Below are 56,489 nucleotides of genomic sequence, written 5' to 3'. Positions count from 1 at the left end.
CCGGCGAAGCTGCGCCGCTGGCACCCGGGTCCGGGCGTGCGTCTGGCCGATGCCGCGGAACCGTACGGGGACCGCAGCGGCTACGTCCTCGCCGCCGACGGCAGCGCCGTCCTCGACTCGGCCGCCTTCCTCGAGCGAAGGGGGCGTGCCGTCACCTTCGTCCGTGACCTGCTGGAGGCGACCCTCTCCCGCCCGGGCACGCACGACTGCTTCGGCCTGCACGAGTGGGCGATGGTCCACCGGCTCGCGCCGGGCGAGCAGCGGCACGAGCAGCTGCCGCTGCGCCTCGGGCAGGCGGGCACCGACGAGGTCGTGGAAGGACACCGCATCCGGTGCAGCCACTTCGACGCCTACCGCTTCTTCACCGAGGCCGCGGCCCCGCGCAACACGCTGCGCCCGACGCGGGAGACCCAGCTCGAGCACGAGCAACCCGCGTGCCTGCACGCGGGGATGGATGTCTACAAGTGGGCCTTCAAGCTCGCGCCGGCGGTGCCCTCGGAGCTGACGCTCGCGGCCTTCCGGCACGCGCTGCGGGTCAGGGAGCTGGACATGGCCGCCTCCCCCTACGACCTCTCCGACCTGGGCATCGCTCCCGTCGCGATCGAGACCGCGACCGGCAAGGCGGAGTACGTGACCCGACAGCGGGAGCTCATGGTCGCCTCCAACGCGCTGCGCCGCCGGCTGCTCGCCGTGATCGAGGACCTGAGGGTCGCGGCGGGCCTGCCCCACGTCGTCGGTGGCCGCTGACATGGTGGGGTCGTGGCCGAACCGCTGAACCCCGACGCCGGGCGCTTCCACGACGGTGGCCCGTTCGGCGGCGACCCCGACCCGGACGCGCCACCGCAGATCCTGCTGCAGCGGGACTTCACCGACCCGACGAACGAGTTCCGGCTGCTGCGGCGGATCGGCTACCGCGACCGGGAGCTCGGTGACCTGCTCGTGCCGGACGACCCGGACACCTTCGCGACCGACTTCGCCTCGATCCCCCAGGTCTTCGGCTGGCTGCTGCCGCGCACGGGGACCTACCTGCCCGCGGCGATCCTGCACGACGGGCTCGTCGGCGACCCGGGCCAACCGGCGTCCTACGTCAGCACCGAGGGCCACGAGATCACCTGGGACATGGCCAACCGGGTCTTCCGCGACGCGATGGCCGACTCGGGCACCCCGGTCGTGCGCCGCTGGCTGCTGTGGACCGGCGTCACCCTCGCGGTGATGGTCAGCGGCCGGCAGACGGACTGGTCCCCGGCGACGAAGTGGCGCTGGCGCCTCACGGCGATCGGCAGCCTCGGGCTCATCGCGGTGCTCGGCGTGCTCGCGACCCTCGACCTGCTCGGGGTCCCGGTGCCGCTCGTCGGCGGCGTGCCGTGGGTCGGCGAGGGTCCGTGGTGGTCGACGCTGCTCAGCGGTGCCGCGGGCGCGGTGGTCACGCCGCTCGTGCTCAGCCTGGGGTGGGGCCGCTTCCGGGCCGCCGGGGTCATCAGCGGGCTCGCTCTCGCCCTGCTGCTGCACGTGACGATCGCGGTCGGGCTCCTCACACTCGTCTACCACGGCATCGAGCGGGTCGCGAACCGCGGCTCCCGGCCCCCTCCCTGAGGCCCTCCCCACCCGGGCTCACGGTGCACGAGCAGGCCGAGGTGCAGCTCGAGTCGGTCCCTGCCGCGAGCGAGGTCCAGCCCGGTGACGCCCTCGATCCGGTGCAACCGCGCGTAGACGCTCTGCCGGTGCAGCCCCAGGCGCCGGGCCGTGGCACCGACCGAGCCGGCCTCCTCGAGGTGGACCCAGGCGGTCTCGACCAGCTCCTCCGGTCCCGCCAGGAGGGCCGCCACCGCGGGGGTGCGGGTCGCGGCCAGCACCTCGTCGCGACCACGGCCGCCGAGGATGCGGCGGATACCGAGGTCGGCCCAGTCGTGCACCCTGGCCTCGGCGGGACCGAGGTCCGCGTGGCCGTCCCGACCGGCCGGCCCCTGCGGGCGGGCCACGCGGAGGGCGGCCCGCGCCTGACGATGGGACTCCGCCGCCTCCGGCAGCGCCACCTCCTCCCCGACCGCGGCGACGACGCCCGTGACACCGAGCCGGTCCAGCGCGCCGATCGCCCCGGCCGCGACGGTGTCGGGACCCATCCGTGCCGGGACGAGGAGCACGACGTCCCCGCCCTGCTCGGCCACGCCCACGCCACGGGGCAGTCCGCCGGGGCCGTGGACCTGCTGCGCCCGCAGCCGCACGCCCGGCCGGGTGCCGAGGAGGACCACCGCGACGAGGGTCGCTGGATCGAGGGCGAGCGCGTCGGCCACCTCGAGCGCGATGCCGGACCTCCCTTCGCCGGTCTCGAGGAGGTCGAGGACGAGCCGCTCGCTCTCCCGGCGCCGCGAGGCCAGTCGCGCCAGCGCCTCCCCCGCCTGGGCGGCGAGGGCCTCGGCGGCCCGCACCCGCTCGGGCGCCAGCCCGTCCGGGGGTTCGATGGCCCACAGGTACCCCTGCACGACGTCGCGCCAGCGGGCGGGCAGGCACAGCCGGGCGGCGATGCCCCGCTCGGCGTCGCCGGGTACGTGCACCGGCCCGCGCGCCCGCCCGATGCCGAAACGCTCGAACCACGCCCGGGTCTCCACGGGCGAGCCGCGCCCCATCACCGTCTCGACCCGGACCGGGTCGGTCGCCCCCGTGTGGGCGCCGAAGGCGAGCAGCCGGAAACCCCGGTCCTCCAGGGTCACGGGTGCCTCCAGCAGGGAGGAGGCCTCGTCGACGAGGTCCTGCACGTCAACCATCAGACGAGTGTATGTCGAAGCCGCTGACCAGCCAGACGGATGACTGTGGCGGTGGGCACCGCAGCGTCCTACCGTCGAGTTCATGACGACTTCGACGCCCGAGACCCAGGACCCGGCTCTCGACCCCGCCACGGCGGCATACGCCCCCTTCGTCGAGGAGGCGGTCGCCCTCGCCGAGCGCTGGGCCTCGGCCGCCCACGCCGGCGCCACGAAGAAGGAGAGCCAGACCACCGGCCAGCTGGCCGCGCTGCTCTCCGACGCCGAGGGGCTGGACCTCGCGGTCTTCTTCGTCGACCGGGTGGCGCGCCCGGAGGACGACCACGCCGCGGCGAACGCCCTGAGCACGATCACCGCGAGCTCGGCCGCGTCCTTCCTCGGCGGGCTCGACCGGGGCCTGCTCGGCCTCGGGGCCCTCGCCGCCCGCATCGCTCCCAAGGTCGTCGTCCCCGCCGCCCGCGCCCGGATGAAGCAGATGGTCGGACACCTGCTCGTCGACGCCCGCGACCCGCACCTGGGGCGGCACCTGGACGCCGCCCGGCAGGACGGCTTCCGGCTGAACATCAACCTCCTCGGTGAGGCGGTGCTCGGCGAGGGCGAGGCGGCCGACCGCACCCGCCGCACCCGGGAGCTGCTCGAGCGCTCCGACGTCGACTACGTCTCGATCAAGGTCTCCTCGCTCGTCAGCCAGATCAGCACGTGGGACTCGGCCGGCACCGTCGAGCGCTGCCTGGAGCGGCTGCGCCCGCTCTACCGCGCGGCCCGGGCGAGCACGCCGCACGCCTTCGTCAACCTCGACATGGAGGAGTACAAGGACCTCGGAATGACGATCGAGGTCTTCACCGCGATGCTCTCCGAGCCGGAGTTCCAGGACCTCGAGGCGGGCATCGTGCTGCAGGCCTACCTGCCGGACGCGCTGCCGGCCATGGAGCGGCTCATCGCCTTCGCCCGCGAGCGCACCGCCGCCGGGGGCGCCGGCATCAAGATCCGGCTCGTCAAGGGCGCCAACCTGGCGATGGAGCAGGTCGAGGCCGTCATGCACGGCTGGGAGCAGGCCCCCTACCCCACGAAGGGCGGCACCGACGCGAACTACCTGCGCTGCGTCGAGCGCGCGCTGCGCGAGGACGCCGTCGCCGCGGGTGTGCGCCTCGGCCTGGCCAGCCACAACCTCTACGACGTGGCCGCCGGGCACCTGCTCGCCCGCGACCGGGGCGTCGAGGCGGTCCTGGACGTCGAGATGCTCCAGGGCATGTCCCCCTCGCAGGCGCGGGCCGTGCGCGACGACGTCGGCACCGTCATCCTCTACACCCCGGTCGTGGCCCCGGAGAACTTCGACGCCGCGGTCTCCTACCTCGTGCGCCGCCTCGAGGAGAACGCCTCCCCCGAGAACTACCTGCACGCCTTCTTCGCCGAGGACCCGACCGCGATGCCGGACCAGGAGTCCCGCTTCCGCACGAGCATCGCCGCCATCGGGCAGACGCCGACCGGGCCGCGGCGCAGCGCCGAGCGGCCGGCCCTGGCCGACCACTTCGCGAACACCCCGGACAGCGACCCGTCGCTGCCGGAGTCGCGGGAGTGGGCCGCCCGGGCCGTCGCCGCGTCCCGGCCGGAGCCGACGTCACCGCACCTGGGCTCCGTCGCCGAGGTGGACCAGGTGGTCGCCACCGGCCGCGCAGCGCACGAGGCCTGGGCCGCCCGGCCCGCCGCCGACCGGGCCGCGCTGCTGCGCGGCGCCGCCCGCGAGCTGGACTCCCGCCGCGAGCGCATCGTCGCGACCATGGCCGCCGAGGGCGGCAAGACGATCGCCGAGTCCGACCCCGAGGTCTCCGAGGCCGTCGACTTCGCCCGCTACTACGCCGACCGCGCCGAGGAGCTGGCGGACGGGCCGATGGCCGACGGGGCGCGGTTCACCCCCTTCGCCCTGACGCTGGTGACGCCCCCGTGGAACTTCCCCGTCGCCATCCCGATCGGCGGGGTGCTCGCCTCGCTCGCCGCCGGCAGCGCCGTGGTCATCAAGCCCGCGCCGCAGACCCCGGTCTGCGTCGAGGAGGCCGTCGCCGCGCTGCACGCCGCCGGGGTCCCGACCGACGTCCTGCAGGTGGTGCGCACCGAGGAGGACGAGGTCGGCCGGCACCTCGTGGCCCACCCGGACGTCGACGCCGTCGTGCTCACCGGTGCCAGCGAGACCGCCCGGATGTTCGCCGGGTGGCGCGAAGGGCGCGAGGACGGCCCGCGGGTGCTCGGCGAGACCTCCGGCAAGAACGCCCTGGTCATCACCCCCTCCGCGGACATCGACCTGGCCGTCGCCGACCTGGTCTCCTCGGCCTTCGGCCACGCCGGGCAGAAGTGCTCCGCCGCCTCGCTCGGCATCCTCGTCGGGTCGATCGCGGACTCCCCGCGCTTCCGCCGCCAGCTGCTCGACGCGGTGCAGTCCATCGTCGTCGGGTGGCCGAGCGACCTGGGCACCCGCATGGGTCCGGTCATCGAGGCGCCGAGCGGCAAGCTGCTGCGCGCCCTGAGCACCCTCGAGCCCGGCGAGACCTGGCTCGTGGAGCCGCGGCAGCTCGACGAGACCGGCCGGCTGTGGAGCCCCGGCGTCAAGGAGGGCGTCACCCCCGGGTCCTTCTTCCACCTCACCGAGGTCTTCGGGCCGGTGCTCGGGCTGATGCGCGCCGACAGCCTCGAGGAGGCGATCGAGCTGCAGAACGCGACCGACTTCGGGCTCACCGGCGGTCTGCACAGCCTCGACACCGACGAGATCGAGCGCTGGAGCGAGGCCGTCGAGGTCGGCAACGCCTACGTCAACCGGCACATCACCGGGGCGATCGTGCAGCGCCAGTCCTTCGGCGGCTGGAAGGGCTCCTCCATCGGGCCCGGCGCCAAGGCCGGCGGCCCCAACTACGTCGCGCAGCTGGGCACCTGGGTCGCCGAGGGTCTCCCGACGGAGGGGGTCACCCCCTCCGCGGCCGTGCGCACCACGGTCGATGCCCAGCTGGCCTCGCTCGGCGAGCGGGTCGAGGAGGACGAGCGGGCCTGGCTCGCCGCCGCGGTCGCCAGCGACGCGCAGGTGTGGGCGAGCGACCTGGGCATCGAGCACGACCCGAGCGCGCTGGTCGTGGAGGACAACGTCTTCCGGTACCGCCGCTGCCCGCTCGTGCTCGTGCGCGCCGCGGCCGACGCCCGACCGGTGCAGCTGCTGCGGCTCGTCGCCGCAGCCACCCTCACCGGCACCCGGATGATCGTCTCGGCGGACCCCTCGCTCGGGCTGCCGGGCAGCCTCGGTCACGTGCAGGTGCGGGCGGAGTCGGAGGAGCACTTCGTCGCCGCCGCGCCCGACGAGGTCGGTCACGGTCGGGTGCGCGCGGTCGGCTCGGTCTCCGGCGAGGCGGTCGACGCCCTCGTGACCGCAGGGGTCGACGTGCTCACCGGCGAGGTCCTGGCCACGGGGCGGCGCGAGCTGCTCCCCTTCCTCCGGGAGCAGGCGGTGAGCACCACCCGGCACCGCTTCGGGCACGTCGCGAAGAGCTGAGCCCGCGGCCGTTTCTCTTGCGGAGCGAGGCCGGGTCGTCAGCGCACCGGCACCCCGGAGCGCCGCAGCCCGTAGGTGATCCCGTCCATGAGGGCCTCCCACGAGGCCTCGACGATGTTGCCCGCGACCCCGACCGTGGTCCACGTCGTGCTCCCGTCGCTGGTCTCGATGAGCACCCTGGTGATCGCGTCGGTGCCGTGGGCGGCGTCGAGGATGCGCACCTTGTAGTCGATCAGCTCGAGGCGCTCGATCTCCGGGTAGACGACCGAGAGCGCCTCGCGCAGACCGTGGTCGAGCGCATTGACCGGTCCGTTGCCCTCCCCCGTGGCGACGACGCGCTGCCCGCCGGCGTGGGCCTTCACCGTCGCCTCGGCGAGCGCGTCGTTGCCGCCACGGGCGTCGATCATGACCCGCCAGGACTCGATCTGCGCGTACTCGAGGTCGTCCCGACCGAGCATCCGCCGCAGCAGCAGCTCGAAGGAGGCATCCGCGGCGTCGAAGGTGTAACCCTGCTGCTCCAGCTCCTTGACCCGTGCGAGGACCCGCGCAGTGCCCTCGGGATCCTCGGAGAGGTCGATGCCGAACTCGCGGCTCTTCAGTTCCACGGTCGCCCGGCCCGCCATGTCCGAGACGAGCATGCGCACGCCGTTGCCGACGGCCTTGGGGTCGATGTGCTGGTAGAGGTCCGGGTCGACCTTGACCGCGCTCGCGTGCAGCCCGGCCTTGTGCGCGAAGGCTCCCGAACCGACGTACGGCTGCCGGGAGAAGGGCGGGTAGTTCGTCACCTCGCTCACCGCGTGGGCGATCCGGGTCGCGTCCTGCAGCCGGTGCGGCTCGACGAGCTCGTGGCCGAGCTTGAGCTGGAGGTTGGCCAGCACGGTGATCAGGTCGGCATTGCCGGTCCGCTCGCCGTAGGCGTTGACGGTGCCCTGCACGTGGTCGGCGCCGGCGCGCACGGCCGCCATCGAGTTGGCCACGGCGCAGCCGGTGTCGTTGTGGCAGTGGATGCCCAGACGTGCTCCGGTGACGTCGATGACGTCGGTGACGACGTCGAAGACCTGGTCCGGGAGCATCCCGCCGTTGGTGTCGCAGAGGGCGATGACCTCGGCGCCGGCCTCGTGTGCGGCGCTCACGCAGGCGAGGGCGTAGCCCCGATCCAGGTGGTAGCCGTCGAAGAAGTGCTCCGCGTCGACCATGACCGTGCGCCCCTGCGCGACGAGGTGGCCGACGGTGTCGCCGATCATCGCGAGGTTCTCCTCGCGGGTGGTCCGCAGCGCCCGCTCGACGTGCCCCGGGTGGGCCTTGGCGACGAGGGTGATGACGGAGGCGCCGGAGTCCACCAGCGCCTGCACCTGAGGGTCGTCCGCGGCGGCGCATCCTGCCCTGCGGGTGGCGCCGAAGGCGGCCAGCGTCGCGTTCGTGAACTCCAGCTCGGTGCCCGCGCGGGCGAAGAACTCGGTGTCGTTCGGGTTGGCTCCGGGCCAGCCCCCTTCGATGTGGGTGACGCCCAGCTCGTCCAGGTGCCGGCAGATCGCCAGCTTGTCCGCGACCGAGACGTTGATGCCCTCCTGCTGGGCACCGTCGCGCAGGGTCGTGTCGTAGACGTGGAATCCGGTCATCAGTGGTCTCCGTCAGGCGGGTCGAAGGGGGCCGGCCGGCCCCCTCGTCGATGTGACTCCCGCTCGCCGCGCCGGTCCTTCGCTGGGGTGGTGCTCCGGACCCGATGCTCCGCCGTCCCCTGCCCGACAAAGCAAAAGACCCCCCGGGTGTGGGAGGTCTGCGCGACGAGCGGGTGGCTCGTCGCGCCTAGATAATGAGGAGGGCCGCGGTGGCGGCGCGCTGCTTCATCGGGTGCATCACGGCATTCACCCTGCCACTGTGCACCCGCCTCCGGACTCGGCGTCCGGATGCTGGACGACGGTGGGCTCACCCTCCCCGACGTCGCTGTTCGGGGAGCGCGCCCATCGTCATCTCGGCGATGACCACCGACTCCCCTGCGCTGCGCAGCTCCCGGGCACGCCGGGTGGCGGCCCCCGCCGTGTCGAAGACGTCCCTGGCCAGGGGCTCGCCGTCGTCCTCGTCGGGGGTGATCACCAGGTGCACCGTGCTCCCCGTCGTGCCGACCGCACCGGCCCGGGGGCCATCGCTGGTGTGGAAGCCGGATTCCTCGACCCGGTTCCCCCGTCCGGGGAACCGGGACAGCAGCCGGGTGAGCAGCTCGTCCGCCTCTGCCTCGGTGGCCGCCACCGCCACTTGCGGCCGGGCAGTCGAAGGCCCATGGCTCAGAGCAGGCCTTCCAGCACAACCGCCACCCCGTCCTCGTCATTGGCCAGGCAGGTGTCGGTGGCGGCGGCGAGGACGTCGGGGTGGGCATTCGCCACGGCGAAGGAGCGCCCCGCCCAGGTGAGCATCGGCAGGTCGTTGGGCATGTCCCCGAAGGCCCACACCCGGCTCGCCGCGATGCCCAGCTCGGCACACCAGTCGGCGAGCGCCGCGGCCTTGGTGACCCCGACCGCCGAGATCTCGGCGAGCCCACCCGCCCCGGAGAAGGCGACGATGCCGCGCTCCCCCACGACCTCCGTGGCCGCGGTGATGAACTCCTCGTCGGTCAGGTGCGGGTTGCGGGCGAGCAGCTTGCCCGCGGGGGCGTCCCGGAGCAGCTCGATGTCCGAGGTGGTCACCAGGTCCTCGGGGTGGTCGTGGATCGCGGCGAACATGTTCTCCGCCGCGAGACCGGTGCTGCGCTCCGCCGCGAAGCCGGTCCCGGGGATCTGCTCGCGCAGGTCGGTCACGATCTCGGCGACGACCACCGGATCGATGGTCCGCTCCCCGAAGACCCGCCGGCCCGCGACGTCGTACCGGAACGCGCCGTTGCCGCAGAGCGCGATCCCGTGGTCGCCGACGATGTGCCCGAGCTCGTCGAGCCACCGCGGCGGGCGGGCGGTGACGAGCACCGTCTCGATACCGGCATCGGAGGCGGCGCGAAGCGCATCCGCCGAGCGGGTCGAGACGGTGCCGTCGGAGCGCAACAACGTCCCGTCGAGGTCGGTGGCGATCAGGTCGGGACGCATCCGGCGTGTGGTGTCGGGTGCTGCTGGCGCGTCAGGCCAGTCGGGTGAGCCAGCCGTGGGTGTCCTCGGCACGGCCGTACTGGATGTCCAGGAGGGCCTGGCGGATGGCACGGGTGTGCTCCCCGCCCCCTTCGCCCGCGGTGGAGGCCACGGAACCGCCGTCCCAGCGCAGCTCGCCGACGGGGGTGACGACCGCGGCCGTCCCGCACGCGAAGATCTCGGTGATCTCGCCGGAGGCGACGCCGTCCTTCCACTCATCGAGGGTGATCCGGGCCTCCTCGGGCTCCAGGCCGAGGTCGGGAGCGAGCTCGAGGATGGAGGCACGGGTGACGCCCTCGAGGATCGAGCCGGTCAGGGCCGGGGTGCGGAGGCGCCCGTCCCTGGTGACGAAGAAGAGGTTCATCCCGCCGAGCTCCTCGATGTAGGTGTGCGTCGAGGAGTCGAGGAAGACGGCCTGGTCGCAGCCCTGCGCGATGCCCTCCAGCTGCCCGGCGAGGGAGGAGGCGTAGTTGCCGCCGCACTTGGCCTGCCCGGTGCCGCCGTCGCCGGCGCGGGCGTAGTCCTGGCTGACCCAGAGGTTGACCGGCTTCAACCCGCCGGAGAAGTAGGCGCCGGCAGGGCTCGCGATGACCGAGAAGATCACCTCGTGCGCCGGGCGCACCCCGAGGAAGGCCTCCGAGGCGAACATGAAGGGGCGCAGGTAGAGGCTGGTCTCCGCGCCGCCGGTGGCGCTGGGGACCCAGGCGCTGTCGACCTGGAGGAGTGCCCTGAGCGCCGCGACGAAGTCCTCCTCCCCGAGGACGGGCAGGGCGAGGCGCTCGGAGCTGTGGGCCATCCGGGCGGCATTGCGCTCGGGGCGGAAGGTCCAGATCGAGCCGTCCTCGTGGCGGTAGGCCTTCATCCCCTCGAAGACCTCCTGCGCGTAGTGCAGGACCGCCGCGGCGGGGTCGAGGCTGAAGGGGCCGTAGGGGCGGACCCGGCCGTCGTGCCAGCCCTCCCCCTTCGTCCAGGTGGCGGTGACCATGTGGTCGGTGAAATGGCTGCCGAAGCCGGGGTCGGCGAGGATCTTCTCGCGCTCGGCGTCCGGTGTCGGGGCTTCGCTGCGGGTGGTCGCGAAGGTGAGCTCAGCGGTCATCGGTGACACGTCTCCTCAAGGTGCTGTGGTGCTCGCAGGGTAACCCCTGCTGTGTTGCCACTCACAGGCGCGCTGCCACCGCGTCCCCGATCTCGGTCGTGGTCCGCTCCCCTGAGCGTTCGGCGAGGTCCGCGGAGACAGCGGCCTCGACCCGGGCGGCGTCGTCCGCGCGGCCCAGGTGGTCCAGCAGCATCGCCGTGGAGAGGATCGCGGCGGTCGGGTCGGCCTTGCCCTGCCCGGCGATGTCCGGGGCGGAGCCGTGGACCGGCTCGAACATGCTCGGCGCCTCGCGGCTGGGGTTGATGTTGCCGCTCGCGGCCAGACCGATGCCACCGGCGATGGCGGCAGCGATATCGGTGATGATGTCGCCGAAGAGGTTGTCGGTGACGATGACGTCGAAGCGGCCCGGGTCGGTGGCCATGAAGATCGTGGCGGCGTCGACGTGCTGGTAGGCGGTCTCGACGTCGGGGAACTCCGCGCCGACCTCCTCGACCGTGCGCCGCCACAGGTGCCCGGCGTGGGTGAGCACGTTGTGCTTGTGGACCAGGGTGAGGTGCTGGCGCGGGCGCGCCTGGGCGCGGGCGAAGGCGTCCCGCACGACACGCTCGATGCCGAAGCGGGTGTTGACGCTGACCTCGGTCGCGACCTCGTTCGGGGTCCCGACGCGAAGGGCGCCGCCGTTGCCGACGTAGGGGCCCTCGGTGCCCTCACGGACGACGACGAAGTCCAGCCCCTTGTCGGTCACCTCGGTGGCGAGCGGGCTCGTCACGCCGGGGAAGAGCTTGGCCGGGCGCAGGTTGACGTAGTGATCGAGGGCAAAGCGAAGGGGGAGCAGCACGCCCCGCTCGAGGACGCCGGAGGGCACGCTCGGGTCGCCGATCGCACCGAGGAGGATGCCGTCGTGGCCGCGGATCTCCTCGACGACGGAGTCCGGCAGGGTCTCGCCGGTGCGGTTCCAGCGCCGGGCGCCGAGGTCGTACTCGGTTGTGGTGACGTCGACCCCGGTGGCCCGGAGCACCTTGATGCCCTCGGCGACCACCTCCGGGCCGATCCCGTCCCCCCCGATGACGGCGATGTCGAAGCTGTCCTGCTGCTCGGTCATGGGCTCAGACTAGGCCGCGTCCCGGCATGCGGGCAGTGTGTCCCGGCATGTGGTCGCCACGTCCCAGAGTGCGAGGGTCCGAGGACCGGGTACTGTCGGCGCGTTCGATTCCCAACACCGAGGAGCACCGTGGACCCACACGAGCACCAGCCCGCCATGCACCAGCCAGCCAAGCGGCCCGTGTGGCGCATCGTCGTCGGCATACTGCTCCTCGTGCTGGGCGCGCTCGCCCTCCTCGGCATCCTCGCCTCGCTCGGCTCCGGCACTTTCGAGTCCCCGGAGAACGGCGGCGAGGCCGTGGGCACCCTCCTCGGGGCCTTCTGCTGCATCGGCGTCCCGCTCATCGTCGGGCTCATCCTCCTGGCGCTCCCGCCCAAGCGCTGAGCCCCCTCGTAGTTCCCTCCTCAGGGGCCGGCCCTTCGAGGCTCATGCCCTAGCGGGCATTCGCACCGCCCACGCCGAACGTGGGACCCAAGGGACCGGGGCTTCTCAGTGGACCTTGCGGGCGGCGCCCTTGTCGGCGGACTGGGCGAAGCGCGCGAAGATCTTCAGCGCCTGGGAGACGGGACGGTCACGGCTGACCGGTGCCCACCCCTTCGCGTCCTGCTCGGCGCGCCGGCGGGCCAGCTCGTCCTCGTCGACGAGGAGGTTGACCCGGCGGCCGGGGATGTCGAAGTCGATGACGTCGCCGTCGCGGACGAGGCCGATCGTGCCACCGGCCGCGGCCTCCGGGGAGACGTGGCCGATCGAGAGGCCGGAGGAGCCGCCGGAGAAGCGCCCGTCGGTGATGAGGGCGCACTTCGGGCCCAGGCCCACACCCTTGAGGTAGGCGGTCGGGTAGAGCATCTCCTGCATGCCGGGGCCGCCCTTCGGGCCCTCGTAGCGGACGACGACGACCTCGCCCTCCTGGACCTTCTTGGAGAGGATCATCTCGACCGCCTCCTCCTGGGACTCGGCGACGCGGGCCGGCCCGGAGAAGGTCCACTGGTGCTCGGGCACACCGGCGGTCTTGACGATGCAGCCGTCCTCGGCGAGGTTGCCGTGCAGCACGGCCAGCCCACCCTCGGTGGAGTAGGCGTGCTCGACGGAGCGGATGCACCCGTCGCGGGAGTCGGTGTCGAGGCTCGCCCAGCGGTTGCTGGAGGAGAAGGCCTGCGTCGTGCGCACCCCGCCCGGGGCGGCGTGGAAGAGCTCGCTCGCCTCCTCGCTCGGCGAGCCGCTGCGGATGTCCCACTCCTTCAGCCAGAGGTCGAGGGAGGGGCTGTGCACGGCTCGCACGGAGGTGTCGAGCATGCCGCCGCGGTGCAGCTCACCGAGGATCGCGGGGATGCCGCCCGCCCGGTGGACGTCCTCCATGTAGAAGTTCGTGCTGTTCGGGGCGACCTTGACCAGGCACGGGGTCTCGCGGGAGAGGTCGTCGATGTCGTTCTGGTCGAAGTCGACGCCGGCCTCCTGGGCGGCGGCGAGGAGGTGCAGGATCGTGTTCGTCGAGCCGCCCATGGCGATGTCCATGCGCATCGCGTTGGCGAAGGCGGAGCGGCCCGCGATCGAGCGCGGCAGCACCGAGTCGTCGTCACCGTCGTAGTACTCCTTGCACAGGTCGACGACGAGCTCCCCGGCGCGCAGGAAGAGGTCCTTGCGGGCGGCGGCCGTCGCCAGCGTCGAGCCGTTGCCCGGCAGCGAGAGGCCGAGGGCCTCGGTGAGGCAGTTCATCGAGTTCGCGGTGAACATGCCCGAGCAGGAGCCGCAGGTCGGGCAGGCGGACTGCTCGATGCTCAGCAGGTCCTCGTCGGAGACCGAGTCGTCCACGGAGCTGGTCATGGCGTCGATGAGGTCCAATCGGGACGTCCCGACGCTTCCATCAGAGCCGACGACCGCCTTCCCGGCCTCCATCGGCCCGCCGGAGACGAAGACGGTCGGGATGTTCAGCCGCAGCGCGGCGAGCAGCATGCCCGGGGTGATCTTGTCGCAGTTGGAGATGCACACGAGCGCGTCGGCGCAGTGCGCCTCGACCATGTACTCGATGGCGTCGGCGATGACCTCGCGGCTGGGCAGCGAGTACAGCATCCCGTGGTGGCCCATGGCGATGCCGTCGTCGACGGCGATGGTGTTGAACTCCTTGCCCACTCCCCCGGCGTCCTCGATCGCGCCGGCGACGAGCTGGCCCATGTCCTTGAGGTGGACGTGACCCGGGACGAACTGGGTGAAGGAGTTGGCGATCGCCACGATCGGCTTGCCGAAGTCCCCTTCGCCCATGCCGGTCGCGCGCCAGAGGGCCCTGGCCCCTGCCATGTTGCGGCCGTCGGTGCTGGTGCGGGATCGAAGCTGCGGCATGGCCCAACCGTATGTCGCCCGTCCGTCTGCTGATACACCGTCTCACCACGAGAACGACGCCCCCGACCGGTCGCGGTCGGGGGCGTCGCTGCTGGCCTGGTGCTGGGCGGGGCTACCGCGCCGGGCCCTGCTCACGCCGGTCCATGCTCTCCTGGAGGGCGCGGCGGACCTCGAGCTCCTCGTCGCTCATGATGACTCCTGCGAAGGGGGTGGATACGTGCCTGCCGCAGTGGGTCCCACGCGGACCCCACCACGGTAGACCTGCTCGTCCACGCTGTGGAACGGCCTGTCCGGATCGTGGATGCCTCGTCGGCGAGGAGGCGGGGCGCCCCCTTCGCCCGGGAAAAATGGGGAGGCGGGCCGTCGGGGGTCGGGCATAGCCTCGGGTACCTGATGACCCTCACCCTCACCCACCGTCCGGACCCGGAGGCGCCGACCCGCCACCCGTCCGGCCGTGACACCGCCCGCACCGTCGACTGGCGCCGCCTGCGCAGCCCCGCGGCCGCCGCTGCCCTCGCCTGCGCCGCCGTCGCCGCCGTGGCCCTGACCCTGGGCACGGTGATCATGGGGTGGCTCGCCGAGGACCCCTCCGCCCGCCTCGTCGGGATCCTCGCCGCGTGCGTCGTCGGTGGCGCGGTCGTCGACACCGTCGGGAAGTTCGTCTGGGTCGGCCTCTCCGACCGGGCCGAGGGCCGGCTGCGCGAGGACCTGCTGGACGCGGCGCTGGACCAGCCGGTGGCGGTCCTCTCCGAGCAGGCCGTCGGCGAGATCCTCGACCGCATCGACGACGACACCCACGAGGTGGGCACGGTCGTGCGGATGCAGCTGTGGATGTTCTTCCGGGCCGGCTTCGGCGTGCTCCCGATGTGGGTCGTCGCGGGCGTGACGTGGTGGCCGGCGTGGCTGCTCTTCCCGCTGCTCGCCGCGGTCACCGCGATGGTGATGCCCCCGCTGCTGCGGGAGATCGCCCGGCGCAAGGTCATCGAGGAGATGGCCTGGACCGATCACGCGAGCGCCCTCGAGGAGGGGATCGCCGGGCGGGACGACCTGCGCACGAGCCTCGGGCAGTCCCACGTGATCCGGCGGGTGGCCGCGCTCTCCTCCTTGGTGCACCGGCGCTTCCTCGAGGTCATCGTGGTCGAGCGCTCCCTCGCCCGGCGGGCGGGCCTCCTGCTGCACGCCCTGCTCGTGGCCATCGTCGTCGGCGGCGTCGCGATGACCGCCGCCGGCGCCGTGCCCGTCTCGGGGCTGGTCACGCTCTTCCTCGTCACCGCGACCTTCGTCGGGCAGGTCTCGCAGATGGCCAACAACCTGCCCGACCTGCAGGAGGGGCTCGGCGCGGTCATGCGGCTGCGCCAGATGCTCGCCGTGGAGCCGGAGCCCGAAGGGGGCCGCCCCGTCCCCGACGAGCGGGCCCTCGAGCTGCGCTTCGCGGACCTGGACTTCGCCTACGAGGAGGGCACCTTCGCGCTGCAGGGGATCGACCTGCGCGTCCCCGCCGGGGAGACCACCGCCCTCGTCGGGCGGACCGGCTCGGGCAAGTCGACGCTGGCCTCCTTCGTCTCGCGGGCGGTGGAGCCGCCGCCGGGCAGCGTGCTCCTCGGCGGGGTGGACGTGCTCGACCTGGACCTGCAGGAGCTGCGGCGGGCCGTCGGCGTCGTCACCCAGCGCACCGAGATCCTCGCGGGCACGTTCGCCGAGAACATCACCCTCTTCGCGCCCGTACCGCGCGAGCAGGTCGAGGCGGCCATCGCCGAGCTGGACCTCGACGACTGGGTCGCCGGGCTGCCCGACGGGCTGGACACGCTGCTCGGTCCCGGTGGGACGACGCTCTCCTCCGGTGAGGAGCAGCTGATCGCCTTCGCCCGGCTGCTCGTGCGCGACGTGCGCGTCATCGTCCTGGACGAGGCGACCGCCCGGATGGACCCGGTCACCGAGCGGCGCGTCGTCGTCGCCGCCGACCGGCTGCTGCGCGGCCGCACGGGCGTGCTCATCGCCCACCGGCTGAGCACGATCGAGCGCGCGGACCACGTGGCCGTCCTCGCCCACGGGCGACTGATCCAGCACGGCACGCATGCCGAGCTCTCCCGCCAGCAGGGGCCCTTCCAGGACCTGCTCGCGGCCAGCCGGACCGCGGCGGAGGCGGCGCCGGTGGCGGCGGGGCGGTCCGAGCCCGCTGCTGCCGGGGGGCGGCGCCAGGGCGAGCCGCCGACGCGTCCCGAGGTCGGCGACGGACCGTCGCTGGCCCGGGGCACGCTGCACGCCCTGCTGCTGAAGCCGGGCTGGGGGCTGCTCGGGGCATCGCTCTTCCTGGTCGGCTCGCTCATCGGGGCCCAGGGCGCGGTCACCGGCCTGATCTGGGGGCGTCTCGTCGAGGCCCTCCAGCGCGGTGAGACCCCGGTGCTGCTCACCCTCGCGCTCACGGCCTGCCTGCTCACGATGCCGGTGCTGCTCGCCGAGGCCTTCACCCGCTACCCGCGCTGGTGGATCGAGGTCATGCTGCGCACCCGGATGGCAGTGCTCCAGGGCCAGACGGAGCAGACCCGGCTCCCCCGGACCCCGCCCGGCGAGGTCGTGGCCCGTTCGATGGATGCCGACCGCTACGCCAGGTACGCCGACCGCTGGGTCGACTTCGTCAACGGCCTGCTCGTCGCGGCGGTCACCGCGGTGCTCGCGGGCACGTGGATCGCGGGTGCCGTGCTGCTCGCGGTCATGGCCACCTCCGCGCTGGCCTCGGTGCTCGGGCGGCCGGCGGCCGGGCGCTCGGCGGCCGAGGCCTCGACGGCGCGGGCGGCCTTCGGTCGGGCCTTGGTCTCGGCGCTGGAGTCGATGCGGACCGTGAAGCTGGCCGCGGCCACGCCCTCGGTGCGTCGTCACCTGCGTCTCGTCGACACCGGCCGGGTCTCCGCGGCGGTCTCGGAGCACCGCATCCAGGCCTTCCTCCAGGGCGTGCCGATGGTCATGGTCCAGTGCGGTGTCGTCGCCGCGTGGACGATCCACGTCGCGGGCGGCTGGGGCCTGGCGGTGACCCTGCTGGTGGCGGGAGCGGTCTCCGGCTTCGACTGGTTCGGTCGGGTTGCGGGCATGGTCGTCACCGAGGCGCCGGGCACGCGTGCCTGGCAGGTCGAGACCGCCCGCTTCGCCGGCGGCGTGGACCTCACCCGGCTGCCGGCCGGGGTCGACCTCGTCGACGGTCACGCCCCCCTACCCGCCCCCGTGCCTCGGGTGTCCCTGGAGCGGCTGGAGCTGCAGGGCCTCACCGCGATCCACGATGACGGCACGATCGGCGCGGACGGGGTGGACCTCACGGTCGGCGCCGGCGAGCTCGTGCTGCTCGTGGGCCGGGTCGGCTCGGGCAAGTCGAGCCTGCTCTCCGCGCTCGCAGGGCTCGTCGACCACCGTGGTCGGATCCGCTGGAACGGCACCGAGGTCACCGACCCGGAGGTCTTCCTGCGTCCCGGCCAGGTCTCGCACATCTCGCAGGTGCCGCGGGTCCTCTCCGGGACCTTCGGGGACAACATCCGGCTGGGGCACGAGCGCCCCTTCGCCGAGCCGGTCTCGGACGCGCGGATGAGCTCCGACGTCGCGGAGGCCGGCGGCCGGGACGCCGTCGTCGGGCACCGCGGGGTGCGCCTCTCGGGTGGCCAGGTGCAGCGCCTCGCCCTCGCGCGGGCGCTGGCCACGGAGGCGGAGCTGCTCCTGGCCGATGACGTCTCCAGCGCGCTCGACGCCGCGACCGAGATCGAGCTCTGGCACGCGCTGCGCGAGCGCGGCCGGACCGTCATCGGCGCCACCTCGAAGCGGGCCGCCCTCGAGCAGGCCGACCGGGTGGTCGTCCTGGACGCCGGTCGGGTCGCGGCCACCGGCCCGTGGGAGGAGCTCGCGCCCCGCTGGGGACACCTCGCCGGGTGACCCGCACCCCTCCCGGACGACGACAGGGGGCGCCCCGACCGGTGAGGTCGGTGGGCGCCCCCTGTCGGGGTCCGCCCGCAGGGTCGCTGCGGCGGGGGTCCGTGACGGGTCAGCGGGCGGCGCTGCCCTCGGTGTAGTCGTCGTCCTGCTGCTGCCAGGCGAAGTGCGAACGCAGCTTCTTGCCGGTGGCCTCGATCGGGTGGCCGGCCTCCTTCTCGCGCAGCTGCTGGAACTCGACGGCGCCGTTGTTCTGGTCGTCGATGAAGCGCTTGGCGAAGGTGCCGTCCTGGATGTCCTTCAGGACGCCCTGCATCCGGTCCTTGACCCCGGCGTCGATGATGCGCGGACCGGAGACGTAGTCGCCGTACTCCGCGGTGTCGGAGCAGGACCAGCGCTGCTTGGCGATGCCGCCCTCGTTCATCAGGTCCACGATGAGCTTCAGCTCGTGGAGGACCTCGAAGTAGGCGATCTCCGGCTGGTACCCGGCCTCGGTGAGGGTCTCGAAGCCCGCCTGCACGAGGTGGGAGACGCCGCCGCAGAGGACGGACTGCTCACCGAAGAGGTCGGTCTCGGTCTCCTCGGTGAAGGTCGTGGTGATCACGCCCGCCCGGGTGCCGCCGATCCCCTTCGCGTAGGCCTTGGCCAGGTCCCACGCCTTGCCGGAGGCGTCCTGCTCCACGGCGATGATGTCGGGGATGCCGCGGCCGGCGACGAACTCGCGACGGACCGTGTGGCCGGGGGCCTTCGGCGCGACGAGGACGACGTCGACGTTCGAGGGCGGCTGGATGTAGTCGTAGCGGATGTTGAAGCCGTGCCCGAAGACCAGCGCGTCGCCGTCCTTGAGGTTCTCGGCGATCTCGTCGGCGTAGACGGTGCGCTGGACCTGGTCCGGGGCGAGGACGACGATGACGTCCGCCTCGGCGGAGGCCTCGCCCACGGTGAGGACGCGCAGGCCCTCGTCCTCGGCCTTGGCGCGGGAGGAGCTGCCCTCGCGCAGGCCGATGCGCACGTCCACACCGCTGTCGCGAAGGTTCAGCGCGTGAGCGTGCCCCTGGGACCCGTAGCCGATGATGGCCACCTTGCGTCCCTGGATGACGGACAGGTCGGCGTCGTCGTCGTAGATCAGTTCGGCCATGCTGCTCTTCTCCTTGTGTGCTCGGCTGTTGTGGTTCTCACCCGGTGGCATCGTCTCGCGCCCGGGCGACGCGGTGTCGACGTGGGTCAGTGTCTGGACCGGTCGGTGATGGAGCGCGGTCCGCGGCCGATGGCCACGACGCCGGACTGGACGAGCTCCTTGATGCCGTAGGGCTCGAGGATCTCGAGCATCGCGGCGATCTTGTCGGAGTTGCCGTAGACCTGCAGCGTCATCGCGTCGGCGGTGGTGTCGACGATCTTCGCCTTGAACATCTGCGCCGTCTCCAGCACTCCGCTGCGGTTGGCGGCCTCGCTGCGGACCTTGACCAGGACGACCTGGCTGTTGACCGAGGCGAGCGGGTCCAGCTCGACGACCTTGATGACCTCGACCAGCTTGTTCAGCTGCTTGGTCACCTGTTCCAGGGGCAGCGTGTCGACGTCCACGACGACCGTCATCCGGGAGATCTCGGCGTGCTCGGTCTCCCCCACGGCGAGGCTGTCGATGTTGAAGCCGCGCCGGGAGAAGAGGGAGGAGATCCGGGCGAGGACGCCCGGCTTGTTCTCGACGAGGACCGAGAGGGTGTGCTTGGTCACTGTGGTCACTTCCCGTCCTGGTCGGCGTCGCTGTCCTGCTCGAGGGCGTCGGAGTCCTCGCGGTCCCACTCCGGAGCCACGTCGCGGGCGATCTGGATGGCGTCGTTGCTCACCCCGGCGGGGACCATCGGCCAGACCATGGCGTCGCGCTCGACGACGAAGTCGATGACGACGGGCCGGTCGTTGATCTCCATGGCCTCCTTGATGGTCGCGTCCAGGTCCTCCGGACGCTCGCACCGCAGGCCGGCGCAGCCGTAGGCCTCGGCGAGCTTGACGAAGTCCGGGACCCGGCTGCCGACGGAGGTGTGCAGGTCGGTGTTGGAGAAGCGCTCGTTGTAGAAGAGCGTCTGCCACTGCCGGACCATGCCGAGGCTGGAGTTGTTGATGACCGCGACCTTGATCGGGATGTCGTTGATGACGCAGGTCGCGAGCTCCTGGTTGGTCATCTGGAAGCACCCGTCGCCGTCGATGGCCCACACGACCCGGTCCGGCTGGCCCACCTTCGCCCCCATGGCGGCGGGGACCGCGTAACCCATGGTCCCGGCGCCGCCGGAGTTCAGCCAGCTCTGCGGGCGCTGGTAGTCGATGAACTGCGCCGCCCACATCTGGTGCTGGCCGACGCCGGCCGCGTACACGGCCTCGGGCCCCGCGATCTCACCGATCCGGCGGATGACCTCCTGGGGCATGAGTGCCGACTCGCTCGGCGCGGTGTAGCCGACCGGGTAGCTCTCCCGCCAGGAGGCGGTCTCGCCCGCCCACGAGGTGAAGCGCTCCGGCCGGACCCGGGCGGCGTCCCCCGTGCCGGTCTCGATCGCCTGCAGCAGCTCACTGATGATCGCCCGGGCATCGCCGACGATCGGCACGTCCGCCACGCGGTTCTTGGAGATCTCGGCCGGGTCGATGTCGGCGTGGATCACCTTCGCGTGCGGGGCGAAGGAGGAGAGCTGACCGGTCACCCGGTCATCGAAACGCGTCCCCAGCGCGATGAGCAGGTCACTGCGCTGCAGCGAGGTCACCGCCGCGACGGACCCGTGCATGCCGGGCATGCCCAGGTGCAGCCGGTGGTCGTCGGGGAAGGCCCCGCGGGCCATGAGCGTGGTGACCACGGGGATGCCGGTCAGCTCGGCCAGACGCATCAGCTCCTGGCTGGCGCCCGCGCGGATGATGCCGCCACCGACGTAGAGGACCGGCTGGTGGCTCTCGGCGATCAGCCGGACGGCCTCGCGGATCTGCTTCGCGTGCGGGCGGGTCACCGGGTGGTAGCCGGGCAGGTCCACCTGCGGCGGCCAGGAGAAGGTCGTCTTCGCCTGCTGGGCGTCCTTGGCGATGTCGACGAGCACGGGGCCGGGCCGGCCGGTGCTCGCGATGTGGAAGGCCTCTGCGACGACCCGCGGGATGTCGTCGGGGTTCGTCACGAGGTAGTTGTGCTTGGTCACCGGCATCGTGATGCCACGGATGTCGGCCTCCTGGAAGGCGTCCGACCCGATGGCGGGTGAGGCCACCTGCCCGGTGATGGCGACCATCGGGACCGAGTCCATGTGGGCGTCGGCGATCGCCGTGACGAGGTTGGTCGCGCCCGGGCCGGAGGTGGCCATGCAGACCCCGACCTTGCCGGTGGCCGAGGCGTAGCCCTCGGCGGCGTGCCCCGCGCCCTGCTCGTGGCGGACGAGGACGTGGCGGACCCTGGTCGAGTCCATCAGCGGGTCGTAGGCCGGAAGGATCGTGCCCCCCGGGATGCCGAAGACGACCTCGGCACCGACGTGCTCCAGGGCGAGGACGAGGCTCTGCGCACCGGTCACCTCCCGGGTGCTCGGCCTGGAAGCCTCCATCCGACGGGCAAGCTCCGCCGGGTTCGGGGTGCCGCTGATCCTGTCAGTCACCGTCAGTCCTTCGGTTCGCCGTGCCATCGATGCCTCCTGGTGTCCTCGCCTGCCCCGGTCATGAAAAAACCCTCCGGTCCGACGGTGGACAGAAGGGCGCGCGCTGCGTCGTGCGACGGGGTCGCCTCAGGCAGCGCGCCGGGGAAGTACGAGGAGGTGGGCCACGGCTCACACTCTCCCCCTCGCCCACCCTTGTGTCAACGTTTGAGACAACCGCGTCCATCATGCGGGATTGGCGCTCGCCCCTAGCAGGGGCCGCCGATCATCCCGATGCCGCGCAGGACGTGGACGACCGCCAGGATCGCGAGGACCAGCGCGAGCGCCAGGAGCACGACCGGGTGGACGGAGCGATCCCTCGACGCCCGGAGACCCTTCACGAGGCCGACGACCCCGAAGCCCACGCAGGCCGCCGCGGCAATGAAGGCGAAGTAGTCCGTGTACGAGCACTCCGTCAGCACCCCGTTGACCCGACGCGACGAGCTGCTGCTGATGTGGACCACGAAGGCCAGCACCCCGAAGCCGAGCCCCCACCAGAAGGGTGTCGGGACGTTCTTCGGGTCGGTGCTGCTGCGCTGGTGCACGGTCTGGTCGGTCATGGCGTCTCCCCCTGCTTCTCGTGGCCGGGAATCCCTTCCCGTGGACTTCCGCAGTTTACTATAGCAAATACCCTGCGGTGTGTCGGGGGTGCCGCGTTCGTGTCCGTGGGCGGGCGGTCGGGACGTCAGGCGCGGTCCGGCTCCGGTGACCAGAACTCGGTCAGGTCCGCGGCGCCGAAGGCCAGGTCACCCCAGTGGCCGGAGAAGCGCAGCACCGCGACCCCGCCGGGAGGGAAGCCCCGCCCGAAGGCCTCGTGCGCCCACTCGGTGCCGTTGCCGTCGGCCAGCAGGCTCGCGGCGGCCGGCAGGCCGGGGGCGTGCCCGACGACGGCGAGGACCGTGGCATCGGGCGAGGCGGTCCGGGCTGCGGCGAGGACGTCCTCCGGGGTGGCGTCGTAGAGCTGGTGGACGATGTCGATCTCGGCCTCCGCGCAGCCTGCCGCCGCGACCTCCTCCATGGTCTCCCGGGTCCGCAGCGACGGCGAGCACATCACCTCGTCGCAGCCGAGCCCCTGCTCGCGGAGCCAGCGGCCGAGCTGCTGGGCGTCGTCGCGGCCACGCTCGGAGAGGGGCCGCTCGCGGTCGTCCTGCCCGGCGCGCCCCGGGGCGGCCCTCGCGTGACGGAGCAGGACCAGGGTCCGATCCTCGGCTGACATCGTCATGTTTCGAGTGTGGCCCGCGCCACACCGAATTGCCACCCCCTGCCGAGCGGGTCAGCCCCGGGGGTGGACGTGCAGCGGGTCCTTGCCAGCGGCGAGGCGGGCGAACTGCTCGCGCAGCAGGGCCACCATCCGGGGCCGGAAGGCATCGGTCACCCCACCGGTGTGCGGGCTGATGATCACCCCGGGCGCCGTCCACAACGGGTGGTCCGCCGGCAGCGGCTCGGGGTCGGTGACATCCAGGGCGAAGCGCAACCGACCGGCCTCGGCGAGGGCGGCATCGGTGTCCAGCGCCGGGCCGCGGCCGATGTTGACCACGAGCGCGTCGTCGTGCAGCGCGGCGAGGACCTCCGCGCCGAGGACCCCCTTCGTCGCGGCCGTGCCGGGCAGCACCGAGATGACGATGTCCTGCTCGGGCAGGAGGTCGGTGAGCTCGTCCACGCCGTGGACCTGCTCGACGAGGTCGTCGCCGGCCCGGGCCCGGGAGGCGACCGCCGTGACCTCCACCTCGAAGGGGGCCAGCCGCCTGGCCACCGCGGACCCCACCGAGCCGTACCCGAGGATGAGCACCCGCTTGTCCGCCAGTCCGGGGCGGAACTTCCGGGGGAGCCACGCCCCCTTCGGCTGGGCGGTGGCGAACTCGTCGAAGCCGCGCTGCGAGGCGAGCACGAGCGCCACCCCCAGCTCGGCCGTTGCGGCGTCGTGCACGCCGTGGGCGTTCGCCAGCGCCACGTCCTCGGGGACCACGGGCAGGGCCGCATCGACACCTGCGGAGAGGAGCTGGACCAGGCGCACGGACGGTTTGTCCTTCACCGGCTCGATCTGCTCCGGCTTGGCCATGTACGGCGCGACGAAGACCTCGACGTCCTCCTCCGGCGGCGGCTCCGCCGGATCCCACACGAGGGTCGTGACGCCGTCGACCTCACCGACGGCGTCGAGCCAGGACTGATCGGGCAACGAGACGGTGACCATGGCCCGACCATATCCGCGCCTCGGTCCGGGATCGACCCGCTCTCAGCCCTCGACGCCGAGCTTGTCGAGGATCAGTGCGCGCGCCTTGCCCGCGTCCGCCTGGCCCTTCATCTCCTTCATCACCTGGCCGATGAGCGCACCGGCGGCCTGCACCTTGCCGCCGCGGATCTTCTCGGCGATGTCGGGGTTGCCCTCGATGACCGTGTCGACGGCCGCCTCGAGCGCCCCGTCGTCCTGGACCAGCTCCAGCCCGCGGGCGTCGGCGACCGCAGTGGGCGCGCCCTCGCCGTCGAGGACGCCCTCGAGCACCTGCCGGGCCATCTTGTCGTTGAGCCGGCCGGCCACGACCATCGACTCCAGCTCCGCGACGTGGGCCGGGGTCAGGCCGGCCTCCTCGGCGTACCCGACGAGGTCGGCCCCGGCATCGTTGGCGCGGCGGGAGGGCTCGCCCAGCCACCACTTGCGGGCGGACTGCGGCTTGGCGCCGGCGGCCACCGTCTCCTCGATGAGGTCGAGCGCACCCGCGTTGATGACGTCGCGCATCTCCAGGTCGGAGTAGCCCCAGGCCTCCTGCAGCCGGGCGCGGCGCTCGGCCGGCGGCTCGGGCAGGGTGGCGCGCAGCTGCTCGACCCACTCCGCGCTCGGCGCGATCGGCACGAGGTCCGGCTCCGGGAAGTAGCGGTAGTCCTCGGCATCGGACTTCGGCCTGCCGGAGGTCGTCATGCCGGTGTCCTCGTGCCAGTGGCGCGTCTCCTGCAGGATCGACCCGCCACCGCTGAGCACCGCGGCGTGGCGGCAGACCTCGAAGCGCACCGCCCGCTCCACGGAGCGGAGGGAGTTGACGTTCTTCGTCTCCGTCCGGGTGCCCATGGGCACCGCCAGCTGCTCCGGGCTGCTCGCCTCCCCCTCCTTCGTGCGGAGGGAGAGGTTGACGTCGCAGCGCATCGAGCCCTGCTCCATCTTCACGTCGGAGACGTCGAGGGCACGCAGCAGGTCCCGCAGCGCGGAGACGTAGGCGCGGGCGACCTCGGGGGCGCGCTCCCCCGCACCGACGATCGGCTTGGTGACGATCTCGATGAGCGGGATGCCGGCCCGGTTGAAGTCGACGAGGGAGTAGTCGGCGCCCTGGATGCGACCGGTCGAGCCGCCCACGTGCAACGACTTCCCGGTGTCCTCCTCCATGTGGGCGCGCTCGATCTCCACGCGGAAGGTCTCGCTCCCTTCGCCCGAGGCGGCCGGGACCTGCACGTCGAGGTAACCGTCGAAGGCGATCGGCTCGTCGTACTGGCTCGTCTGGAAGTTCTTCGGCATGTCCGGGTAGAAGTAGTTCTTCCGGGCGAAGCGGCACCAGGACGCGATCGAGCAGTTCAGCGCCAGGCCGATGCGCACGGCCGACTCGACGCCCGTCGCGTTGACCACGGGCAGCGCCCCGGGCAGCCCGAGGCAGACCGGGCAGACGTGGGTGTTCGGGTCCGCGCCGAAGGTGGTGGCGCAGCCGCAGAACATCTTCGTCGCGGTGCCGAGCTCGACGTGCACCTCCAGACCCATCACCGGGTCGAAGGTGGCGAGGGCCTCGTCGTAGGAGAGGACGTCCTCGGTGGTGGTGCTCGCCATGGGTCAGGCTCCCTTCGTGATCGCCAGCTCCGGGGCCTGCTGCAGCAGGTGGCCACCCCAGGCGGAGACGAGGCGCGCCTCGAGGGCGGCGCCGACGGTGTAGAGACGGTCGTCGGCCATGGCCGGCGCGAGGATCTGGAAGCCCGCCGGCAGTCCGTCCTCCGCCAGGCCGCTCGGCAGGGACATGCCGGGCACGCCGGCGAGATTGGCCGGGATCGTCGCGATGTCGCCGCGGTACATGGCCATCGGGTCCGTGGTGCGCTCCCCGAGGGGGAAGGCCGTGGTGGGCGCGGTCGGGCTGATGAGCACGTCCGCGGATCCGAAGGCGGCGGCGAAGTCGTCGGCGATGAGGCGACGCACCTTCTGGGCCGTGCCGTAGTAGGCGTCGTAGTACCCGGAGGAGAGGGCGTAGGTGCCGAGGATGATCCGGCGCTTGACCTCCTCGCCGAAGCCGGCGTCCCGGCTGGCGGCCATGACCTGCTCGGCGCTCGGCGCGTCCACCCCGTCCGGGCCCACGCGCAGGCCGTACCGCATCGCGTCGAAGCGGGCGAGGTTGCTGCTCGCCTCGCTCGGCATGATCAGGTAGTAGGCCCCGAGGGCGTGCACGAAGTTCGGGCAGGAGACCTCGACGACCTCGGCGCCGGCGTCCACGAGGTGGGCCACGGCCTCGTCGAAGCGGGCCTGGACCTGCGGCGCGAAGCCCTCCCCCGTCAGCTCCCGCACGATGCCGATCCGCATCCCGGCGACGTCCCCGCGCTCGGCCGCGCCCACGACGTCCGGGACCGGCTGGTCGATCGAGGTGGAGTCGAAGGGGTCGTGCCCCGCCATCGCCTCGTGCAGCAGCGCCGTGTCCAGGACGGTCCGTGCGCACGGCCCCGCCTGGTCCAGGCTGGAGGCCATCGCGATGAGACCGTGGCGCGAGACCCCGCCGTAGGTCGGCTTGACCCCGACGGAGCCGGTGACGGCGGCCGGCTGGCGGATCGAGCCGCCGGTGTCGGTGCCGGTGGCCAGGGGCGCCTGCCAGGACGCGACGGCGGCGCTCGAGCCACCGCCGGAGCCGCCGGGGATGCGGTCCAGGTCCCACGGGTTGCGGGTCGGGCCGAAGGCGGAGTGCTCGGTGGAGGAGCCCATCGCGAACTCGTCCATGTTCGTCTTGCCGAGGATCGGCATGCCGGCCGCCTTGAGGCGGGTGACGACGGTCGAGTCGTAGGGCGGGACCCAGCCCTCCAGCATCTTCGAGCCGGCGGTCGTCGGCATGCCGGTGCTCGTCATGACGTCCTTGACGGCGATGGGGACACCGGCGAGGCGGTGGAGGGTCTCCCCCTTCGCCCGGCGCTCGTCGACGGCACGCGCCTCGGCCAGCGCCGACTCCTCGGCGACGTGCAGGTAGGCGCCGACCTGCTCGTCGACGTCCCGGATGCGCTCGAGGTGGGCGTGGGTGACGTCCTCGGCGGAGAGGTCGCCTGCCGCGAGCGCGTCGGCGAGCGCGGCGGCGGTCATGCGGGTGGGGTCACTCAAGGTGGGGTTCCTTCGCTCAGTCTTCGGAGAGGATGCGCGGCACCGAGAAGCGCTGCAGCTCGGACTCGGGTGCGGCGGCGAGCGCCTCGTCCGGAGTGAGCGAGGGGCGCACCTCGTCGGGACGGGTGACGTTGACGATGGGCATGGGGTGACTCATCGGTTCGACCCCGTCGACGGGTGCCTGCTGCACCTGGGCGACCGAGGAGAGGATGACGTCGAGCTCGCCGACCATCGTGTCGAGCTCGGCGTCGGAGAGGTCGATACGGGCCAACGAGGCCAGATGGGCCACGTCGTCACGGGAGAGGTCTGCCATGCCGGACAGTCTATGTTCCGGCGCGCGGCCCGCCCGAACCGCCGCCTCCCGGCCACTACCCCGGCGGTTGGTGCGCGTCCCGGTCGACCGCCACAGCATTGGCCCGGTCGACCCTCCGCTCTGGTTACTTGCGGGTACGACGACACGCTCGGCATCTCGGGACGTTGAACCCCTCGCCATCATGGGCAATCGGGATCCCCGTACCGCGAGCGTGTCGTCGTACCCGCGGGTCATCAGGCCTGTGGACAACCCCGAGCACGGGGAGCGTTACCCGCGCGAGGATGATCGCCATGCAGGTGGAGGAAGTTCTGGCCGAGCTCGGTGGAGCAGCCACCCGGGCCGAATTGCTGGCGCGGGTCCCGGAGGGCGCGCTTCGCCGCGCGGTCGCGGCCGGGTCCGTGGAGCGACCGGCCCGAGGGCGGTACCGGCTGCCGGCCCGGCCCTGGTCCGAGGACCGCATCTCCCCCCGCGAGGTGGCCGAGGCCGGGCACCACGCCGCGCTCGAGGTGTCGGGCACGGCGATTCTGCTCAGCGCGGCAGCGCACTGGGGCTGGGCCACGAAGTGGGTGCCGACACGGCCGCAGGTGGCCGTCCCTCGCGGCCGCAAGGTCCCCGCGAGGACCAGACGCGCCATCGACGTGCGGTGGCGTGCCGTGACCAATCGTGATCGCGATGACGGGTGGGTGACCGACCGGGTCCGCACCGCCATGGACTGCGCCGTGCTCCTGCCCGCCGACGAAGGGCTCGCGGTCCTGGACTCCGCGCTCCGGGAGGGGAGGGTGGACCGGGACGAACTCGGTCTCGCTGCTGCAGCACTCCCCCGCCAGCACCGCGTGCGAGTCACCCGCCTTGTCGAGATGGCATCGGGCGAAGCGGCCAACCCCTTCGAGTCGGTCCTGCGCTGGATCGTGTCCGACACCCCGGGGCTGTGCGCCCGGCCCCAGGTGAGCATCTCCGACGACGGCGGACGGATCGGCCGGGTGGACCTGGCCGACGAGGAGCTGTGCCTCGTGCTGGAGGCCGACTCCTTCGAGTGGCACGGTAACCGGGAAGCACTTGAGAAGGACTGCATCCGGTATGACCGACTGGTCGCGGAGGGATGGCTGGTGCTGCGATTCAGCTGGGACCGGGTGATGAATCATCAGGAGTGGGTGCGGCACATAGTCCGGCGCACGGTGGCCCTTCGTGACTCGCGAGTACGACGACACGCTGGCTAGGGCGTGATGCATTCAGCCCCGGACTGTCGGCGGCAGTGGGAGCTTCTGGCCTGAGCGTGTCGTCGTACCCGCAAGTAACTTCGCGGCCGGCGAGCGCTACAGTACCGGGACGATCTCCCGAGTCCGGCGCACGAACTCACGGTCGATGTCCGCGACGAGGACGCCGTCGGCACCACCGAGCTGGCTGCGCAGGCCCCCACCGGGGTCGGCGAGCAGGCTGCGGCCGATGCCGTAGGGACCCTTCGTGGAGTCCTTCGTCCAGGACTGCCCGACGGCCAGCAGCCAGGCCTGGGCGTCGTGGGCCCGCGCCCGGGTGAGCAGGTCCCACTGGTCCGCCTTGCCGGGGCCGTCCCCCCACGAGGCGGGGAGCACGACGAGCTCGGTCCCCCGGCGCCCGAGTGCGGTGAAGTGGTTACCGAATCGCACGTCGTAGCAGGTGGCCAGCCCCACCCGCCAGCCGTCGAGGTCGACGGTGACGACCTGCTCCCCCGGGGCGACCGTCTCGGACTCGACGGAGTTGAAGGCGTCGTAGAGGTGGATCTTGCGGTAGCTCGTCTCCTCGACCCCGCCGCCGGTGACGAGCAGCGTGTTGTGCACCCGGTGGCGCGTCCTGCCGTCCGCGGTGGTGATCTCGTCGGCCGGCGTGAACATGCCGACGACGAGGGTCACCCCCTGCTCCTCCGCCAGCGCGCGCACACCGTCGGCGAACCTCCCGTCGAGGGGCTCGGCGATCGTGTCGAGTCGGCCGGCGAAGCTGGCCATCGCCGCCTCCGGATGGACGACGAGCCGCGCGCCGCGGGTCGCGGCCTCACGGGTGCCGTCGGCAATCCGACGCAGGTTCTCCACCGGGTCGCTCGTCGCGGTGAGCTGGACCCCGGCCACGGTCAGTCGCTCGGACATGCCTCCACCCTAGGCTGGAGTGCATGGCGAGCATCTTCACGAAGATCATCAACGGCGAGATCCCCGGCCGGTTCGTGTGGTCCGACGAGACCTGCGTGGCCTTCCTGACCATCGAGCCCCTCACCGACGGGCACGCGATGGTCGTCCCGCGCGATGAGATCGAGCAGTGGACCGACACCGACGAGGAGACCTGGGCCCACCTGCAGCGCGTCGCGATGATCATCGGTCGGGCCCAGCAGGCGGAGTGGGCGGCGCCTCGCATCGGGATGCTGCTCGAGGGCTTCCTCGTGCCCCACCTGCACATCCACACCTGGCCGGCCTACTCCGCCGAGGACTTCGATCCGCACGCGACCATGCAGGACGTGCCCGACGAGCGCTTCGATCACGCCGCGGAGCGTCTCCGCGACCGACTGCGCACCGACGGCCACGGGGCCAACGTGCCCGGACCGGGAGCGCTGCCCGCATGATGAGTCGCGGCCAGAAGACGCTGATCTTCCTCGGGGCCGTCCTCGCCTTCTCGGCAGCCCTCGTCGGTGGCGCCCTCCTCTTCTGGATGGACGGACAGCCGTGGCCGGCCCTCTTTTGGGCGATCGTGTGGGGCATCGCCGTCGCCGCGACGATCTGGGGTCTCATCGGCTTCCGCGGGGAGTCCGACCCGGCCATCGTCGGCGAGGGCGGGCACGAGGTCGTGGAGCCGCCGCGCTCCCCCCTTCCGCCACAGACCGATCGCGCGAACCCATGGCCCTTCGAGTGGTTGGCGCCGGCGCTCGCCGAGGCCTTCGCCGACACCCCCTACGTCGTCCGGAGCAATGGTCGGTCGATCCTCGTCCACGCCGACCTCGCCGACGCCCGCTGGCAGCACGTGGCGACGACGCACCTGCTCCGCGACACCTTCGTCGCGCGCTTCACCCCGACCGGGCGAAGGGGGGTCGTGCGCCGCAACGACGAGTCCCGCCACCTCGAGGTGCGGGCCGGGCTGACCCGTCTCGGGGCCCAGCTCGCCGTGAAGTCCGGCCGGCAGTGGAGCTTCACCCGCCGCGTCGAGTACGGGCTGGGGCTGGACGGCTTCAAGAAGCGGGTGGACTACACCTTCTCCACGGCCGAGATCAACGAGCCGGTCTCGGTCATCATGAAGCGCTCCGGCTGGCGCGAGACCCTCGACGGCGAGGCGAAGGGGGCCATGGCCATGGCCTGCCTGGGTGGTTCCGCGATCGTCCTCGTCCCCCTCGGGTTCGGCATCAACGCCCTCGTCTCCTGAGACCACACCCCGGGCCGGGGGTGACTCTCTTCGCCGTGGGGTGTAGGCATGTGCCATGGCTACCACTGCATTCAAGGGCGACACCGTCAACACCGCCGGCAACCTCCCGGCCACCGGCTCCGACGCTCCGGCGTTCGACCTCGTCGGCGACGGCCTGGCCGCGCTGACCTCCGGCGACGTGTCCGGACGCGTCGTGCTCAACGTCTTCCCGAGCATCGACACCGGCGTGTGCGCGGCGAGCGTGCGCAAGTTCAACGAGCTGGCCGCCGGCCTGGAGAACACCACCGTCATCAACGTCTCGAACGACCTGCCCTTCGCGCAGGCCCGCTTCTGCGGCGCCGAGGGCATCGAGAACGCCAAGGTCGGCTCGGCCTTCCGCTCCTCCTTCGGTGAGGACTACGGCGTGACCATGACCGACGGCCCCATGGAGGGCCTGCTCGCGCGCTCGGTCGTCGTCTACGACGAAGGGGGCAAGGTCATCCACTCCCAGCTCGTCCCCGAGATCACCCAGGAGCCGGACTACGACGCCGCGGTCAAGGCGCTCGGCTGATCGACGCAGACACCCCACGGCGACCTCGGCCCGGTGACCCTTCGGTCACCGGGCCGAGCGCTGTCATCGGGGCGTGGTCAGGTGCGCGTCAGCTCGATCATGCGCTGGTCGCGGGGGTGGCCCCAGTCGCCGAGGTACCGGAAGGACCACGGGCTGAAGCTGGCCGCCCAGCGGATGTCCTCGCGGTAGTACCAGAAGACATTGCGCTCGGTGTAGTGGCCACGCTCGGGGATGCCGTCGACGGGGAAGTCCTCCGGCTGCTCGTTGAAGGTGATGAAGAAGCGCCCACCCGATCGCATCACCTGAGCGACCCGTGCCAGGCACAGCCGGACGTGGTTCAGGGAGATGTGGGTGAAGACCGACTGCGCGATCGCCATGTCGAATTCGACGCCGAAGTCCGCGTCGAAGCGGTCCGTGCTCCGCAGGTTCGCGACGGGCAGCCGCTCCCGCTGCTCGTCGGTCAGCTCGTGGTCGTAGCCGGCGGCGACGAGGTCGGCGTTGACGTCGATGCCGTGGTAGTTGCCCGGCTCCAGGTGCTCGACGAGGTGGCGCCCGGCCCGCAGGCTCCCGCAGCCGACGTCCAGGAACCGCTGCCCCGGCTCCAGACCCTGCTGCACCAGGAAGTCCCGTTGCAGCCGTCCGATCCGTTCCCAGTGCCCACCAACGAAGCGTCGGTGACTCTGCCTGGCCACGGCACCGGCGCCGAACTTCCTTCCGGCATAATCGGGCTCGTCCTTGCCCGTGGCCTCGACCCGGGTCTCGATATGCGTCATTGCTCGATCACTCAATCAATGGTCGGGGAATTCCTCACACCCTAGGCGAAGCGCTGCGCGCCCTCCCACCGGGCCAACCCCGACCTGCACCGGGCCTCAGGGGCGCCGGCCCTTGCGGTGTGGCTTCTTGTCGGGACGCTTGCCCCGGTCCTCCCGCAGCTCGATGAGCTGGCCGGAGATCCGAGTCCGCCGCAGCCTCTCGGCCGTCCCCGGCGGCAACGTCGCGGGCAGCTCCACGAGCGAGTGGTCGCCGCGGATGTCGATGTTGCCGAAGTCCTGCCGGTGCAGACCACCCTCGTTGGCCAGGGCACCCACGATCTGGCGCGGCTGGACCTTGTGCCGGCGCCCCACGGCGATCCGGTATGTCGCGAACCGCCCCGAGGCGCCGCGATCACCCCGCCGACCCCCTTCGTCCCGGCGACGGCGCTCACCCCGGTCCCGCCGCGGGGGCTCCACCGGGTCGGGGTCCAGGAGCATCGGCTCATCACCCTGCAGGACGATCGCCAGGGCCGCGGCGACGTCGCCCTCGGGCACGTCGTACTCGCGCACGTAGTGGCCGATGACGTCGCGGAAGGTCTGCAGGTCCGAGGAGGCGAGCGCCTCGGTGATGCGCTCGTCGAGCTTCCCCAGGCGACTGGCGTTGATGTCCTCGGCGCTCGGCATCGGCATCTCGGCGAGCTTGGTGCGCGTCGCCTTCTCGATCGCCTTGAGCAGGCGCTTCTCGCGCGGGGTGACGAAGGAGATCGCGTCCCCGGAGCGGCCCGCACGGCCGGTGCGTCCGATGCGGTGGACGTAGGACTCGGTGTCGGTGGGGATGTCGTAGTTGACGACGTGGCTGATCCGCTCGACGTCGAGGCCCCGGGCGGCGACGTCGGTCGCGACGAGGATGTCGAGCCTGCCGGAGCGCAGCTGGGAGATGGTCCGCTCGCGCTGGGCCTGGGCGACGTCGCCGTTGATGGCGGCCGCGGAGAAGCCGCGGGCGCGCAGTCGTTCGGCGAGCATCTCGGTCTCGTTCTTCGTGCGGACGAAGACGATCATCGCCTCGAAGTTCTCCACCTCGAGGATCCGGGTGAGCGCCTCCACCTTCCGCGGGTAGGAGACGAAGAGGTACCGCTGCGTGATGTTCGGCGCGGTCCTGGTCGTGCGCTCGACGGTGATCTCGAGGGGGTCGGTGAGGTACTTCGAGGAGATCCGCCGGATCTGCGCGGGCATCGTCGCGGAGAAGAGGGCGACGTGCTTCTCGTCAGGGGTCGCCGAGAGGATCGTCTCGACGTCCTCGGCGAAGCCCATCTTGAGCATCTCGTCGGCCTCGTCGAGCACGAGGAAGCGCAGCTGGGACAGGTCGAGGGTCCCCTTGTCGAGGTGGTCCATGATCCGCCCCGGCGTGCCGACGACGACGTGGACGCCGCGACGCAGTGCGCTCAGCTGCACGCCGTATCCCTGGCCGCCGTAGACGGGCAGCACCCGCACGCTCGGCATCCGCGCCGAGTAGCTCTCGATCGCCTCGCAGACCTGCAGGGCCAGCTCGCGGGTCGGGGCGAGGATGAGCGCCTGGGGAGCCTTCTGCCGCAGGTCGAGTCGGCTGAGGATCGGCAGCGCGAAGGCAGCGGTCTTGCCGGTGCCGGTCTGCGCGAGCCCGACGACGTGACGGCCCTCGAGCAGCGCGGGGATCGTCGCGGCCTGGATCGGCGAGGGCCGCTCGTAGCCGATGTCCTTCAGGGCCCGCACGACCCGGTCATCGAGCCCGAGGTCGGCGAAGGTCGGCTGGTCGGGCTCGGGGGTGGTGCTCTCGGTGCTCACACCCGAACGGTAGTCGAGTCCCGGGGGTCAGCGTCCCAGGACGAGGTCGACGGTCAGGTCGACGTGACCGAGGTGCTGGTACAGCTCCTCGATGACGTGCAGCAGGACGAAGCCCTGCGTGATCACCTCCGGCTCCCCCTCGTATCGCTCGACCGGCCCCCGCGGCTCCTCCCCCGCGTCGAAGTCCGCCATGTCCGCCCGCCATCGACGCAACTGTGCAGCCACCCGCTCCTCGAGCGAGGCGATCGTCCCGGTGGCGGTGAACTCCGCGGCGCGGTCCCGGTTGACCTCCCGCGCGGCGATGACCTCGCCGCCCCAGTGCTCCATCACCCCGCAGCAGTGGGTGACGAGCGCGAAGACGCTGTTGGCGCCCTCCACCTCCGGCGGGCGTGAGAGGGCCTGCTCCCCCGCGGCCTCCACGAGCTCGTCGGCCTTCGCGAGCAGTCGCACCAGCGCCGTCTCGACGTACCACTGGCCCGTGGCCAGGTCGACGCCGCTCACGCCTCGTCCTCGCCGAAGCCGGCCACGGCCCCGGTGGCGAGCAGCTCGTCGAACTGGTCCTCGGTGAGGATCGGGCGCCCGAGCTCGCGGGCCTTCGCCTCCTTCGAGCCGGCGTTGTCACCGACCACGACCCAGTCGGTCTTCTTGCTCACCGAGCCGGACGCCTTGCCACCACGCTCGAGGATCGCCTCCTTCGCGGAGTCGCGGGACCAGCGCTCGAGGGACCCGGTGACGACGACGGTGACCCCCTCGAGGGTCAGGGCGATCGACTCGTCCCGTTCGTCCTCCATGCGCACGCCGTCGGCGGCCCACCGGTCGATGATCTGCCGGTGCCAGTCGCTCCCCTCGCCCTCGAACCAGTCCCGGACCGAGGCGGCGATCGTCGGACCGACGCCCTCGACGTCGGCGAGCTCCTCCTCGGTGGCCTCGCGGACCGCCCGCATCGACCCGAAGTGCTGGGCCAGCGCTCGTGCCGCGGTCGGACCGACGTGCCGGATGGACAGGGCGACGAGCACCCGCCACAGTGGCTGCTCCTTGGCCGACTGCAGGTGCTCGAGGAGCTTGCGGCCGTTCTCGGAGAGCACCTGCCCGTCGTGGACCACCTCCGGCGGGTCGGACTTCTTCACCCGACGCCGGTAGAGCGGCACCCGGAAGACGTCCTCGGCCGTGAGCGAGAAGAGCGTCGACTCGTCGGTGATGACGCCGGCGTCGAGCAGCCCGACGACCCCCTCCCACCCGAGGACCTCGATGTCGAAGGCACCGCGGCCGGCGAGCGAGGAGAGTCGTTCGCGCAGCTGGCTCGGGCAGGTGCGGGAGTTGGGGCAGCGGATGTCCTTGTCCCCCTCCTTCTGCTGGCCGAGCTCCGTGCCGCACGAGGGGCAGTGCGTCGGCATGACGAACTCCCGCTCGGTGCCGTCACGCAGCTCCGCGACCGGACCGAGGATCTCGGGGATGACGTCACCCGCCTTGCGCAGCACGACGGTGTCGCCGATGAGCACCCCCTTGCGCCTCACCTCGTGGGCGTTGTGCAGCGTCGCGAGGGACACCGTCGAGCCGGCGACCGTCACCGGCTCCATGACGCCGAAGGGGGTCACCCGCCCGGTGCGCCCGACGTTGACCTGGATGTCGAGGAGCCTCGTGTTGACCTCCTCCGGCGGGAACTTCCACGCGATGGCCCAGCGGGGGGCGCGGGCGGTGCTCCCGAGGCGGCGCTGCACGGCGATCTCGTCGACCTTGACGACCACGCCGTCGATCTCGTGCTCGTAGTCGTGGCGCTGCTTCTCCACCTCGGTGATGAAGCGGCGCACCTTCGTCATCGAGTCGAGGACCCGGTAGTGCGGTGAGGTCGGCAACCCCCAGGCCCGCATCAGCTCGTAGGCGTGGCTCTGGCTCTCGATGTCGAAGCCCTCCCGCCGGCCCGTGCCGTGGACGAGCATGTGCAGCGAGCGCCGGGCGGTGACCCGGGGGTCCTTCTGCCGCAGGGATCCCGCGGCGGAGTTGCGCGGGTTGGCGAAGGGGGCCTTCCCCGCCTCCACGAGACCGGCGTTGAGCTCCGCGAAGTCCTCGAGCCGGAAGAAGACCTCACCGCGGACCTCGACGAGGTCGGGCACGGGGTGCTCGCTGTCGTCGAGCCGGGTGGGGATCCCCTCGATGGTGCGGACGTTGAGGGTCACGTCCTCGCCGGTGCGGCCGTCGCCGCGCGTCAGTGCGCGGGTGAGCCGCCCCCCTTCGTAGAGCAAGTTGATCGCGACGCCGTCGATCTTCAGCTCGCACAGGTAGTGGAAGCCGCTGACCTCGCTCTCCACGCGCTGCGCCCAGCCGACCAGATCATCACCCTCGAAGGCGTTGTCGAGGCTGAGCATCCGCTCCAGGTGGTCCACGGCGGTGAAGTTGGTGGAGAAGACCCCGCCGCCCACCTGCTGGGTCGGTGAGTCCGGGGTGCGCAGCGAGGGATGGGCCTCCTCGATCTCCTGCAGCCGGTGGATGATCCGGTCGTACTCGCCGTCGCTGATCGTCGGCGCGTCCTTGACGTGGTAGGCGAACTGGGCCGCACTCGCCTGCTCGGCGAGCTCGGTCCACTCGTGTCGTGCATCCTCGGGGGTCTCGCTCACGGGTCCATCCTGCCGCACGCCTCCGACAGCGGGTCCCCCAACGGGGAGGGCACACACGTCAAGATGGAGGCCCGACCCCCGACCCAGGAGCAGAGATGAGCAATCTGGCGAGCAACCTCGTCACCACCGCCCAGGCCGACCCCGACGGGGTGGCGATCAGGCTCGACGACGCCGAGCTGACGTGGTCCCAGCTCCACGGGCTCGCCGCGAAGACGGCCGGCTCCCTTCGCGCTGCCGGACTGCAGCCCGGTGACCGGGTCTCGTTGATCCTGCCGAACGTGCCGGCCTTCCCCGTCCTCTTCTACGGGACGCTGCTCGCCGGCGGCGTCGTCGTGCCGATGAACCCGCTGCTCAAGGGCCCGGAGATCGAGTACTTCTACACCGACTCGGGGGCGACGTTCTCCTTCGTCTGGGGTGACTTCGCCGCCGAGGCGCAGGCCGGCGCGCAGGGCACCGACACGCAGGTCATCGTCTCCGGCCCGGTCGGCCCGGCCGAGGACGCGCTGCCCGCCGGGGAACCGATCACGGCCCCGACCGAGCGCGCGGGCGACGACGACGCGGTGATCCTCTACACCTCCGGCACCACCGGACGGCCGAAGGGGGCCCAGCTCACCCACGACAACCTCGCCCTCAACGCGCAGCGCTCGGCGGTCGACATCATCGGCATCCAGCCCGATGACGTCGTCATGGGCTGCCTCCCGCTCTTCCACGTCTTCGGCCTGACCTGCGGGCTGGGCGCCGCCGTGCTCCGGGGGGCCACGCTGACCCTCGTGCCGCGCTTCGACCCCGGCAAGGCGCTGGAGGTCATCGCCCGGGACGAGGTGACGATCTTCGAGGGCGTGCCGACGATGTACGGCGCGATGCTGCACCACCCGAGCGTCCGGGAGACCGACACCTCCTCGCTGCGCACGTGCGTCTCCGGCGGGTCCTCGCTGCCCGGTGAGACGCTGCGCGAGTTCGAGGAGACCTTCGGCGTGAGCCTGCTCGAGGGCTACGGCCTCTCGGAGACCTCGCCGGTCGCCTCCTTCAACATGCTCGACCAGCCGACGAAGCCGGGCACGATCGGGCGGGCGATCCCCGGCTGCGAGATGAAGCTCATCGGCGCCGACGGCGCGGAGGTCGGCCCCGGCGAGGGTGTCGGCGAGATCGCCATCCGCGGTGACAACGTCATGAAGGGCTACTGGAACAAGCCGGAGGCCACGGCCGCGGCGATCCCCGACGGTTGGTTCCGCACCGGCGACATCGCGAGCGTCGACGAGGACGGCTACTACACGATCGTGGACCGCAAGAAGGACGTCATCATCCGCGGCGGGATGAACGTCTACCCGCGCGAGGTCGAGGAGGTCCTCTACGCGCACCCGGACGTGACCGAGTGCGCGGTGGTCGGCGTGCCGCACCCCGAGCTCGGCGAGGACGTGGGCGCGGCGGTGTCCCTGCGCGAGGGCGCCGCCGGTGACGTCGAGGAGATCAAGGCCTACGTCAAGGAGCGGGTCGCGGCCTACAAGTACCCGCGCACCGTGTGGGTCCTCGAGGAGCTCCCCAAGGGTCCGACGGGCAAGATCCTCAAGCGGGAGATCTCCGCCCCGGCGGGCTGACCCGCCGCCCTTCGTCCCGTCTCGCGATCAGCCGCCGCGCTCCTCGTACCAGGTCGTCGAGACCCCGCCACGCTGGAGGTCGGGATCCGCCAGCAGCTCCGCGTGCAGGGACCGGGTGGTGACCACGCCCTCGACGGTCAGCTCGGACAGGGCCTGCCGGGCCCGGGCGAGGGCCTGGTCACGATCGCGCCCGTGGACGATCAGCTTGGCCAGCAGCGAGTCGTAGAAGGGAGCGATCTGCCCGCCGGTGACGAAGCCGGAGTCCACCCGCACGCCCGGCCCGTTCGGCTGGTCGAAGCGCGTGATCTCCCCCGGGGACGGGAAGAAGTCCTGGTCCGGGTCCTCGGCGTTGATCCGCATCTCGATGGCCGCGCCGTCGGAGACGATCTCCTCCTGCCCCACCGAGAGCGCCTCACCCGCCGCGATCCGCAGCTGCTCACCGACGAGGTCCACCCCGGTGAGCATCTCGGTGATCGGGTGCTCGACCTGGATCCGGGTGTTCATCTCGATGAAGTAGAACTCCTCGCCCTCGAGGAGGAACTCCACCGTCCCCGCGCCGACGTAGCCGACCTCGGCGGCCAGCCGCACCGCGGCAGCGGTCATCCGCTCCCGCACCACGCCGGTGAGCCCGGGAGCCGGCGCCTCCTCGAGGAGCTTCTGCCGACGCCGTTGGACCGAGCAGTCCCGCTCCCACAGGTGCACCACGGACCCGTGGGTGTCCGCGAGCACCTGCACCTCGACGTGCCGGGCCTGCTGGATCGCCCGCTCCAGGTACAGCGACCCGTCGCCGAAGGCCGAGGCGGCCTCCGCCCTGGCGGTGGTGACCGCGGCCTCGAGCTCCTCGGCCGTGCGCACCACCCGGATGCCGCGGCCGCCACCACCGGCGGCGGCCTTGACGAGGAGCGGGAAGCCCAGGTCCTCGGCAGCGGCACGGGCCTGCGCCACGTCGGTGATCACCCCGGAGCCCGGGACGACCGGCACGCCGGCGGCCTCGGCGGTGCGTCGGGCCGCGGACTTGTCGCCCATCGACTCGATGACGTCCGCGGACGGCCCGACGAAGACGAGGCCCGCCTCGCTCACCCGACGCGCGAACTCCGGTCTCTCCGAGAGGAACCCGTACCCCGGGTGGACGTACCCGCAGCCGGTCCGCCGGGCGGCGTCCAGCACCGCGTCGACGTCGAGGTAGGACTTGCCCGCCGGTGAGGGACCGATGTGCACCGCCTCGTCGGCGAGCTCGACCCACCGGGCGGCGGTGTCGACCTCGGAGTGGACGGCCACGGCCTCCCAGCCCAGGGTGTGCGCCGCGCGGATGATCCGCACGGCGATCTCACCGCGGTTGGCGACGAGGACTCGGGGTGTGCTGCTCGTACTCACTCCAGGACCACGACGTCCTGGCCGACGGAGACCTCGGCGGAGTCGTCGACGAGGAACTCCTTGACCGTCCCGGAGGCGCTGGCCTTGAGCTCGGTGAAGTTCTTCATCACCTCGATCAGGCCGATGGTCTGCCCCTCCGTCACCTGGTCGCCCTCACTGACGTACTCCGCCTCCTCCGGTGAGGGGCGGCGGTAGAAGACACCGGGCAGGGGTGAGGGGATGGTGGCCATGGCTGGTCCTTTCGGTTCGGTCGTGCAGGATCTGGTCGATCGGTTCCGGTCGCTCAGGTGAGCGCGGCCCGGATCCGGTCCAGGCGCCTCGTCTGCTCGCCGCGGGCGGCGAGCGCCTCATCGATGCCCACGGACCGGAAGCGGACGGTGTCGCCGGTCTTGGCCTGGCCGAAGAGGTCCCGGTCCACGGAGACCACCGTGGCGATCGTGACGTAGCCACCACCGGTGACCGCGTCGCCGAGCAGGACGATCGGCTCGTCACCCCCGGGCACCTGCACCGACCCGAGCGGGTACCCGAGGTCGACGACGTTGGCCGGGTCGCTGCCGGCCCCGAAGGGCTGCTCCCGCTCGACGAAGTCCAGCGAGCCGCCGCGCAGCCGGTACCCGACCCGGTCGGCGTCCTTGGTGACCTTCCACGGGGTCTCGAGGAAGGAGGCGAGCGCCGCCTCGGTGAGTCGGTAGGAGCACAGGCCCACGACGGCCCGCACCTCGACGTCGGAGCCGAAGCCGGGCCGGAGATCGTCCGGCACGCTGCCCCCTTCGGCCGCGCCCGGGCCCTCCCCCAACGGGAGGACGTCGCCGTCGGCGAGGGTGCGCCCTTCGTGCCCACCGAGGCCGATGAGGGTGTACGTGGAGCGGGAGCCGAGGTACTCGGGCACGGCCACCCCGCCGGAGATCGCGACGTAGGGCCGGGCGCCGGTGGAGATCATCCCGAAGGAGAGCACGTCGCCGGGGGCCACGCGCACGCTCGTCCACATCGGCACCGGCTCACCGTTGAGCGTGGCCGCGGCGTCCCCACCGGTCACGGCGACCGTCCGCTCGTCGGTGAATTCCAGGGTGGGGCCGATGTACGTCGCCTCCAGCGCCGCCTGACCCTCCGCATTCCCGACGAGCAGGTTGGCCACCCGGAAGGAGAACTGGTCCATGGCGCCCGAAGGGGGCATGCCGATGGCGTAACGACCGGTCCTGCCCAGGTCCTGGATCGTCGTGGACAGGCCGCCGGCGAGGACCTTCACGTGTGCACTCATCGGTACAGCACCTCCAGCAGGTGGTCGTTGACGCCTTGGGGATCGGCGAGGAAGGCGGCCGGGGAGAACTCGACGTCGTGCTGCCGGTAGCGGAAGCTCCCCGCCTCGACCTCCCTGCGGGTCTCGTCGAACTCGGTCCGGTCCACCGAGCGGTAGCGCAGGATGTCCCCCGCCTTCGGGAAGACGATCGAGTGCTCGAAGTCCGGGTGGTCCTGGCGCACGTTGAGCACGGGCGTCGCGGACATCCCGTAGAGCTGGTAGCCGCCGGCGCCCTGGACCGGGTAGACGACCGAGAAGGCCCCGCCGATGCCGAAGGCCCGCTCGGGGGTGAAGGTGCGCGGCCGCACGTACTTGGGCACCTGCACCTGCCGCTCCCGCGGTTCCAGCTGGTAGCAGAAGGGCAGCCCGGGCACGAACCCGAGCATGGTGACGATCCACGGGTTGCCGGCGAGGTGGTCGATGAACGCCTGCACGCTCTCGAACCCGTTGGTGCGTGCCCCGTACTCGAGATCGGTCGACTCCGGGTCCTGGTGCCGGTCCCGGAAGCGCATCATCGCCTCGTGGGTCCACGGGTCGTCGTAGAGGATCGGGATGTCCACGACCCGGGTCTGGAGGGTGAAGTTGTCCGGCACCGAGGTGAACTTCGACTCCAGCTCCTGCAGCAGGGCCATCAGGTCCACCGGTGCGAGGACGTCGGGGTCCAGGCGCACGAGGTAGGAGGCGTTGGAGGGGCAGATGTCCACGATGCCCGCCATGTCCCGCTCGGTGAGCTCCTGGGTGATGAGCATGGCCTTGATGTTGGCCTCCATGCTCATCTCCTCGGCGATCTCGACGAAGATGAACTCATCCCCGCCGTACTCGTACCGGGCCGGTGGCAGCGCGGTCGCGTTCGTCATGAACCCTCCTGGTCGTGCTCGTGGAGCGGCCGGATGGTCCACCCCATGCTCGTCATCCGCTCCACGACGGCGTGGGCGTTCTCCTCGGCCCCCGGCCGGTCCGAGTGCAGACAGACCGTGTCCGCGGTGATCGCCGTCTCGACGCCGGAGGCGGAGCGCACCGTGCCCTCGAGGATCCCGGCGACCTGGTCGGCGCACCACTGCGGGTCCCGGCGCTGGTTCTTCGGGTCGATGATGATGTGCCCGTCGTCGGTGTACTCCAGGTCGGCGAAGGCCTCCGCGGCGACCTTGTGCCCCCGCTCGCGCTGCCGCTCCGCGCAGGGGCCGGCCTCGAGCAGGATGAAGAGGTCCGGGTCCAGCGTGGCGACGGCATCGGCCACGGCGTCGGCGATCGCGTCGTCCTTCATGAGCATCCCGTAGAGGCTGCCGTGGGGCTTGACGTGGCGCAGCGGGACGCCCTGGTGGTCGGCGAAGGCCCGCAGCGCGCCGGTCTGGTACAGCACCGCCTGGGCGGCCTCGTCCGGTGAGAGGGCCATCGCGCGGCGCCCGAATCCCATGAGGTCGGGCAGGCCGGGGTGCGCCCCCAGCCCGATGGAGTGCTCCCCGGCCAGGGCCACCGACCGGGTCATGTTCCCCGGGTCACCGGCGTGCCACCCGCAGGCGACGTTGATCGAGGTGATGAGGGGCGCCAGCTCGGTGTCGGCGCCCAGCTCCCAGCGGCCGAAGCTCTCGCCACCGTCCGCGTTCAGGTCGATGATGCGTGTGCTCTGGGCCATCGTGACTCCTCTTCTGTTGTGGGTCAGGCGATCCCGGCCGCACCGGCCACCGCCCGCCCCGCCAGTACCCCGGCGAGGTCGCGGCGGTACTCCGCGGTGCCGGAGGCGTCGGTCGGCGGCTCCGTGCTCTCGCCGGCCAGCGCGGCGGCCCGCTCCACGTCGGCGGACTCGAGGGGGACACCGGACAGGGCCTCCTCCGCGCGGTGGGCACGAAGGGGGGTGCTCCCCATGTTCGACATCCCCAGCCGGACCGTGGCCAGGTGTCCGTCACGGACCTGCACGACCGCCGCGACCGCGACGATCGCCCAGGACTGGGCCACCTGGGAGAACTTCTCGTAGTGCATCCCCCAGCCGGTGTGCTTCGGCACGCGCACCGCGGTGAGCACCTCCCCCTCGGCGAGCGCGGTGGTGAAGTAGTCCTCGAAGAAGTCGCCGGCCGCGACGCTGCGGGTGCCCGCCGGCCCGGTCAGCTCGAGGCTGGCCTCCAGCGCGAGCACCGCCGGGGCGATGTCCCCGGCCGGGTCGGCGTGGGCCAGCGAGCCACCGATCGTGCCCCGGTAGCGGATCTGCGGGTCGGCGACGGAGGCAGCGGCCTGGGCGAGGACGCCCGCGTGCTCGGCGATCAGCGGATCGGCCGCGACGGCGTGGTGGGTGGCCATCGCGCCGATGACGAGGTCGTCCCCGTCCTCGCGGATCTCCCGCAGCCCGGCCACGCGGCCGAGGTCGACGAGCAGGTCGGGGTCGGCCATCCGCAGCTTCAGCACCGGCAGCAGCGACTGCCCGCCGGCGAGCAGCTGCGTCTCGTCGCTGCCGTCGCCGAGTGCCCGGACCACCTCCTCGATCGTCGTCGGGGCGGTGTGCTCGAAGGTCGCGGGGATCACGGCAGGCTCCCTTCGCCGGAGGTCTGGGCAGGTGACCCGGCCGCCTCCCGGATCGCCGTCCACACCTTGAGCGGGGTGCACGGCATGGTGATGTCGGTGACGCCGAGCGGACGAAGGGCGTCGAGCACGCCGTTGACGACCGCCGGCGGCGCGGCGGTGGTGCCGGTCTCGCCGACGGCCTTGACCCCCAACGTGTTCGACGTCGCCTCCGTGACGGTGTAGTCGGTGCGGTAGGGCAGCACGTCCGGGGCCGCGGGCACGAGGTAGTCCGCGAGGGTGCCGGAGGTCAGCTGCCCGTCCTCGGAGTAGACGATCTCCTCGTAGAGGGCCTGGGCGATGCCCTGGGTGATGCCGCCGCGGACCTGGCCGTCGACGATGAGCGGGTTGACGACGACGCCGACGTCCTGGACGCACACGTAGTCGCGCAGCCCGACGTGCCCGGTGCGGGTGTCGACCTCGACCGCGACGAGGTGGGTGCCCGTCGGGTACGAGAAGTTCTCCGGGTCGAAGGTGCAGTCCGAGTCCAGGTTGGGCTCGATCCCGTCGGGCAGGTCGTGCGCCAGCCAGGTGCTCAGGGAGATCTCGGGGATCGTCACCCCGCTGTCGGTCCCCTTGACGGAGAAACGTCCTCGTTCGTACTCGAGGTCGCCGGCGTCGGCCTCGAGCAGGTGCGCGGCGATGGGCCGCGCCTTCTCGACGACCTTGCGGGCGGCCCCGACGATCGCCATGCCGCCGACCACGAGGGAGCGGGACCCGTAGGTGTCCATCCCCTTGTGCGCAGAGGCGGTGTCCCCGTTGATGAGGATGATGTCCTCAAAGGGGACCCCGAGCTCGTCGGAGACGATCTGGGCGAAGGCGGTGGCGTGCCCCTGACCGTGCGCGGTCGTGCCGGCGACGACCTCCACCTTGCCCGTGGGCAGCATCCGGATGGTCGAGTGCTCCCACCCCCCGGAGCCGTAGTTCAGCCCGCCGAGGACCCGGCTCGGGGCGAGTCCGGAGAGCTCGACGAAGGTGCACACGCCGATGCCGAGCTGGACCGGGTCACCGGACTCGCGGCGCCGGCGCTGCTCCTCCCGCAGCTGCTCGTAGCCGAACATGGCCAGTGCCCGGTCGGTGGCCTGGTCGTAGTTCCCGGAGTCGTAGGTGAGGCCGGCGGCGGTGTCGAAGGGGAACTCCTCGGGCGCGATCCAGTTGCGTCGGCGCACCTCGATCGGGTCCAGGTCCAGCTCGACGGCCAGCTCGTCCATCATCCGCTCGATGCCGAAGGTCGCCTCCGGCTTGCCCGCGCCGCGGTAGGCGTCGGTCATCGTCTTGTTCGTGAAGACGTCGGTGCAGTGGAAGCGGTAGGCGGGGACCTTGTAGATCCCGTTGAACATGAAGCCGCCGAGCAGCGGGATGCCGGCGGTGAGGATGCCGAGGTAGGCACCCATGTCCGCGGTCAGCTCGACGTCGAGCGCGGTGATGGTGCCGTCCCGCCGCGCCGCCAGGGTCATCTCCTGGACCTGGTCGCGGGCGTGGTGGGAGGACTGCATCGACTCGCTGCGGGTCTCGGTGTACTTGCACGGGACCTGCAGCCGGCGGGCCACGAGCAGCGCCAGCGCCTCCTCGCGGGTGAACTGCAGCTTGCCGCCGAAGCCGCCGCCGACGTCGGGCGCGACGACCCGCAGCTCGTGCTCGGCGATCGGCTGGGTCATCGCCATGAGGATGCGGACGATGTGCGGGACCTGCGTCGCGGAGTAGAGCGTGACCTGCTCCGTCGTCGGGTCCACGACCACCGAGCGGGGCTCGATGTAGGCGGGGGTGATCCGGTTCTGCCGCAACGTGCGTCGCACGACGACCTGGTCCGGGTCCTCCTCGGCCCGACGGATCTCCTCGAGCGCGTCCCCGCCGGTGCCGAGGCCCACCGAGTCCAGGCCCCAGGTCGCGCAGACGTTGGTCCCCATCTCGGGGTGGACCAGCGGCGAGCCCTCGGCGCGCGCGGCCACCGGGTCGGTGACGACCGGCAGCTCGTCGTAGTCGACGTCGATGAGCTCGAGGGCGTCGTCGGCGGCCGCCTTGGAGGTCGCCGCCACGACCGCGACGATGTCGCCGACGTGCTTGACCGACCCGACGCTGATCGGGAGGTACTCCGGGGTGCGCATGTCATCGCTGACGGTCCAGGCAGTGGGCATCGGGCCCTGCTCGGGCAGGTCCGCCCCGGTGAGGACGGCCACCACGCCCGGCGCCTGCTTCGCCTCGGTCGTGTCCAGCTCGGTGATCGTCGCGTGGGCGACCGGCGAGCGCAGCAGCGACAGGTGCAGCATCCCGGGCAGGACGATGTTGTCCACCCACCGGGTGCGTCCGGTGAGCAGCCGCTGGTCCTCCTTGCGGCGGCGGGCGCGGCCGACCTCGGGGGCCTGCTCCTGCGGGGGGAGGTCCGTCGTCGTCATCGGCCGGCCTCCTCGGTGCGCGCGGTGGCCGCGTAGTCCATGACGGCGGCGACGATGCCCTGGTAGCCGGTGCAGCGGCACATGTTGCCCTTGATGCCCTCGCGCACCTCGTCCTCGGTGGGGTCGGGGTTCTCCCGCACGAGGCAGACCGAGCGCATGAGCATCCCCGGGGTGCAGTACCCGCACTGCAGCCCGTGGTGCTCGTGGAAGGCCTGCTGGACCGGGTGCAGGCTCCCGTCCGGCTCGGCGAGCCCGGCGACGGTCTCGACCTCGCGCCCGTCGGCCTGGACCGCGAGCACCGAGCAGGACTTGATGCTCTCGCCGTCCAGCAGCACCGTGCAGGCGCCGCAGTTGCTCGTGTCGCACCCGACCACCGTGCCGGTCCTGCCCACGGTCTCCCGCAGGTAGTCCACGAGCAGGGTGCGGGGCTCGACGTCGTCGTCCCTCTTCATACCGTCGACGGTGACGGTGACTTGCGCCATTGATCCATCCGTTTCGCTCGTTGGGTCTCCGGGCGTTGTCCCGCAATCCTGCCCAAACTGGTGGGACGTGACAAGGGTCATCCGCCGACGTGTCCCCGGGAACGACGTGGGGCCTACAGCATTTGGTACGAGGGACGGCCCTACGCGCGGGCGAGGACGTCCAGCAGCTCCTCGAAGGTCGCCATCGAGTGACCGGCGACGAAGTCGTCGCAGTGCGGCAGAGCGGCGACGATGCCGGCCTGGACCGGCTCGTACCCGGCCTTGCCGCGGTGGGGGTTGACCCACACCACCCGATGGGCGAGGCGCTGCAGCCGGCCCATCTGCTCGGCGAGCACCTCGGTGCCGTCCCGCTCCCAGCCGTCGGAGAAGACCACGACCACGGCGCGGCGGGCCATCCCCCGTCGCCCCCACCGGTCGAGGAAGGCACCGAGCGCCTCCCCCAGCCGAGTGCCCCCGGACCAGTCGGGCACCATCTCCCCGGCGGCGAGCAGCGCACGGTCGGGGTCGCGTTCCCGCAGCGCCCGGGTCACGTGGGTCAGCCGGGTGCCCATCGTGAAGACCTCCGTCGTGCGCGGGCTCGCGCGCACCACCCGGTGGGCCAGCCGCAGCAGCGCGTCGGCGTAGGCGGACATCGAGCCGGAGACGTCGACGAGGAGAACGACCCGGCGTGGCTGCGTGCGCCGCCGGCGGTGGTGGACCGGGCCCGGCTCCCCCATCCGGCGCAGCTGGGCGCGCAGCGTCGCGGGGCCGTCGACCCGGCCCCGGCGGGCGGGGTTCATCCGGCGCGCCGGCCGGTTCGGCGGTCGCGGGCGCAGCGTGGCGAAGAGCTGGCGCAGCCGCGCGCGATCGTCCACCGACAGATCGGCGACGTCCCTGTGCCGCAACACCTCCGAGGGGCTCGCGACCGCGCGCACCGGGTCCTCGTCCTCACTCTCGCCGCCGCCTTCGGAGTCCCCGAGCGAGGCCTGCACGACGTTGGCGCGCGGCGCCTCCCGGGTGGTGACGGTGTCCAGCGGCGTGCCGCCGAACCAGCTGGTGAAGACCGCGTCGTAGGGGCCGATGTCGGCGGCGGAGGTGGTCAGCGCCGCCCGGCCGGCCCAGTAGACCCCGGCCCGGTCCCCCGCCCCCACGGCGGCGACCGCGGCGAGGAAGGTGCGCTCCCGGTGCGCCGTCACCGGCATCCCGGCAGCGCGCACCGCCCGCGCGAACCCGAGGAAGGTCTCCTCACCGCTCCACGGCATGGGTCAGGCCAGCATCCGGTCGAGGGCGGCACGCACCCGTTCGCCGTCCTCGCGGTACTTGATCGAGGTGCCGAGGGTGGTTGCGGCGACCTGCGGGTCCAGGGTGCTCGCCCCCAGGGCATCGAGCGCCCGCGCCCAGTCGAGGGTCTCGGCGACGCCCGGCGGCTTGATGAGGTCGCCCTCGTGACGCAGCCGCTGCACCAGCGACACGACCTGCTCGGCCAGGTCGGCGGAGACCTGCGGCAGCCGCGCCCGGACGATCTCCAGCTCCCGGTCCATCCCGGGGTGGTCGATCCAGTGGTAGAGACAGCGCCGCTTCAGCGCATCGTGCAGCTCACGGGTGCGGTTGGAGGTCAGGACGACGAACGGGGGTGTGCCCGCCGCGACCGTCCCCACCTCCGGGATCGTCACCTGCCACGTGGAGAGGACCTCGAGCAGGAAGGCCTCGAACTCGTCATCGGCCCGGTCGATCTCGTCGACGAGGAGCACGCACGGGCTCTCCCGCAGCGCCCGCAGCACCGGCCGGGCGAGTAGGAAGCGCTCGTCGAAGAGCTCGGTCTCCAGATCACGGGCGTCTTGGGCCGGACTGTTGCCGGCGAGCGCCTCCACCGCGCGCAGGTGCAGGATCTGCCGCGGGAAGTCCCAGTCGTAGAGGGCCTGCGTCGCATCGATCCCCTCGTAGCACTGCAACCGGATCAACGGCAGCGAGAGCACCTGGGACACGGACTCGGCGAGGGCGGTCTTGCCGGTGCCCGGCTCGCCCTCCAGCAACAGCGGGCGCTGCAGCGCGTGGGCGAGGAACGTGACCGTGCCCAGCCCCTCGTCGGCCAGGTAGTCGTCGCCGGCGAGGGCCTCACGCACGCTCGCGGCATCGCGGAACATCTCTTCTGGGCCCATGGCGCGAGCATGCCCCAGGGACGCCGCAGGTGTCACGTGGGTCTCGGGATCGGTCACCGTTGTGGTGTACCCGGACGGTAGTGGAACCCGGAGCTATCGGCCGACGAATGACGTGAGATGCACCAGGACGACCTTTCGTGCACGCGGCCTGCTCAGGACGTTGCGAGGTCGGTGAGGGCGGCGGCCAGGTCGATCGTCTCGCGGGTGGTCTCGACCGCGGCGGCGGGAGAGACGCCGGCCAGCCCGCAGGCAGGGGTGAGCACGTGGTCGCCCAGCCGTGACTCCTCGAGGCCGACACGCCGCCAGGCGCCGAGCAGCCGGTCACGCGCTGCGCGCCAGTCGGCCTCCGCGGGTACACCGCCCCACAGCGCGGTGCCGGCCTCGAGCCCCTCGGCGACCGCTTCCCAGGCCGCAGGCCCGAGGAGCGCCGTGTCCAGCGAGATCGCCTCGGCACCGCTCTCCCGCAACAGTTTCACCGGAGCATCGGCCGCGCAGCAGTGCACCACGCGGTCGTGCCCACGCACGGCTTCGAGCACCGTGCGCAGCCCGTCGCGCACCTCGGAGTGCTCGACCGCGCGCAGCGTGCCGTAGCCGGACTGGGTGGGGAGCCGACCGGCGAGCACGGCGGGGACGGCTGGTTCGTCGACCTGCACCACGACCCGCGCCCCCGGCACGAGTCGCTGCACGTCGGCGACGTGTCCCGCCAGACCCTCGGCGAGCGAGGCCGCGAGGTCGCGGCGGGCACCGTGGTCCGAGACCGCCCGTTCGCCGCGGGTCAGCTCGACGTGGGCGCCGAGGGTCCACGGCCCGGCGACCTGCAGCTTCAGCGGCCCACGCCACCCGTCGTAGGCCTCGGCGAGCTCGTCCAGGTCCTCGCGGAGGAAGGCGCGGGCTCGCCCTTCGTCCCCACCGGGCCGGTCGACGAAGCGCCAGCCGTACGGCTGGGTCTCCACGTGCAGCCCCTCGAGCAGCGCGGCGCCCCGACCGATCATGTCGGCGCCGGGGCCGCGGGCGGGCAGCTCCGGCAGGTGCGGGATGCCGTCACCGAGCAGGTCGCGCACCGCCCGCACGGCATCGCGGGAGTGCGTGCCGGGCCAGGACCCGACACCGGAGGCGAGCGTCATGCCGAGGCCACCCCGCCGGGTCGGAGGGAGCCCCTCCCGGCCCGCACGATGGTCCCCGACCCGACCACCCGGGTGCCGTCGTAGAGCACGACCGACTGCCCCGGGGCGACCCCGCGCACGGTGTCGTCCAGCCGCACGACGATGCGGGACTCACCCCCTTCGCCGGTCACGGTCGCAGTGGCCGGGATCTCCTCGCCGTGCGCCCGCAGCTGGGCGCCGAGCCGGTGCTCGCCGGCTGCCGCCGGGCCGCACCACCGCACGTGGTCGGCCTCGATGACGTCGTTCCCGAGCAGGTCGGAGGTGCCGATGAAGACGCGGTTGGAGGAGGCCTCGACTCGCGTGACGTAGCGCGCCTCGCCGTCGAGGGAGGAGCGCTCGAGCCCCAGCCCGCGGCGCTGGCCGACGGTGAAGCCGTACGCCCCGCGGTGCTCCCCGACGACCTCGCCGCTGCCCTCGTCGACGATCTCGCCGGGCCGCTCCCCGAGGCGCTCGGTGAGCCAGCCGCGGGTGTTGCCGTCGGAGATGAAGCAGATGTCGTGGCTGTCCGGCTTCTTCGCGACGGCGAAGCCGCGCTCGGCCGCCTCGGTGCGGATGTCCGGCTTGGTCGTGTCCCCGAGCGGGAAGAAGGCCCGCGCGAGCTGCTCCTCGTCGAGCACGCCGAGGACGTAGGACTGGTCCTTCTGCGGGTCGACGGCGCGGTGCAGCTCGCGTCCGTCCGGCCCCTCGGCGATCTGCGCGTAGTGCCCCGTGGCGACGGCGTCGAAGCCGAGGGCGAGCGCCTTGTCCAGCAGCGCCGCGAACTTGATCTTCTCGTTGCAGCGCAGGCACGGGTTGGGGGTGCGACCGGCCTCGTACTCGGCGACGAAGTCCTCCACCACGTCCTGCTCGAAGGGAGTCGCCATGTCCCAGACGTAGAAGGGGATGCCGAGCCGGTCGGCGACGCGGCGGGCGTCACCGGCGTCCTCGATGGTGCAGCAGCCGCGTGCCCCCTCGCGGAGGGTCTTCGCGTCCCGGGCCAGGGCGAGGTGGACGCCGACCACGTCGTGGCCGGCGTCGATCATCCGGGCGGCGGCGACCGCGGAGTCGACACCGCCGCTCATCGCTGCGACGACGCGCACGGCGGCCTCAGGCGGCACCGCTCGCACGGCGGGCGCGCGAGACGGCGTCGGGCAGGGCGGTCAGGATCGCGTCGACGTCCTCCTCGGTGGAGGTCCAGCCGAAGGAGACGCGCAGCGAGCCGCGGGCCTCCTCCTCGGTGCGTCCCATGGCGAGCACGACGTGCGAGGGCTGCGGGATGCCGGCCTGGCACGCGGACCCCGTCGAGACGGCGATGCCGGCGGCGTCGAGCAGGTAGAGCATCGAGTCGCCCTCGCACCCGGGGATGGTGATGTGGGCGTTGCCGGGCAGGCGGGTGCTCACGTCCCCGCGCTCCCAGCAGCCGGTGACCCGGATGCCGAGGTCGAGCGCGACCGCGCCGGCGAGAAAGCGGTCGCGCAGGTCGGCGAGGCGACGCGCCTCGACCTCGCGCTGGCCGACGGCGTCGGTGAGTGCGACGGCGAAGGCGCGGATGGCGGCGGTGTCGACGGTCCCGGAGCGGATGCCCCGCTCCTGGCCGCCGCCGTGGCTGATCGGCACGAGCCGTGCGTCGCGCCGGGCGATGAGGGCGCCGACGCCGACGGGTCCGCCGAGCTTGTGGGCGGTGACGCTCATCAGGTCCACACCGCTGGCCCCGAAGTCCACCGGCAGCTGGGCGGTCGCCTGCACGGCGTCGGTGTGCACGGGGATGCCGTGCTCGTGGGCGATCGCGGCGATGGCGGCCACGTCCTGGACGGTGCCGACCTCGTTGTTGGCCCACATGACCGTGACGAGCGCGACGGACCCGGGGTCCTCCTCGATCGCCTCGCGGACCGACTCGGGCGTGATGGTGCCGCACTCCCCCGGCACGACGAAGGTGGCCGTGGCCCCCTCGTGCTCGACGGCGTGGTCGACGGCGTCGAGGACAGCGTGGTGCTCGACGGCGCTGGCGACGATCCGGGTGCGGCGGGCATCGGCGGCCCGGGCCGCGCGGAGCGTGCCGAGGACCGCGATGTTGTCCGCCTCGGTGCCGCCGGAGGTGAAGACGACCTCGCTGGGCCGGGCGCCGAGCGACTCGGCGATCCGTTCTCGCGACTCCTCGACGACACGGCGGGCGACGCGGCCCGGTTCGTGCAGGCTCGAGGGGTTGCCGGCCGTGGCCAGCTGCTGGACCATCGCCTCCCGGGCAGCCCGGGTCATGGGCGTGGTCGCCGCGTGGTCGAGGTAGGTGGACATCACCCCTGAGTCTACGAGCGCGCGAAGGGGGTTATTCCCGCCTTCTCACCCCTTGACTAGGCGCATGGTCTGGTGCGACAGGATCCGGCTGACCGCGGGCAGCCGGGAGATCACCGCGACGATGAGCTCCTCGAAGGCCTCGATGTCGGCGACCTGCACGCGCAGGTAGTAGTCCGGCTGGCCGAGCATCCTGCGCACCTCGGTCACCTCGGGCACCGCCGTGACGGCATCCTCGAAGTCCAGGAAGGTCGGGCCGTCGTTGACCGCGATGTCGACGGCGACGATGACCTCGAGACCCGCCCGGACGACCTCGGGTCGACCCGCGCGTGGTAGCCGGTGATCACCCCGTCGCGCTCGAGCCGCTGCACCCGGCGCAGGCACGGGGCCGGGGTCAGCCCCACCCGGCGGGCGAGCTCGGCGTTGCTCAGTCGGGCGTCCTCCTCGAGCTCGGCAATGATTGCCCAGTCGAGCGCATCATTCGTCGTTTCATTGCCCATGAGGAGACACTAGCGCCCCTCATAGGCAACCCGGGAACGCCCGATCCTTTCTAGGATTGCCGCCATGACCACCACCACGCACGATCGGCCCACCGGGACGCGCGAGGAGGTCCTCGCCGGCTGGCGCACCACCGCCCCGGCGGGCCTGGCCGTGCTCCCGCTCGGGATCGCCCTCGGCGTCCTCGTCGTGCAGTCCGGTCTCGCGTGGTGGTGGCGGCCGGTGCTCGCCGGCGTCGTCTTCGCCGGGTCCCTGGAGTTCCTCCTCGTCGGGATGCTCGCGGCGGCCGCCCCCTTCGCCCAGGTCGCGGTGACGAGCCTGCTGGTGAACTTCCGGCACGTCTTCTACGCGCTCTCCTTCCCGCTGCACCGGGTCCACGGTCGCGGCTGGCGGGCGTACAGCACCTTCGCGCTCACCGACGAGGCGTACGCCCTCACGACACCGCCGGAGGCGCAGTGGTGGAGCCGGGCCCGGATCATCACCATCCAGGCCGGCTTCCAGGCCTGCTGGGTGCTCAGCGTCGTCATCGGCTCGCTGCTGGGGTCGGTCATCCCGCCGCAGGTGCGCGGGCTGGAGTTCGCCGTCACCGCGCTCTTCGTCGTCCTGACGATCGAGGCGTGGAAGGTGCAGCGCTCGCTCCCGGCCCCGGCGTGGGCGCTCGTCTGCGCTGTCACCGCGCTGCTCGTGGCGCCCGCGAACATGCTGCTCGTCGCGATGGGGCTCTTCGTCGCCGGCCTGGTCGCGGCCCACGTCGTGGCGAAGGGGGGTACCCACCGTGCCTGAGAACGTCCACCACCTCGTCGCGGTCCTGCTCGCGGCGGCGATCACGTGGGGGCTGCGGGCCACCCCCTTCGCCCTGCTGGCACCGTTGCGCGACAGTGCACTGCTCGCCGACCTGGGTCGGTGGATGCCGCCGGGGATCATGCTCGTGCTCGTCGTACACACGCTCGGCGACGTCGACCTCGCCAGCCTCACCTCCGCCGGACCGGCGGCACTGGCGCTGGCCGTCACCGCGGGCCTACACCTGTGGCGCGGGAACCTGACGCTCAGCATCTTCGCGGGCACCGCCGTGCACGTCCTGCTCGCCTCGGCCGTGGCCTGAGGGGGCGATCGAGCAGACGAGGGACCCGTGCCGTGGTCATGGAACGGCAGCCGGGGCGATGACCACCGCCGGGTCCGTCACCCCGATGCAGTTCCTCGGCCTCGCGGCGGCCACCCCCTCCCGGACGTCACGTCGACCTTCCCGAGGGGCCACATGACGGAATGTTCCACGCGACGGTGACGTTTGCGTGCATGGTGCACACATCGAGATCAGGAGGGAACGCGTGACGGTCGGTCAGGTCGGGTCGGGTGAGACCGAGTCCTTCGAGCCGGACCCCCAGCGCTGGAAGATCCTCTGGGTGCTCCTCCTGGCGATCTTCATGTCGCTCGTCGGCGTGAGCATCGTCAACGTCGCACTGCCCTCGATCCAGCAGGGCCTCGGGGCCAGCGACTCCGACGCCCAGTGGGTGCTCGCCGGGTACGCGCTGACCTTCGGTGTCGTCCTCGTCGCCGCGGGTCGGGCCGGTGACCTCATGGGACGCGGGGGCTTCTTCGTCCTCGGCGTCATCGTCTTCACCCTCTCCTCCGTCGCCGCGGGTCTGGCGCCGGATCCGAACTCACTCAACGCCGCCCGCTTCATCCAGGGCGTCGGCTCGGGACTGCTCAACCCGCAGGGCGTCGGGATGATCCAGCAGTACTTCCGCGGGGCCGAGCGAGGGCGGGCCTTCGGGGCCTTCGGCAGCGTCGTCGGGGTGGCCGTCGGCATCGGCCCGGTCCTCGGCGGGCTGCTCATCGAGCTCGGCGGCCCGGAGATCGGCTGGCGGTTGACCTTCCTCGTCAACGTGCCGGTCGGGCTGGTGTGTCTGGCCCTCGCACTGCGCTGGTTCCCCCGCCCGCTGCTCCGGCGCGCCGGCAGCGCCGCCGACGGGGCCCATGCCTCCCGTTCGCTGGACCCGGTCGGGTCGATCCTGCTGGGCCTCGCGGTGCTGGCGACGATGCTCCCCTTCGTCGAGGGCGGGACCTCCCCGTGGTTCTGGCTCACCCTCCCGCTCGGCATCCTCCTGGCATGGGTGTGGGTGCGCTGGGAGCGCCACTACCGCAGCACCGGTCGCTCCCCCATGGTCGACCTGGACATCTTCAGGATCCGCAGCTTCACCAACGGCAGCCTCATCGTCATGCTCTACTTCCTGGGGATGACGAGCATCTGGGTGCTCGTCGCCCTCTACATGCAGGAGGGCACCGGCAAGAGCGCCTTCCAGGCCGGGCTCGTCGGGGTCCCCTCGGCCCTGATCTCCGCCTACGCGGCGCACTGGGCCGGCAGCCGCGTCACCCGTTACGGACGCAAGGTCGTCATCGGCGGGCTCTACTGCGCCCTGCTCGGCCTGGTCATGAGCATCGCCGTGGTCCAGCTGCAGGCCGGCGGTCACCTCAGCGAGTGGTGGCTGGTCGCCAGCCTCGTCTTCATCGGCATCGCCCAGGGGGCGGTCATCAGCCCCAACCAGACCCTCACCCTCGCCGAGGTCCCCCTCGCCTACGCCGGCAGCTCCGGGGCGGTGATGCAGACCGGCCAGCGCATCGGCACCTCGATCGGGATCGCCGTCATCACCGGGACGGTCTTCGCCACGCTCGGCCGCACCGACTGGGCCACCGCGACCACCGTCGGCTTCGCGCTCATCGCCGTCGTCGTGCTCGTCGCCCTCGTCATGGCCCTGAAGGACCAGCGCGACCGCACCCGCCCGGCCCCGCACCGGTAGCCGCGGCGTCACCGGGGGCAGGGACCACGCACGTTCGCAACTCGCGGGTACTACACCACCCTCAGACCTCGAGAACTGACAGAACCTTGATCTCCCGGCGATCCACCTCGCCGGCGACACGGAGCATGGTGCAGTACCCGCGAGTAACAGACCCCCGTGCTCCGGATCAGCCACGACACGACGAGGGCCCCGCACCAGTGCTGGTGCGGGGCCCTTCGAGGCTGGGCTCACTTGCCCTTGACGGCCTCCGTGGCCTGGGGCAGGACCTGGAAGAGGTCGCCGACGACGCCGAAGTCGACGAGCTCGAAGATCGGCGCCTCCTCGTCCTTGTTGACGGCGACGATCGTCTTCGAGGTCTGCATGCCCGCGCGGTGCTGGATCGCGCCGGAGATGCCGGCGGCGACGTAGAGCTGCGGGCTGACCTGCTTACCGGTCTGGCCGACCTGCGAGGAGTGCGGGTACCAGCCGGCGTCGACCGCTGCGCGCGAGGCGCCGACGGCCGCACCGAGGGTGTCGGCGAAGGTCTCGACCGGGGAGAAGTCACCACCGGTGCCGCGACCACCGGAGACGACGATCGCCGCCTCGGTGAGCTCGGGGCGGCCGGAGGCCTTCTTCGGCTCGGACGCGGTGATCTTCGCGGCCTTGGCGTCCTCGGAGATGCTCACGGAAAGCTCCTCGAAGGCGCCCGCCCCGGCGGCCTGCTCGGGGGCGGCCGAGTTCGGCTTGACGCAGATGATCGGCGTGCCCTTGGTGACCTTGGAGTCGACGGTGTAGCTGCCGGCGAAGACCGACTGGGTGGTGACGGGGCCGTCGCCGCCTGCCTGGACGTCCTCGACGTCCGTGATCAGACCGGACTCGGTCTTGATGGCGAGGCGGGCGCCGATCTCCTTGCCGGCGGAGTTGCTCGGGATGAGCACCGCGGCCGGCTGCTTCTCGCTCACGAGCTGGGCGAGGATCTCGGCCTGGGGGGCCACGAGGTGCTCCCAGGCGCTCGAGTCGGAGACGGAGTAGATCTTCTCGGCGCCGTAGCGCGCGAGCAGGTCCTTCGCGGTGTCGGCGCCGGGGCCGATGAAGACGGCGGACGGCTCGCCGAAGCGACGGGCGACCGTCAGCATCTCGGCGGCGGGCTTCTTCACCGCACCGCTCGCGTGGTCGACGAGGACGAGGACTTCAGCCATGGGTGTGCTCCTTGTCTACTGAGTCTCGCTCAGACGAACTTGTGGGTGGTCAGGAACTCGGCGAGCTTGGTGCCGCCGTCGCCCTCGTCGGTGACGATGGTGCCCTGCTCGCGCGGCGGGCGCTTGTTGGTGGCCTCGACCTGGGTCCAGGCGTTGGCGAGGCCGACCTGGCCGGCGTCGACGCCGAGGTCGGCCAGGGCCCACTCCTCGACCGGCTTCTTCTTCGCGGCCATGATCCCCTTGAAGGAGGGGTAGCGCGGCTCGTTGATCTGGTCGGTGACCGAGACCAGCGCCGGGAGGGAGGCCTCGATCGTCTCGCTCGCGGTGTCGCCGTCGCGGCGGGCCTTCACGGCGCCGCCCTCGACAGCCAGCTCGGAGACGTAGGTGACCTGCGGCAGCCCGAGGCGCTCGGCGACCATCGCGGGCACGACGCCCATGGTGCCGTCGGTGGAGGCCATACCGGTGAGGACGACGTCGGGGGTGCCGATCTTCTTGATGGCCTCGGCCAGGATGAGGGAGGTCGCGG

General features: G+C 72.1%; 50 protein-coding genes and 1 pseudogene (2 of these 51 cut by a window edge). 13 read left to right on the top strand and 38 right to left on the bottom strand.

The genetic code is table 11. The features are described 5' to 3' along the window. Together JCO01S_RS02535 and JCO01S_RS02530 are read left to right on the top strand one after the other, a co-directional pair. Nucleotides 1-747, top strand: the 3' portion of a protein-coding gene (locus JCO01S_RS02535) for a 3-methyladenine DNA glycosylase (RefSeq protein ID WP_068250205.1). It extends 165 nt beyond the left edge of the window; the window shows 747 of its 912 coding nt (coding positions 166-912); the start codon falls outside the window, past its left edge; its stop codon occupies nt 745-747. A gap of 12 nt (nt 748-759) precedes the next feature. After that, nucleotides 760-1,593, top strand: coding sequence for a DUF1353 domain-containing protein (locus JCO01S_RS02530; protein WP_068250202.1), 834 nt, complete (start codon nt 760-762; stop codon nt 1,591-1,593). On the opposite strand, the gene JCO01S_RS02525 is transcribed toward JCO01S_RS02530, so the two are convergent. Then, nucleotides 1,542-2,762, bottom strand: coding sequence for a PucR family transcriptional regulator (locus JCO01S_RS02525; protein ID WP_157074442.1), 1,221 nt, complete (start codon nt 2,760-2,762; stop codon nt 1,542-1,544). The two genes, JCO01S_RS02530 and JCO01S_RS02525, sit on opposite strands and share 52 nt — an antisense overlap. Before the next feature lie 82 nt (nt 2,763-2,844). On the opposite strand from JCO01S_RS02525, the gene JCO01S_RS02520 reads away from it, so the two are divergent. Then, nucleotides 2,845-6,288, top strand: coding sequence for a bifunctional proline dehydrogenase/L-glutamate gamma-semialdehyde dehydrogenase (locus JCO01S_RS02520; RefSeq protein ID WP_068250193.1), 3,444 nt, complete (start codon nt 2,845-2,847; stop codon nt 6,286-6,288). A gap of 38 nt (nt 6,289-6,326) precedes the next feature. On the opposite strand, the gene cimA is transcribed toward JCO01S_RS02520, so the two are convergent. The 5 genes from cimA to JCO01S_RS02495 form a co-directional block, all read right to left on the bottom strand. Beyond that, on the bottom strand, nt 6,327-7,907 hold the full coding sequence (gene cimA / locus JCO01S_RS02515) for a citramalate synthase (RefSeq protein WP_068250184.1): 1,581 nt from the start codon (nt 7,905-7,907) through the stop codon (nt 6,327-6,329). A gap of 307 nt (nt 7,908-8,214) precedes the next feature. After that, on the bottom strand, nt 8,215-8,535 hold the full coding sequence (locus JCO01S_RS02510) for a hypothetical protein (protein WP_157074441.1): 321 nt from the start codon (nt 8,533-8,535) through the stop codon (nt 8,215-8,217). Between the two features lie 35 nt (nt 8,536-8,570). Then, nucleotides 8,571-9,359 carry an HAD family hydrolase gene (locus JCO01S_RS02505; protein ID WP_068250168.1) on the bottom strand — a complete coding sequence of 263 codons (789 nt, stop codon included), beginning with the start codon at nt 9,357-9,359 and terminating at the stop codon, nt 8,571-8,573. 31 nt (nt 9,360-9,390) lie between these two features. Continuing rightward, nucleotides 9,391-10,494 carry a branched-chain amino acid aminotransferase gene (locus JCO01S_RS02500; RefSeq protein WP_068250166.1) on the bottom strand — a complete coding sequence of 368 codons (1,104 nt, stop codon included), beginning with the start codon at nt 10,492-10,494 and terminating at the stop codon, nt 9,391-9,393. Nucleotides 10,495-10,555: 61 nt separating this feature from the next. Beyond that, entirely contained in the window at nt 10,556-11,596 is a 1,041-nt protein-coding gene (locus tag JCO01S_RS02495; RefSeq protein WP_068250164.1) for a 3-isopropylmalate dehydrogenase, read from the bottom strand. 156 nt (nt 11,597-11,752) lie between these two features. Here JCO01S_RS02495 and JCO01S_RS02490 point away from each other — a divergent pair, with 156 nt between their 5' ends. Continuing rightward, nucleotides 11,753-11,980 (top strand): hypothetical protein, encoded by a 228-nt coding sequence (locus tag JCO01S_RS02490; RefSeq protein ID WP_157074440.1) that lies wholly within the window; start codon nt 11,753-11,755, stop codon nt 11,978-11,980. A gap of 105 nt (nt 11,981-12,085) precedes the next feature. Here JCO01S_RS02490 and ilvD read toward each other — a convergent pair whose 3' ends face one another. Next, entirely contained in the window at nt 12,086-13,930 is a 1,845-nt protein-coding gene (gene ilvD, locus JCO01S_RS02485; RefSeq protein WP_068250159.1) for a dihydroxy-acid dehydratase, read from the bottom strand. 393 nt (nt 13,931-14,323) lie between these two features. Here ilvD and JCO01S_RS02480 point away from each other — a divergent pair, with 393 nt between their 5' ends. Then, entirely contained in the window at nt 14,324-17,842 is a 3,519-nt protein-coding gene (locus JCO01S_RS02480) for an ATP-binding cassette domain-containing protein (RefSeq protein WP_068250157.1), read from the top strand. 109 nt (nt 17,843-17,951) lie between these two features. On the opposite strand, the gene ilvC is transcribed toward JCO01S_RS02480, so the two are convergent. The 9 genes from ilvC to gatC form a co-directional block, all read right to left on the bottom strand. Further along, nucleotides 17,952-18,977, bottom strand: a complete 1,026-nt coding sequence (gene ilvC, locus JCO01S_RS02475; protein ID WP_068250155.1) for a ketol-acid reductoisomerase — start codon at nt 18,975-18,977, stop codon at nt 17,952-17,954. Between the two features lie 86 nt (nt 18,978-19,063). Then, complete coding sequence (gene ilvN, locus JCO01S_RS02470) at nt 19,064-19,570, bottom strand: acetolactate synthase small subunit (protein WP_068250329.1); 507 nt, start codon at nt 19,568-19,570, stop codon at nt 19,064-19,066. Nucleotides 19,571-19,575: 5 nt separating this feature from the next. Beyond that, nucleotides 19,576-21,399 carry an acetolactate synthase large subunit gene (locus JCO01S_RS02465; RefSeq protein WP_068250333.1) on the bottom strand — a complete coding sequence of 608 codons (1,824 nt, stop codon included), beginning with the start codon at nt 21,397-21,399 and terminating at the stop codon, nt 19,576-19,578. A gap of 296 nt (nt 21,400-21,695) precedes the next feature. Beyond that, nucleotides 21,696-22,046: a hypothetical protein gene (locus JCO01S_RS02460; RefSeq protein WP_068250153.1), complete on the bottom strand. Its 351-nt coding sequence runs from the start codon at nt 22,044-22,046 to the stop codon at nt 21,696-21,698. Nucleotides 22,047-22,171: 125 nt separating this feature from the next. Beyond that, nucleotides 22,172-22,708: a SixA phosphatase family protein gene (locus tag JCO01S_RS02455; RefSeq protein ID WP_068250150.1), complete on the bottom strand. Its 537-nt coding sequence runs from the start codon at nt 22,706-22,708 to the stop codon at nt 22,172-22,174. Nucleotides 22,709-22,759: 51 nt separating this feature from the next. Beyond that, complete coding sequence (locus tag JCO01S_RS02450; RefSeq protein ID WP_068250148.1) at nt 22,760-23,677, bottom strand: 2-hydroxyacid dehydrogenase; 918 nt, start codon at nt 23,675-23,677, stop codon at nt 22,760-22,762. Between the two features lie 42 nt (nt 23,678-23,719). After that, on the bottom strand, nt 23,720-25,291 hold the full coding sequence (gene gatB, locus JCO01S_RS02445; protein WP_068250146.1) for an Asp-tRNA(Asn)/Glu-tRNA(Gln) amidotransferase subunit GatB: 1,572 nt from the start codon (nt 25,289-25,291) through the stop codon (nt 23,720-23,722). A gap of 3 nt (nt 25,292-25,294) precedes the next feature. After that, entirely contained in the window at nt 25,295-26,809 is a 1,515-nt protein-coding gene (gene gatA / locus JCO01S_RS02440) for an Asp-tRNA(Asn)/Glu-tRNA(Gln) amidotransferase subunit GatA (protein ID WP_084342561.1), read from the bottom strand. Nucleotides 26,810-26,825: 16 nt separating this feature from the next. Continuing rightward, complete coding sequence (gene gatC, locus JCO01S_RS02435) at nt 26,826-27,122, bottom strand: Asp-tRNA(Asn)/Glu-tRNA(Gln) amidotransferase subunit GatC (RefSeq protein WP_068250141.1); 297 nt, start codon at nt 27,120-27,122, stop codon at nt 26,826-26,828. 281 nt (nt 27,123-27,403) lie between these two features. On the opposite strand from gatC, the gene JCO01S_RS02430 reads away from it, so the two are divergent. Continuing rightward, nucleotides 27,404-28,339 carry a type IV toxin-antitoxin system AbiEi family antitoxin domain-containing protein gene (locus tag JCO01S_RS02430; RefSeq protein ID WP_068250139.1) on the top strand — a complete coding sequence of 312 codons (936 nt, stop codon included), beginning with the start codon at nt 27,404-27,406 and terminating at the stop codon, nt 28,337-28,339. A gap of 96 nt (nt 28,340-28,435) precedes the next feature. On the opposite strand, the gene JCO01S_RS02425 is transcribed toward JCO01S_RS02430, so the two are convergent. After that, the gene (locus JCO01S_RS02425; protein WP_174521057.1) at nt 28,436-29,239 is read right to left on the bottom strand and encodes a carbon-nitrogen hydrolase family protein; all 804 of its coding nucleotides are present in this window, start codon (nt 29,237-29,239) and stop codon (nt 28,436-28,438) included. Nucleotides 29,240-29,262: 23 nt separating this feature from the next. On the opposite strand from JCO01S_RS02425, the gene JCO01S_RS02420 reads away from it, so the two are divergent. The 3 genes from JCO01S_RS02420 to tpx are packed head-to-tail and all read left to right on the top strand — an operon-like array spanning nt 29,263 to nt 31,047. Next, a complete protein-coding gene (locus JCO01S_RS02420) occupies nt 29,263-29,706 on the top strand; it encodes an HIT family protein (RefSeq protein ID WP_068250136.1) in 444 nt (147 codons plus the stop codon). After that, the gene (locus tag JCO01S_RS02415; RefSeq protein WP_068250133.1) at nt 29,703-30,497 is read left to right on the top strand and encodes a hypothetical protein; all 795 of its coding nucleotides are present in this window, start codon (nt 29,703-29,705) and stop codon (nt 30,495-30,497) included. Before JCO01S_RS02420 ends, JCO01S_RS02415 begins: the two co-directional genes overlap by 4 nt. 55 nt (nt 30,498-30,552) lie before the next feature. Continuing rightward, on the top strand, nt 30,553-31,047 hold the full coding sequence (gene tpx / locus JCO01S_RS02410) for a thiol peroxidase (RefSeq protein ID WP_068250130.1): 495 nt from the start codon (nt 30,553-30,555) through the stop codon (nt 31,045-31,047). 77 nt (nt 31,048-31,124) lie between these two features. Here tpx and JCO01S_RS02405 read toward each other — a convergent pair whose 3' ends face one another. From JCO01S_RS02405 to ligA, 4 genes are all read right to left on the bottom strand, one after another. Then, on the bottom strand, nt 31,125-31,820 hold the full coding sequence (locus JCO01S_RS02405; RefSeq protein WP_068250126.1) for a class I SAM-dependent methyltransferase: 696 nt from the start codon (nt 31,818-31,820) through the stop codon (nt 31,125-31,127). Nucleotides 31,821-31,916: 96 nt separating this feature from the next. Beyond that, entirely contained in the window at nt 31,917-33,620 is a 1,704-nt protein-coding gene (locus tag JCO01S_RS02400) for a DEAD/DEAH box helicase (RefSeq protein ID WP_068250124.1), read from the bottom strand. A gap of 27 nt (nt 33,621-33,647) precedes the next feature. Further along, nucleotides 33,648-34,121, bottom strand: a complete 474-nt coding sequence (locus JCO01S_RS02395) for a mycothiol transferase (RefSeq protein WP_068250122.1) — start codon at nt 34,119-34,121, stop codon at nt 33,648-33,650. Next, complete coding sequence (gene ligA / locus JCO01S_RS02390; protein WP_245634307.1) at nt 34,118-36,232, bottom strand: NAD-dependent DNA ligase LigA; 2,115 nt, start codon at nt 36,230-36,232, stop codon at nt 34,118-34,120. Before ligA ends, JCO01S_RS02395 begins: the two co-directional genes overlap by 4 nt. Nucleotides 36,233-36,327: 95 nt before the next feature. On the opposite strand from ligA, the gene JCO01S_RS02385 reads away from it, so the two are divergent. Beyond that, nucleotides 36,328-37,827 (top strand): long-chain-fatty-acid--CoA ligase, encoded by a 1,500-nt coding sequence (locus JCO01S_RS02385; protein ID WP_068250118.1) that lies wholly within the window; start codon nt 36,328-36,330, stop codon nt 37,825-37,827. A 27-nt stretch (nt 37,828-37,854) separates the two neighbouring features. Here the strand turns inward: JCO01S_RS02385 and JCO01S_RS02380 are convergent, their stop codons facing one another. The 15 genes and pseudogenes from JCO01S_RS02380 to JCO01S_RS16160 all read right to left on the bottom strand — a co-directional run. Beyond that, entirely contained in the window at nt 37,855-39,201 is a 1,347-nt protein-coding gene (locus JCO01S_RS02380; RefSeq protein ID WP_068250114.1) for an acetyl-CoA carboxylase biotin carboxylase subunit, read from the bottom strand. Continuing rightward, nucleotides 39,198-39,431, bottom strand: coding sequence for an acetyl-CoA carboxylase (locus tag JCO01S_RS02375; protein ID WP_068250111.1), 234 nt, complete (start codon nt 39,429-39,431; stop codon nt 39,198-39,200). Before JCO01S_RS02375 ends, JCO01S_RS02380 begins: the two co-directional genes overlap by 4 nt. A gap of 53 nt (nt 39,432-39,484) precedes the next feature. Then, nucleotides 39,485-40,459 carry a 5-oxoprolinase subunit C family protein gene (locus tag JCO01S_RS02370; RefSeq protein ID WP_068250107.1) on the bottom strand — a complete coding sequence of 325 codons (975 nt, stop codon included), beginning with the start codon at nt 40,457-40,459 and terminating at the stop codon, nt 39,485-39,487. Further along, nucleotides 40,456-41,355 carry a 5-oxoprolinase subunit B family protein gene (locus JCO01S_RS02365; RefSeq protein ID WP_068250105.1) on the bottom strand — a complete coding sequence of 300 codons (900 nt, stop codon included), beginning with the start codon at nt 41,353-41,355 and terminating at the stop codon, nt 40,456-40,458. Before JCO01S_RS02365 ends, JCO01S_RS02370 begins: the two co-directional genes overlap by 4 nt. Continuing rightward, nucleotides 41,352-42,131 carry a LamB/YcsF family protein gene (locus JCO01S_RS02360; RefSeq protein WP_068250103.1) on the bottom strand — a complete coding sequence of 260 codons (780 nt, stop codon included), beginning with the start codon at nt 42,129-42,131 and terminating at the stop codon, nt 41,352-41,354. Before JCO01S_RS02360 ends, JCO01S_RS02365 begins: the two co-directional genes overlap by 4 nt. Nucleotides 42,132-42,154: 23 nt before the next feature. Next, nucleotides 42,155-43,012 carry an FAD binding domain-containing protein gene (locus JCO01S_RS02355; RefSeq protein WP_068250100.1) on the bottom strand — a complete coding sequence of 286 codons (858 nt, stop codon included), beginning with the start codon at nt 43,010-43,012 and terminating at the stop codon, nt 42,155-42,157. Next, on the bottom strand, nt 43,009-45,441 hold the full coding sequence (locus JCO01S_RS02350; RefSeq protein ID WP_068250097.1) for a xanthine dehydrogenase family protein molybdopterin-binding subunit: 2,433 nt from the start codon (nt 45,439-45,441) through the stop codon (nt 43,009-43,011). The genes JCO01S_RS02355 and JCO01S_RS02350 overlap by 4 nt, the downstream gene beginning before the upstream one ends. Further along, nucleotides 45,438-45,923 (bottom strand): (2Fe-2S)-binding protein, encoded by a 486-nt coding sequence (locus tag JCO01S_RS02345; protein ID WP_068250095.1) that lies wholly within the window; start codon nt 45,921-45,923, stop codon nt 45,438-45,440. Before JCO01S_RS02345 ends, JCO01S_RS02350 begins: the two co-directional genes overlap by 4 nt. Before the next feature lie 140 nt (nt 45,924-46,063). Further along, nucleotides 46,064-47,164 carry a vWA domain-containing protein gene (locus JCO01S_RS02340; RefSeq protein WP_068250092.1) on the bottom strand — a complete coding sequence of 367 codons (1,101 nt, stop codon included), beginning with the start codon at nt 47,162-47,164 and terminating at the stop codon, nt 46,064-46,066. A 3-nt stretch (nt 47,165-47,167) separates the two neighbouring features. Then, nucleotides 47,168-48,061, bottom strand: a complete 894-nt coding sequence (locus JCO01S_RS02335) for an AAA family ATPase (protein ID WP_084342559.1) — start codon at nt 48,059-48,061, stop codon at nt 47,168-47,170. A 152-nt stretch (nt 48,062-48,213) separates the two neighbouring features. Continuing rightward, a complete protein-coding gene (locus tag JCO01S_RS02330) occupies nt 48,214-49,185 on the bottom strand; it encodes a uroporphyrinogen decarboxylase/cobalamine-independent methonine synthase family protein (RefSeq protein ID WP_068250085.1) in 972 nt (323 codons plus the stop codon). After that, nucleotides 49,182-50,303, bottom strand: a complete 1,122-nt coding sequence (mnmA, locus tag JCO01S_RS02325; protein WP_068250323.1) for a tRNA 2-thiouridine(34) synthase MnmA — start codon at nt 50,301-50,303, stop codon at nt 49,182-49,184. Before mnmA ends, JCO01S_RS02330 begins: the two co-directional genes overlap by 4 nt. 7 nt (nt 50,304-50,310) lie before the next feature. Then, the gene (locus JCO01S_RS02320; protein WP_068250081.1) at nt 50,311-51,495 is read right to left on the bottom strand and encodes a cysteine desulfurase family protein; all 1,185 of its coding nucleotides are present in this window, start codon (nt 51,493-51,495) and stop codon (nt 50,311-50,313) included. 45 nt (nt 51,496-51,540) lie between these two features. Then, the gene (locus JCO01S_RS02315; protein WP_245634306.1) at nt 51,541-51,876 is read right to left on the bottom strand and encodes an Lrp/AsnC ligand binding domain-containing protein; all 336 of its coding nucleotides are present in this window, start codon (nt 51,874-51,876) and stop codon (nt 51,541-51,543) included. Between the two features lie 14 nt (nt 51,877-51,890). Continuing rightward, nucleotides 51,891-51,992, bottom strand: a pseudogene (locus tag JCO01S_RS16160) (AsnC family transcriptional regulator); the annotation flags it as partial. Between the two features lie 64 nt (nt 51,993-52,056). Between JCO01S_RS16160 and JCO01S_RS02310 the strand changes: the two are divergent. The 3 genes from JCO01S_RS02310 (at nt 52,057) to JCO01S_RS02300 (ending at nt 54,785) form a co-directional block, all read left to right on the top strand. Next, the gene (locus JCO01S_RS02310) at nt 52,057-52,773 is read left to right on the top strand and encodes an AzlC family ABC transporter permease (protein ID WP_068250078.1); all 717 of its coding nucleotides are present in this window, start codon (nt 52,057-52,059) and stop codon (nt 52,771-52,773) included. Further along, nucleotides 52,766-53,092 carry a branched-chain amino acid transporter permease gene (locus JCO01S_RS02305; protein WP_068250075.1) on the top strand — a complete coding sequence of 109 codons (327 nt, stop codon included), beginning with the start codon at nt 52,766-52,768 and terminating at the stop codon, nt 53,090-53,092. Before JCO01S_RS02310 ends, JCO01S_RS02305 begins: the two co-directional genes overlap by 8 nt. Nucleotides 53,093-53,315: 223 nt before the next feature. Continuing rightward, nucleotides 53,316-54,785: an MFS transporter gene (locus tag JCO01S_RS02300; protein ID WP_068250072.1), complete on the top strand. Its 1,470-nt coding sequence runs from the start codon at nt 53,316-53,318 to the stop codon at nt 54,783-54,785. Between the two features lie 227 nt (nt 54,786-55,012). Here JCO01S_RS02300 and JCO01S_RS02295 read toward each other — a convergent pair whose 3' ends face one another. Together JCO01S_RS02295 and JCO01S_RS02290 are read right to left on the bottom strand one after the other, a co-directional pair. Further along, nucleotides 55,013-55,963: an electron transfer flavoprotein subunit alpha/FixB family protein gene (locus JCO01S_RS02295; RefSeq protein WP_068250069.1), complete on the bottom strand. Its 951-nt coding sequence runs from the start codon at nt 55,961-55,963 to the stop codon at nt 55,013-55,015. A gap of 29 nt (nt 55,964-55,992) precedes the next feature. Continuing rightward, nucleotides 55,993-56,489: the 3' portion of an electron transfer flavoprotein subunit beta/FixA family protein gene (locus tag JCO01S_RS02290; protein ID WP_068250066.1), read on the bottom strand. 283 nt of this gene lie beyond the right edge of the window; the window shows 497 of its 780 coding nt (coding positions 284-780); the start codon falls outside the window, past its right edge; it ends in the stop codon at nt 55,993-55,995.

It is taken from the genome of Janibacter corallicola NBRC 107790 (genome assembly GCF_001570965.1).
In the GTDB taxonomy this organism is placed as follows: domain Bacteria; phylum Actinomycetota; class Actinomycetes; order Actinomycetales; family Dermatophilaceae; genus Janibacter; species Janibacter corallicola.
Note: the sequence above shows the minus strand (reverse complement) of the source record. Positions and strands in the feature narration are given on the sequence as shown.

Bases quoted from the DNA above. Each gene is read 5' to 3' on its own strand.
- JCO01S_RS02525 (WP_157074442.1), bottom strand. From the start codon at position 2,762: ATGGTTGACGTGCAGGACCTCGTCGACGAGGCCTCCTCCCTGCTGGAG.
- JCO01S_RS02520 (WP_068250193.1), top strand. From the start codon at position 2,845: ATGACGACTTCGACGCCCGAGACCCAGGACCCGGCTCTCGACCCCGCC.
- cimA (WP_068250184.1), bottom strand. From the start codon at position 7,907: ATGACCGGATTCCACGTCTACGACACGACCCTGCGCGACGGTGCCCAG.
- JCO01S_RS02505 (WP_068250168.1), bottom strand. From the start codon at position 9,359: ATGCGTCCCGACCTGATCGCCACCGACCTCGACGGGACGTTGTTGCGC.
- JCO01S_RS02500 (WP_068250166.1), bottom strand. From the start codon at position 10,494: ATGACCGCTGAGCTCACCTTCGCGACCACCCGCAGCGAAGCCCCGACA.
- JCO01S_RS02495 (WP_068250164.1), bottom strand. From the start codon at position 11,596: ATGACCGAGCAGCAGGACAGCTTCGACATCGCCGTCATCGGGGGGGAC.
- JCO01S_RS02490 (WP_157074440.1), top strand. From the start codon at position 11,753: ATGCACCAGCCAGCCAAGCGGCCCGTGTGGCGCATCGTCGTCGGCATA.
- ilvD (WP_068250159.1), bottom strand. From the start codon at position 13,930: ATGCCGCAGCTTCGATCCCGCACCAGCACCGACGGCCGCAACATGGCA.
- JCO01S_RS02480 (WP_068250157.1), top strand. From the start codon at position 14,324: ATGACCCTCACCCTCACCCACCGTCCGGACCCGGAGGCGCCGACCCGC.
- ilvC (WP_068250155.1), bottom strand. From the start codon at position 18,977: ATGGCCGAACTGATCTACGACGACGACGCCGACCTGTCCGTCATCCAG.
- JCO01S_RS02465 (WP_068250333.1), bottom strand. From the start codon at position 21,399: ATGGAGGCTTCCAGGCCGAGCACCCGGGAGGTGACCGGTGCGCAGAGC.
- JCO01S_RS02460 (WP_068250153.1), bottom strand. From the start codon at position 22,046: ATGACCGACCAGACCGTGCACCAGCGCAGCAGCACCGACCCGAAGAAC.
- JCO01S_RS02455 (WP_068250150.1), bottom strand. From the start codon at position 22,708: ATGACGATGTCAGCCGAGGATCGGACCCTGGTCCTGCTCCGTCACGCG.
- JCO01S_RS02450 (WP_068250148.1), bottom strand. From the start codon at position 23,677: ATGGTCACCGTCTCGTTGCCCGATCAGTCCTGGCTCGACGCCGTCGGT.
- gatB (WP_068250146.1), bottom strand. From the start codon at position 25,291: ATGGCGAGCACCACCACCGAGGACGTCCTCTCCTACGACGAGGCCCTC.
- gatC (WP_068250141.1), bottom strand. From the start codon at position 27,122: ATGGCAGACCTCTCCCGTGACGACGTGGCCCATCTGGCCTCGTTGGCC.
- JCO01S_RS02430 (WP_068250139.1), top strand. From the start codon at position 27,404: ATGATCGCCATGCAGGTGGAGGAAGTTCTGGCCGAGCTCGGTGGAGCA.
- JCO01S_RS02425 (WP_174521057.1), bottom strand. From the start codon at position 29,239: ATGTCCGAGCGACTGACCGTGGCCGGGGTCCAGCTCACCGCGACGAGC.
- JCO01S_RS02420 (WP_068250136.1), top strand. From the start codon at position 29,263: ATGGCGAGCATCTTCACGAAGATCATCAACGGCGAGATCCCCGGCCGG.
- JCO01S_RS02415 (WP_068250133.1), top strand. From the start codon at position 29,703: ATGATGAGTCGCGGCCAGAAGACGCTGATCTTCCTCGGGGCCGTCCTC.
- tpx (WP_068250130.1), top strand. From the start codon at position 30,553: ATGGCTACCACTGCATTCAAGGGCGACACCGTCAACACCGCCGGCAAC.
- JCO01S_RS02405 (WP_068250126.1), bottom strand. From the start codon at position 31,820: ATGACGCATATCGAGACCCGGGTCGAGGCCACGGGCAAGGACGAGCCC.
- JCO01S_RS02385 (WP_068250118.1), top strand. From the start codon at position 36,328: ATGAGCAATCTGGCGAGCAACCTCGTCACCACCGCCCAGGCCGACCCC.
- JCO01S_RS02375 (WP_068250111.1), bottom strand. From the start codon at position 39,431: ATGGCCACCATCCCCTCACCCCTGCCCGGTGTCTTCTACCGCCGCCCC.
- JCO01S_RS02370 (WP_068250107.1), bottom strand. From the start codon at position 40,459: ATGAGTGCACACGTGAAGGTCCTCGCCGGCGGCCTGTCCACGACGATC.
- JCO01S_RS02365 (WP_068250105.1), bottom strand. From the start codon at position 41,355: ATGACGAACGCGACCGCGCTGCCACCGGCCCGGTACGAGTACGGCGGG.
- JCO01S_RS02360 (WP_068250103.1), bottom strand. From the start codon at position 42,131: ATGGCCCAGAGCACACGCATCATCGACCTGAACGCGGACGGTGGCGAG.
- JCO01S_RS02350 (WP_068250097.1), bottom strand. From the start codon at position 45,441: ATGACGACGACGGACCTCCCCCCGCAGGAGCAGGCCCCCGAGGTCGGC.
- JCO01S_RS02345 (WP_068250095.1), bottom strand. From the start codon at position 45,923: ATGGCGCAAGTCACCGTCACCGTCGACGGTATGAAGAGGGACGACGAC.
- JCO01S_RS02340 (WP_068250092.1), bottom strand. From the start codon at position 47,164: ATGCCGTGGAGCGGTGAGGAGACCTTCCTCGGGTTCGCGCGGGCGGTG.
- JCO01S_RS02335 (WP_084342559.1), bottom strand. From the start codon at position 48,061: ATGGGCCCAGAAGAGATGTTCCGCGATGCCGCGAGCGTGCGTGAGGCC.
- JCO01S_RS02330 (WP_068250085.1), bottom strand. From the start codon at position 49,185: ATGACGCTCGCCTCCGGTGTCGGGTCCTGGCCCGGCACGCACTCCCGC.
- JCO01S_RS02320 (WP_068250081.1), bottom strand. From the start codon at position 51,495: ATGTCCACCTACCTCGACCACGCGGCGACCACGCCCATGACCCGGGCT.
- JCO01S_RS02310 (WP_068250078.1), top strand. From the start codon at position 52,057: ATGACCACCACCACGCACGATCGGCCCACCGGGACGCGCGAGGAGGTC.
- JCO01S_RS02295 (WP_068250069.1), bottom strand. From the start codon at position 55,963: ATGGCTGAAGTCCTCGTCCTCGTCGACCACGCGAGCGGTGCGGTGAAG.